The organism is Actinomadura sp. NPDC023710, assembly GCF_040639875.1.
Classification (GTDB): domain Bacteria; phylum Actinomycetota; class Actinomycetes; order Streptosporangiales; family Streptosporangiaceae; genus Spirillospora; species Spirillospora citrea.
On record NZ_JBFAGB010000011.1, the window covers coordinates 167,393 to 223,667 of the forward strand.

Consider the following 56,275-nt stretch of genomic DNA (forward strand, 5'->3'; position numbering starts at 1 on the left):
CACGGGCTCGGTGAACAGCTGGAGCCCGCCGATCGTCGAGATGATCACGGTGAAGATGATGGTGGGGCGTAGCATCGGCACCGTGATCTGCCAGAACTGCCGGATCCGGGACGCGCCGTCGATCGCGGCGGCCTCGTAGAGGTCCTTCGGGATCGCCTGCATGGCGGCCAGGTATATGAGCGCGTTGTAGCCGGTCCAGCGCCAGTCCACCATCATCGCGATGGCGACCCAGGACCAGCCGCGGCTGCTCGACCAGTGGATCGGGTCGATGCCGACCAGCCCGATCGCCCAGTTGACCATGCCCCAGTCCTTGTCGAACATCTGGGTGAACACGATCGCGACGGCGGCGGTCGAGGTGACCAGCGGGGCGACCATCCCGATCCGGAACAGCGTCGGCAGCCGCATCCGCCGGTTCAGGGTGTTGGCGATCAGCAGCGCGACCAGCAGTTGCGGGACGGTCGAGACGGCGAAGATCCCGAGGGTGTTGACCGTCGCGTGCCAGAAGTCGGCGTCGGTCAGCAGGTAGTCGTAGTTGTCGAGCCCCACGAACTCGCGCGTCCCCGACGCCAGCTCCCAGTCGTGCAGGGAGACCCAGAGCGTGTAGACGAGGGGGAACGCGCCGAAGACCAGGAAGACGAGGTAGAACGGCGAGATGAAGGCGTAGGGCGCGCCCTTCACGTCGAGCCGGGCCAGCCGGGCGCGCCAGGTGCGGCGCGGATCCGGCCGCGCCGCCGCGGGCGAGGCCGGCGGCGGGCCGTTCCGGCTGGGGCGCAGATCGGTGGTCACGTCGTGCGCCTCCTTTCCGAGGACGGGACGAAGCGGGGAGTGGGACGGCGGCGGCGCCGGCGGGGAGGTACGGCACGGCGCCGCCGCCGCGGTCGGGGGCCGCCGGCTACCTGGCGGCCTTCTTCGCCTCGTCGACGGACTTCGTCCAGGCCTGGTCGGGCTTCTGCTTGCCCTGGCCCACGGAGATCAGGACGTTCTCCACCGCGGCGCGCACGTCCTCGTTCTTCGGCCCGAGGTGCACCGGCTTCACCGCGGCGACCAGCTGCCCGAAGATCTGCCCGATCGGGGCGTCGTTGAAGTACGCGCTCTTGGCGCCCGCGACCGCCGGGTCCTGGGCGGCCTGCGGCGAGGACGGGAAGACGTTCGCGGCCTTGAACGCGCCGACCTGGCCCTCGGGGGAGGTCAGGTACTTGGCGAGCTCGGCGGCGGCCTTGGCGTGCTTGGTCTGCTTGGGCACCGCGAGCCACGAGCCGCCCCAGTAGCCGGAGCCGCCGGGCGTGGTCGCCACGTCCCACTTGCCCTTGCCGGCCTTGCCGGAGAACTCCTCGATGCCGCCGAGCATCCAGGACGGGCACGGCAGGGTCGCGAAGGTGTCCCGCTTGAGGGCGGTCTGCCACGGCGGCGTGAAGATCGACATATCGGCGGTGAGCTTGCTCTGCTCGAACTTCATCGTCGTGTCGAACGCCTGCCGGACCGGCGGGTTGCTGTCGAAGACGAGGTTGTCGCTCTTGTCGAAGAAGCTGTAGCCCGGGCCGCTGCCGGCATTCTGCAGGACGGTGGCGCGGAAGACGGCGGTGGGGCCGTCCAGCCACTTGCTGCCGGGCACCTTGTCCTGGAACTTCTGGCCCGTGGACAGGAACGCGTCCCACGTCGGCCAGAGCTTGCCGACCTCGGCGCGGTCGGTGGGCAGGCCCGCCTTCTTGAACAGGTCCGTGCGGTAGCACATGGCGAGGGGGCCGACGTCGGTGCCGAGGCCGATGAGCTGCTTGCCGTCCGCGGTGAGGCCCGCCTGCCACTTCCACGGCAGGAAGTTCTTCTCCAGGTCCTTGCCGCCGTAGTCGAACAGGTCGAGGAACTTGGCCTTCTGCTGCATGTAGAGCGGCAGGATGCCCTCCTCCAGCATGACGACGTCGCCCGCGCCGCTGCCGGTGGCCATCCACTGCTGGATGCGCGGCTTGTACTCGTCCAGGGTGGAGACCTTGCGCTGCTTGATCTTCACGTTGGGGTGGGACTGCTCGTACTGCTTGTAGAGCGCGTCGTAACCCGGCTCGCCGAAGACGTCGACGGTCAGCTCGACCGGCCCGCTGTCGGAGCCTCCCTTGTCGTCGCCGTCGTCGCCGCCGCACGCGACGGCGAGGCCGCCGACGAGTACCGCCGCCATCGCCGTACTCAGTCCGCGCCGCATGATGGCCCTCATGGCGGACCCCTCTCAGGTTGTGGTGGTGCATCGGTGTGGGAGCGCTCCCACGGATGAAAGACCGTGACCCGGCTCACTGTCAATGTGCCGAAACACAACCGTTACAAGAACCTGGCCGCCGCGCCGGCGGGTCAGGCCTGGTCCGACAGCCCGTCAGGGCCGGGTCAGCCCTCCCTTGACGTGGGTCAGCCGGGCCGCCGCCGGGGCCGGGGCCGTGGACCGCCGGACGACGAGTTCGGGCCGGTAGAGCAGCTCGGTGCGGGGCGCGCGGGTGCCGCGGATCTCGTCCAGGACGGTGCTCACCGCGGCCATCGACATCTCCCGCACCGACTGCCGGACCGTGGTCAGCGGGGGGTCGAGGTAGGCCGTGAGCAGCGAGTCGTCCATGCCGGTCACCGACACGTCATCGGGGACCTGGAGGCCGCGCGCCCGGGCGGCCCGAATCGCGCCGAGCGCCATGATGTCGTTGCCGCCGCAGATCGCCGTGCAGCCCGCGTCGAGCAGCTTCGCGGCCGCCGCCTGCCCGCCCTCGACCGTGTACATGGTGTTGACGACCAGCTCGTCCACCTCGTCCGGGGCGAGCCCGGTGTGCGCGGCCATCCCGCGCCGGAACCCCTCGGTCTTGCGCCGCGTCGGCACGTACACGTCCTGGCCGATCGCGAGGCCGATCCGGCGGTGGCCCATTGCGGCCAGGTGCGCGACCACCGCCTCCATCGACGCCACGTCGTCGTTGGAGACGTACGGCGCGTCGATGTCGGGACGGTGGCCGTTGACCAGGACGATCGGCAGGGCCTGTTCGAGCAGCCGTGCGTAGCGGGCGCGGTCGGAGTTGGCGTTGGCGTGCAGGCCGTTGACGAAGATGATCCCGGCGACGCCGCGCTCCAGCAGCATCTCGATGTAGTCGTCCTCCGCGACGCCGCCCGGCGCCTGCGAGCACAGCACCGCCATGTACCCGTGCCGGGCCAGCGCGCTCTCGATGACCTCGGCGAACGCCGGGAAGATCGGGTTGGTCAGCTCGGGGATGATCAGCCCGATCAGCCCGGCCCGCTGCTGGCGCAGCCGGGCCGGGCGCTCGTATCCGAGCACGTCCAGGGCGGTCAGCACCGCCTGGCGCGTGGTCGGGGACACGCCCGGCTTGCCGTTGAGCACGCGGCTCACCGTCGCCTCGCTCACCCCGGCGTGTGCCGCGATGTCCGCCAGGCGCGTCGTCATAGGTTTCAAGTTATCCCTCCTCGACGTCCCACCACAGTGCGGTGTCCGGGGGCAGGTCGACGTCTCCGCCGTTCACGGAGCCGTCGGCGCGGACCGGCCCGCTCGCCAGGAGCGGGGTCCCCCGCACGCGGACGCGCGCGGTGGCGTCGCCCATGTTGACCGCGCACGCGAGCCGCCCGTTCCCGCCCCTGGCCGCACGCACGAAGACCAGTGTGCCGGGTGGACCCGCGATCCAGGACAAATCTCCGTCGCCGAGCGCCGGATGCTCGCGGCGGACGCGCAGCGCCTCACGGTAGAGAGCCAGCATGGAGCCGGGGTCGCCGTCCTGCGCGGCGACGGTCAGGTCGCGCCACGCGGTGGGGATCGGGAGCCAGGACCCGGTGCCCGCGCCGAACCCGAACGGGGGCTCCTCGCCCTCCCACGGCATCGGGACGCGGCAGCCGTCGCGGCCCGCGCCCTCGCCGCGCAGCCGCTGCGGGTCCTGCTGGAACTCCTCCGGCAGGTCCAGGACCTCCGGCAGGCCGAGCTCCTCGCCCTGGTAGACGTAGGACGAGCCGGGCAGCGCTAGCGTCAGCAGCGCGGCCGCGCGGGCGCGCCGCAGGCCGGTCTCGCCGTCGCCGTACCGGGTGACGTGGCGTTTCACGTCGTGGTTGGACAGCACCCAGGTCGCGGGTGCGCCGACGCCCCCGGCGGTGCGCAGCGACTCCTCGATCACCCTCCGCATCCCGGCCGCCTCCCAGGGCGCGGTCAGGTAGTGGAAGTTGAACGCCTGGTGCAGCTCGTCGGGCCGGGTGTAGTCGGCGAGTCGCTGCGGCGTGGGGGCCCACGCCTCGGCGACGGCGATCCGCTCCCCGCCGTAGGAGTCGAGCAGGCGGCGCCACGCGCGGTGGATGTCGTGGACGGCGTCCTGGTCGAAGTAGGGCAGGACGGCCGTGCCGAGCATCTCCGTCTGGTTCGGGTGGCCCACGTCGGGCAGGCCCGGCGCCTTGGCCATGCCGTGGGCGACGTCCACGCGGAAACCGTCCACCCCGAGGTCCAGCCAGAACCTCAGAACGTCGGCGAACTCGGCGTGGACCTCGGGGTTCTCCCAGTCGAGGTCGGGCTGCTCGGACGCGAAGAGGTGCAGGTACCACTGGCCGTCCGGTGCCCGCGTCCAGGCGGGGCCGCCGAACACCGACTCCCAGTCGTTCGGGGGTTCGGCGCCGCCCGGTCCCCTCCCGTCCCGGAAGATGTAGCGGTCGCGCTCGGCGGATCCGGGGGCCGCGGCGAGCGCGGTCCGGAACCAGGCGTGCCGGTCGGAGGTGTGGTTCGGCACGACGTCCACGATGATCCGCAGCCCGTGCGCGTGTGCGTCAGCGATCAGGTCGCGGGCGTCGGCGAGGGTGCCGAACAGCGGGTCGACGTCGCGGTAGTCCGCCACGTCGTAGCCGAAGTCCGCCATCGGCGAGACGTAGAACGGCGTCAGCCACAGGGCGTCGACGCCGAGGCCGGCCAGGTAGGGCAGCCGCGACCGGATGCCCGGAAGGTCGCCGACACCGTCGCCGTCGGAGTCGGCGAAGCTGCGCACGTACACCTGGTAGATGACGGCGTCGCGCCACCAGCCTCCGCCCTCGGCGCGGTCGCCGGCGGTGTGGACGAGCAGGGTGTCCTGGGTCATGAACATCCTTCTTGTCGGGAGCTGTCGGGTGCTACTTGACGCCGCCGGCGGTGAGCCCGGCGACGATCCGGCGCTGGAAGACCAGCACCACGGCGATGAGCGGAACGGTCACGATCACCCCGGCCGCCATCTGGGTGCCGAACGGCTGGTCGAACCCGGAGACGCCGGTGAACTTGGAGATCGCGACGGTCGCGGTCTGCATCTCCTTCTTGTTGACCATGGACAGTGCGATGAGGAACTCGTTCCACGCGGCGATGAAGGTCAGGATCGCCGTGGTGAACACCCCGGGCGCCGCCAGCGGAATGATGATCTTGCGGAACGCCTGGCCGCGGGTGCAGCCGTCCACCATCGCCGCCTGCTCCAGCTCGAACGGCAGCTGCCGGAAGAACGCGGTGAGCAGCCACACCGACAGCGGCAGCGCGAACCCGAGGCTGGGCAGCACCATCGCCTGGTAGGTGTTGATCCACTTGATGTCGGTGAAGAGCTTCAGCAACGGGACCAGCTGCGAGATTCCCGGGAACATCGTCGTCGCGACGATCAGTCCGAGCACCGCGTTCTTGAACCGGAAGTCCAGCCGGGCCAGCGCGTACGCGGTGAACGTGCCGATCAGCAGGGTGAGCACGGTGGTGGCGCCCGCCACGATGACGCTGTTCAGCAGGGCGCGGCCGAAGCCGTTGTCGCCGGAGAACACCGCGGAGAAGTTCTCCCACGACCACCGCGAAGGGACGAGCGTGTTGTCGAACTGGTCCTGCGGGCGGCGGAACGCCGAGATCGCCATCCAGTAGAACGGCGCGAGGCAGTACACCGCGACGGCGGCGAACCCGAGGGTGGACAGTGCCCGCTTCACCGCTGAGCCGGTCATGCCGCCGCCCTCCTTCTGCCGCGCGCCGTCCGTACGGGGCGTGCGCGCCTGGTGCGCCCGCGGGCCTCGCCGATGATGTCGGCGCCGAGCAGCTTCACGAACAGGTACGCGATCAGCGCGACGTACAGGAACAGGACGGTCGCGTACGCCGCCGCCGACCCGTACCGCAGGTTGGACGCCTCGAACCAGGCGATCATCGTCAGCGTCTCCACGGACTTCTGGTTGACGCCGATCAGCACGGCGGGCAGGTCGAACATCCGCAGCACGTCCAGCATCCGGAACAGCACGGCCACCAGCAGCGCGGGCTTGACCAGCGGCAGCGTGATGCGAAAGAACTGCTGCACCGGGCCGGCTCCGTCCACCCGGGCGGCCTCGTAGACGTCCCGGGGGATCATCTGCAGCCCGGCGAGGACGAGCAGCCCGATGAACGGGGAGGTCTTCCACACCTCGGCGATGACGACGGCCGCCTTGGCGGGGAAGCCGTCGGCGGTCCACAGGATCTCCCGGCGCAGCACCGCGTTCGCGGCGCCGTCGGCCTGGAAGATCCACCGCCACAGCAGCCCGGAGATCGCGGTCGGGATCGCCCAGGGGACGAGGATGCTCGCGCGCACCAGCGCCCGCCCGCGGAACGCCTGCTGCATGATCAGCGCCATCGCGACGCCGATCACCGTCTCCAGGACGACCGTGGTGAGGGTGAAGAACGTGGTGTTGGAGAAGGCGTTCCAGAAGGCGTCGGCGCGGTCGCCCTGGAAGATCGCGGTGTAGTTGTCGAGGCCGACGAAGCGGTCGCCCTCCATGACGAACCCGTCGGCGTCCAGTCCCTCGCCGCGCGCGTACAGCGACTCGCGGAACCCGGCGAGGACCGGGTAGCCGATGACGAGCGCGAGCACGAGCAGGGTGGGCGACAGCAGGAGCGCCGCGAGCCGCCGCGTCCCCTGCACGTCGCCCTTCCCGCGTCCGCGGGGCGCGCCCGCCGCGGCGGTGCCGGCGGCGGGCGCGCTCTCGGTGGTGGTCATCCCGCTCACTGCGCGGTCAGCGGCTGGAGCTTGGACTGCAGGTCGGTCAGGGCCTGGTCGACGGGCTTCTTCCCGGTCACCGCGTCGTACATCTCGCCCTGGACGGCGGCGGTGACGTCGCCGTACTTGACCGCGACCGGGCGGGGCCTGGCGCCCGCGATGGCCTGCTTGAGGACGGGCAGGTACGGGAACTTCTTCACCATCTCGGGGTCGTCGTACAGCGCCGCGACCGTGGGCGCCTGCGAGGTCGCGAGGAGGTTGGCGCGCTGGGCCTGCTCGCCGGTGAGGTAGCGGATGAAGTCGAGCGAGGTCGCCTTGTTCTTGGCGAACGCGGAGATCGCGAGGTTGTGGCCGCCGAGGTTGGCGACGCCGGGGCCGTTCGGGCCGGGCAGCGGCGCGACCGCGAACTTGCCCGCCACCTTGGACGAGCCGTCGCCCGAGTCGGCCAGCCCGTACTGGTAGGGCCACTGCCGCTGGAAGATCAGCTTGCCGGACTGGAAGGAGCGGCGGCCGCCCTCGGTGTCGAGGGTGACGGCCTCCTTCGGCATGTGGTCCTTCTTGGCGGCGACGAGGAACTCGACGCCCTGCTTGGCCTGCGGGGTGTTCAGCGTGGGCCTGCCGTCGGGGCCGATGATGGAGCCGCCGGCGCTCTCGATCGCCTCGACCGCGCTGATCGTCATGCTCTCGGTCTTGTTGACCTCGGTGAAGAAGCAGTCGGCGTCCTTCGCCTCGGGCAGTTTCTTGACCTTCGCGCAGTCGTTCCACATCTCGGTGTAGGTCTTCGGCGGGTCGGTGATGCCGGCCTTCTCCAGCAGGTCCCTGCGGAAGTAGAGCATCCCGGCGTCGGACGTGGACGGCACGGCGTACAGCTTGTCGCGGTACTGCCCGGTGGTGATGGTCGCGGGCAGCATCTTCGAGAGGTCGATCTGGTCCTTGGGCAGCTGCGCCAGCCACCGGTTGGCGGCGAACTCGGCCGTCCACACCACGTCGAGGTTCAGCACCGCGTAGGCGTCGGACTTGGTCGTGGCGTTCTGGATCATCTGCTGCCGCTGGTCGTTCGGCTCGTCCGGCAGCTCGATGACGCGGACCTGCTCCTTCGGGTGCTCGGCGTTCCAGCCGTCGAGCTGCTTCTGCAGGTAGCCCGAGCGGTCCTTGCCGGTCACGAAGGTGATCGGACCGCGGCCCTGCAGGCTTGCCGCGCCCGCGCCGCCCTTCGAGCCGCCGTCGTCATCGCCGCCGCAGGCGGAGAGCGAGAGCGCGAGGGCGGCGCAGACGACGGTGCCGCCGATCAGGGGGGTGCGCCGCATGGTGTCCTCCTTCGCGGGACGTCCCTCGCCGGGGAGCCGTCCCGCAGGTCAAGAGATGGGGGTGGCTGGACGTTAGCAACGCGTTTCAGTCTCGTAAACCGCTTGCAGAAACTTTCAGCAAGTCCGTGGCCGATCTGTAACCGTTTTTCACAAGTGGGACAATCCGGTCGACATGTCCGTCGACCCTGCGCCAGGCTTCCCGCGTGACGAAACCCGACTCCTCCGGCGCGCTCGACCTCGTCCGCGACCACACGATCCTGTCGGTCGTGGTCGGGTCGCGCGCCTACGGGCTGGCGACAGGCGAGAGCGACGTCGACCGGCGCGGCGTCTACGCGGCCCCCGCGCCCCTGTTCTGGCGTTTCGTGAAGCCGCCCACGCATCTGGACGGCCCGATGCCCGAGCAGTTCTCCTGGGAGCTGGAGCGCTTCTGCGAACTGGCGCTGAGCGCGAATCCGACCGTGCTCGAGTGCCTGTGGTCGCCGCTGGTCGAGCGGGTCACACCGGTGGGAGAGGAGTTGCTGGCCGTGCGGCCTGCGTTCCTGTCCCGGCACGCGCACCGCACGTTCCTCCGTTACGCCGAAGCCCAGTTCCGCAAGCTGGACGGTGACTTGCGCAACGGCGGCGTGCCGCGCTGGAAGCACGTCATGCACATGCTGCGGCTCCTGGAGAGCGGCCTGCACCTCGTCCGGCACGGCGTGTTGCGGGTGGAGGTCGGCGACCTGCGCGACCGGCTCCTCGCCGTCCGCCGCGGCGAGGTCGGCTGGGACGAGATCGGCGCGTGGCGCGCCTCCCTCGCGGCCGCGATGGAGCAGGCCCTGGACCGCAGCCCGCTGCCGCCCGAACCCGACCGCGCGGTGGTCGAGGAACTGCTGATCTCCGTCCGGCGCAGGAGCGTGACCTGGTGAACCTCCCCGAGGGCATGGCCGACCGCCTCGCCGCCGACCACCCGTATCCCCGCGCGTTCCTCACCGTGAGCGGCGCGCACCTGTACGGGTTCCCCTCGCAGGACTCCGACGTCGACCTGCGGGGCGTCCACCTGCTGCCGCTGGAGGAGATCGTCGGTCTGGAGACGGGGGAGGAGACCGTCACGCTGATGTGGGACCACGCCGGAGTGGAGGCCGACGCGGTCACCCACGACCTGGCCAAGTTCTGCGCGCTGCTCCTGCGGCACAACGGCTACGTCCTGGAGCAGGTCATGTCGCCGCTGGTCGTGGCCACCTCGCCCGTGCACGCCGAGCTGAAGTCACTCGTCCCCGGGTTGGTCACCTTCAACCACGCGCACCACTACCTGGGGTTCGCGCGGTCCCAGTGGAAGCTCTTCGCGCGGTCACGAGAGCTCAAACCTCTCCTCTACACCTTCCGGGTGCTGCTGACGGGCGTCCACCTGATGCGGACCGGCGAGGTCGAGGCCGACCTGGGGCGGCTCGCCGGGGACGGGCCGTCCTACCTGCCCGACCTCATCGAGGCGAAGCGGGCCGCCGAGCACGGCGCGCTGCCCGAGGACGCGCCGGACACGTCCCGGCTCCAGGACGACATCGCCGCGCTCACCGTCCTACTCGAGGGCGAACGCGAGCGCAGCGCCCTCCCCGAAGCGCCCGCGAACCGCCGCGCCCTTCACGACTTGGTGGTCCGCGTCCGGCTGGGCTGAACCCTGAGGCGCCTCCCCTGCGTGCCATCGGTTGTACAGACCGTTTTGGGACACAACCACCTAGGGCGTTCGCGACGTATCAGGGGTGGTTGTGCAGCCAGGGAAGGGGAGCGATGGACGAGGGCATCGACCAGAAGGACATCGCGGAGGCGGACCTCAGGACCCGGCGCGGCGTGTTCCGCGCCGTCGCGTTCCGGGACCCGGTCGACGGGCACGAGCACTTGGCGCTGGTGCGGGGCGAGGTGCGCGGACGTGACGACGTCCTCGTCCGGATGCACTCCGAGTGCATGACGGGCGACATCTTCGGCGCGACGCGCTGCGAGTGCGGGGACCAGCTCGGCGCCGCCCTGGACGCCATCGCCCGTGAGGGCGCCGGCGTGCTGGTCTACCTGCGCGGCCACGAGGGCCGCGGGATCGGCCTGGTGGCGAAGGTCCGGACCCACATCCTGCAGGACGACCAGGGTCTGGACACCGTCGACTCCGCCACGGCCATCGGGCTGCCGGTGGACGTGCGCGACTACGGCCCGGCCGCCCGGATCCTGCGGCATCTCGGCGTCCGGTCGGTGCGGTTGATGTCCAACAACCCGGTCAAGGTCAGCGCGCTGGAGTCCTACGGCGTCGCCGTCGCGGCACGCGTCCCGCTGCTGGTCCCGGTCAGCGCCGACAACGTCCGCTACCTCACCGCCAAGCGCGACCGGCTCGGCCACGACCTCCCGCAGCTCGACCCGCCCGCCGGGGCGCTCGGCGAGGCGCCGTTCCGGGAGGCCCGCCGATGACAAGGCCGATGACGCTCCCGCGGCCGGCGCCGGTACGGCTCCCGGCGCCGCGCCGCCCCCGCCTGACGAGGGGCCCGGAGCTGGCCGCGGCCGTCGCGGTCCAGCTCGCACTGCTGGCGCTGCTCCGTCCCGGCCACGCGGGCCTGGCCGTGGGCGTGGGGTACGCGCTGGCCTCGTGGGCGCTGCTGACCGCCGCGTTCCGGCGGCGGCGGGCGCTGGGGCCGGCCGATCACGTGACGCTGGCGCGGGTGGTGCTCACCGGGGGTGCCGCGGCGCTGGTCGCAGGGCATCTCACCGGTGACGGCCGCGTCTGGCCGCTCGTCGCGGCCGCGTCGGCGGCCCTCCTCCTGGACGGCGTGGACGGGAAGGTCGCCCGGCGCACCGGGACGGTGTCCAGGCTCGGGGCGCGGTTCGACATGGAGACCGACGCGGTGCTGGTGATGGTGCTGAGCGTCGAGGTCGCGCGGTCGGCGGGCCTGTGGGTGCTGGCGATCGGGGCGATGCGGTACGCGTTCGGCGCGGCGGCCTGGGCGGCGCCGTGGCTGAGCGCCGACCTGCGGCCGAGCCTCGCGCGCAAGGCCGTCGCCGTGGTGCAGGGAGTGGCGCTGGTCGTCGCGGCGTCGGGCCTCGTCCCGCATCCGGGTGCGCTCGTGGCGGCGGCGCTCGCGCTTCTGGTGTGGTCGTTCGGACGGGACGTGGTGTGGCTGGCGAGGCGGCGGCACACGGACCGCCGTGGGGCCCATGGGACCGGTGAGGCCGAAGGTGCTCAGGGGATTCGGGGGAGGGGCACGGATGGAGCGCGAAGCGCGCGCCTTCTGGATCCGGTCGCCAGGTGAGGGCGAGATCCGCGATGTCGTCCTTCCCGAGCCGGGGCCGGGGGAGGTGCTCGTCCGGACGCTGTTCTCGGGCGTGAGCCGCGGCACCGAGGCGATCGTGTTCCGCGGCGGCGTCCCGCCGAACCAGCACGCCATCATGCGGGCGCCGTTCCAGGACGGGGCGTTCCCCGGGCCCGTCAAGTACGGGTACCTGAACGTCGGCGTGGTCGAGCACGGCCCCGCCGAGCTGGCCGGGCGCACGGTGTTCTGCCTCTACCCTCACCAGACCCGCTACGTCGTCCCGGCGAGCGCGGTCAGCGCCGTCCCGCAGGACGTGCCGCCGGAGCGGGCGATCCTCGCCGGGACGGTGGAGACGGCCGTGAACGCGCTGTGGGACGCGGCGCCGCTCGTCGGCGACCGCATCGCGGTGGTCGGAGGCGGGATGGTCGGCTGCTCGGTCGCGGGCGTCCTCGCGGGGTTCCCGGGGTGCCGCGTCCAGCTGGTCGACACCGACCCGTCCCGCGCGGACGTCGCGCGGGCGCTCGGCGTCGGGTTCGCCCATCCCGACCAGGCCGAGGGCGGCTGCGACCTCGTCGTCCACGCGAGCGCGTCCGAGGCCGGGCTCGCCCGGTCGCTGGAGCTGCTCGCACCGGAGGGGGAGGTGATCGAGCTGAGCTGGTACGGCGACCGGCAGGTCCGCGTCCCGCTGGGGGAGTTCTTCCACTCGCGGCGCCTGACCATCCGGGGCAGCCAGGTCGGCGCCGTTCCGCCGTCCCGCCGGTCGCGCCGCGGCTTCGCCGACCGGATCGCGCTCGCGCTGCGGCTGCTCGCCGACCCCGCGTTCGGCGAGCTGATCACCGGGGAGAGCCCGTTCGCCGAGCTGCCGCGGCTGATGCCGCGCCTCGCGGGCGGCGCGTTGCCCGCCCTGTGCCATCGGATCGCCTACTGAGGCGTAACGCCCACTGAGATCCCTACTGAGGAGGACGTTCGTTGTTCGCCATCACCGTCCGCGACCACGTCATGATCGCGCACAGCTTCCGCGGCGAGGTCTTCGGGCCCGCGCAGCACCTGCACGGCGCGACGTTCGTGGTGGACGCGACGTTCCGCCGGGCGGACCTCGACCCGGACGGCATCGTCGTCGACATCGGGCTCGCCACCCGCGAGCTCGGCGAGGTCCTGGGCGCGCTGAACTACCGCAACCTGGACGAGGAGCCGGACTTCGCCGGGGTCAACACCTCGACGGAGTTCCTCGCCAAGGTCATCGCCGACCGGCTCGCGGACCGGGTGCGCGCCGGGGCGCTCGGCGCGAACGCCGCCGGCCTGGCCGGCATCACGGTGACGCTGCACGAGTCGCACGTCGCCTGGGCCAGTTACGAGCGTGAGCTGTGACCTCCCGCGAGGTGTGGGCGATCGTCCCGGACGGTGTCGACGACGCCGCCGCCCCGAGCGGAGGCAACCGGTACGACCGGCGGCTGTGCGAGGAGCTCGCGGCGGCCGGGCGTCCCGTCCGGGAGCTGGCGGTGGCCGGCGCGTGGCCGCGGCCGGGCGAGGCGGCCCGCGCCGAGCTGGGACGCGCGCTGGCCGCGCTGCCCGGCGGGTCCGTCGTCCTGATGGACGGCCTGGTGGCGTGCGGCGTCCCGGAGATCGTCGTCCCGGAGGCGGGGCGGCTGCGGCTCGCCGTCCTCGTCCATCTCCCGCTGGCGGACGAACCCGGACAGGCCGACCTGAACACGGGCGAACGCAAGGTACTGGAGGCGGCCGGGGCCGTCGTCGCGACGAGCCCGTGGGCCCGGGACCACCTGATCGCCCACCACGGCCTGGAGCCGTCCCGCGTCCACGCCGTCGCCCCCGGCACCGACCCGGCGCCGCTCGCGCCCGGCACCGACGGGGCGGCGCGCCTGCTGTGCGTGGCGTCGGTGACCCCGCGCAAGGGGCACGACGTCCTCGTCGAGGCGCTCGCCACCGTCGCGCACCTGTCCTGGGACTGCGAGTGCGCCGGGCCGCCGGGCCGCGACGCGGAGCACGTCGCGCGGGTGCGCCGGCTGATCGGCGCCCACCGCCTCGACGGGCGCGTCGAGCTGGCGGGGCCGCTCACCGGCAAGCGTCTGGACGACGCCTACGCCGGAGCCGACCTCCTCGTCCTGGCGTCCCGCGCGGAGACGTTCGGGATGGTCGTGACCGAGGCGCTGGCGCGCGGCATCCCGGTGCTCGCGACCTCGGTGGACGGGATCCCCGACACGCTCGGCTGGGACCCGTCGGGGGGCGTCCCCGGCATGCTCGTCCCGCCGGACGACCCAGCCGCGCTGGGCGCCGCGCTGCGCCGCTGGCTCGTCGAACCGGAGCTGCGCGACCGGCTGCGCGCCTCCGCCCGGTCGCGGCGCGGCATGCTGCCGGGCTGGGACGACACGGCCCGTCGCATGGCGGTCGTCCTGTCGAAACTACGGAGGGAGTCGCTGTGACGGGGGTCGAGGCGCGGGGAGGCGCTGTGCCGGGGTTCGATCCATCCTGGCTGGAGCTGCGCGAGGGCGCGGACGCGACGGCGCGCGCCGCGGAGCTGCTCGACCCGCTCAGCGCCGCGCTCCCGCCCGACGGGCCGCTCGTCATCTGGGACCTCGGGTGCGGCACCGGCTCCCAGGGGCGCTGGCTGTCCGGGCGGCTGCGCGGCCCGCAGCACTGGATCCTGCACGACGGCGATCCGCGCCTGCTCGACCGCGCCCGCGCGAGCGAGTACGTCACCGCCGACGGGACGCCCGCGACGGTCGAGACGCGCGCGGGCGACATCGGCGCGCTCCGCGCGTCCGACCTGGCGGGCGCCTCGCTGGTCACGGCGTCCGCGCTGCTGGACGTGCTCACCGCCGCCGAGGTCGAGGCGATCGCCGCCGCGGCCGCCTGCCCGGCGCTGCTCACCCTGTCGGTCGTCGGGCGCGTCCGGCTCTCCCCGTCCGAGCCGCTCGACGCCGAGTTCGCCGCCGCCTTCGACGCCCACCAGCGGCGCGACGGGCTCCTCGGGCCGGGCGCCGTCGCCGCCGCGACCCGGGCGTTCGGGCGCCGCGGCGCGTCGGTCCAGGCGCGTCCGAGCCCGTGGCGGCTCGGCCCCGGCCAGGCCGCGCTGACCGCCGAGTGGCTGCGCGGCTGGGTCGCCGCCGCCGTCGAGCAGCAGCCGGACCTGGCCCCCTTCGCCGAGGACTACCTCGGCCGCCGCCTCACCGAGTGCGCCGCCGGGCGCCTCACCGCCGAGGTCCACCACGTCGACCTGCTCGTCCTCCCCGGGAGCGCATCGTGACGAAGTTCCTGCCCTGGCTGCGCCTGCTCGGCGGGCTGGGCATCCTCCTGACGCTGCTGTGGTGGCACAGCACGGACGCGTTCGTGGACGCGCTCCGCGCCGTCGACGCCGACGCCGTGGCCGTTGCGCTCGCCCTGGGCCTGCTGACCACCGTGCTCAGTGCGGCCCGCTGGTGGCTGGTCGCGCGGCGGCTCGGCCTCCACCTGCCGCTGGGCGGTGCCGTCACGGACTACTACCGGTCCCAGTTCCTCAACTCCGTGCTGCCCGCGGGCGTGCTCGGAGACGTCCACCGCGCGGTGAGCCACGGGCATCGGTCGGGCGATGTCGCGCGCGGGGTGCGGGCCGTCTTCCTCGAACGCGTCGCGGGGCAGGGCGTCGCGATCGTCGCGGGCGTCGCCGCGCTGCTCGCCCACCCCGCGCTGCTGTCGGCGATGGCGCCCGCCCTGGCCCCGGCCGGGGGCGTCCTGGTGCTGGTGCTGGTCCTCGCCCGGTGGCGGCGCCGCGCGCTGGCGCCCGCGTTCGCGGACGTGCGCGCCGCCCTGAGCGCCTGGCCCGCGATCGTGGGCCTGTCGGCCGCGGCCCTGGCCGGGCACCTGGCCCTGTTCGTCGTCGCCGCCCGCCTCGTCGGTGCGACGGCCCCGCTGCTCACCCTCCTGCCGCTGCTCCTGCTGGCGCTCCTGGTGATGGTGCTGCCGGTGAACGTCGGCGGCTGGGGGCCGCGCGAGGCCGTGCTCGCCCTGGCGTTCGGCGCGGCCGGGCTCGGCTCAGCGCAGGGCCTGACCGTCTCCGTCGTGTACGGGGTGCTCACCTTCATCGCGTCCCTGCCCGGTGCGGCCGCCCTGCTGCTGAAGCACCGCGAGGACGTCCCCGAACGACGCGACGAGGCTCCGCAGCGTCTCCCGGCCCTTGTCGGCGCCGGCCAGTGACGGCCGCCCGACGACGCCGGACGTCGTGTAGGCCGCCATCCCCGTCGTCAGGAGGTGCCGCCGGTCGTCGGCCAGATGGTCGGCGGTCCGGTACCCGTCCCGCACCAGCTCCGGATGGGCGTGCAGCAGGATGGAGGTCTCCAGTTCCCCGGCGTGCATGTCGCTGACGGCGGACGTCTCGGCACCGGACGCCTTCTCCGCCGCCTGCCAGTGCTCCGGTGCGGGGAACAGGGCCATGTCGCCGTGCGCCTCCTGGACGACGTTGCCGAGCACGTAGTTGCCCCCGTGCCCGTTGACCAGCACGAGCTTGGGGACACCGGCCCGGCGCAGCGACTCGGCGACGTCCCTGACCACCGCGTACAGGGTCGCCGCCGAGATGCTCACCGTCCCGGGCCAGTCCGCGTGCTCATGCGAGCACGAGATCGTCACTGGCGGGAGCGTCCGCACCGGGTACGCCTTCGCGATCTCCGCCGCGATCGTGCACGCGATCACCGTGTCCGTCGCGAGGGGCAGGAACGGGCCGTGCTGCTCGTGGCTCCCGATCGGCAGGACCGCCACGGGGACGTCCGGAACCTCGCGACTCGTGTGCGTCGGCAGCATGCCCCACAGCTTGCCTCATCCGCCCGGCCAGGGAAACCATGGCCATGGCGCCGGCCAGCAGGAGCGCGGCGACGATCCCGTCCGTCCAGTAGTGGTTGGCCGTCACGACCACCACGAGGACCGTGAGCGGCGCGTGCAGCGCGACGACCCACCGCCACCGGCTCCGCGACACCCGCAGCACCGCCACGGCCACCAGGATCGCCCACCCGATGTGCAGGGACGGCATGGCCGCGTACTGGTTGGCGATCCCGTCGGCCGCCGCCGGATAGGCCGACGGGCCCACGGTCAGCATCGTGTCGACGGCCCCGATCCCCGCCAAGCGGGGCGGCGCCAGCGGGAACATCGTGTGCACCACGAGACCGGCCGCCGTCAGCGCCACCAATTCGTTCCGCACCCGCGCGTAGGCCGTCCTGTGCCGCACATAGAGCCAGATCAGCAGCAACGCCGTTCCGGGGAAATGGACGCTCACGTAATAGACATTGGCGAGGAGCGCCGCGTGGTCCCATCCGAGCGCCCAATGCTGGAATCCGACCTCGCTCGGCAGCCATTCCCGCTCGAACCGCCACAGCACGTGCGCGTTGGCCATCGCCTGCCCGGGCCCGCTCTCGATCAGCGTCCGGCCCCATTTGTAGAAGGCGAACAGGACCGCCAGCAGCCCCACCTCGACGAGCAGCGGCCGCATCCTGCCCCGCACCATCCCGCCCACTGCCGTTCCGCTCACCATCGTGCCCTCCCAGCCCGGTCGTCCCCGTCCAATGACAACCTTCGCGTCTGACATTTCCGGAGACACTGGGTTCAGCTACCCGATCATGGGAGGTAAAACCCACCCCTGGTGGTGGGGCTGACTCCACCCCCTGACGTAGATTTCCGGCCTCTGATCATCGGCGAATGGCTCGACCCGCCCCCGTCCGCGACACCGAGGGCCCCGCCCTTCTCGTCACCGCGGCCGGGGGCGGCGACTTCTGGCGCACGACGTCCTACGACCGCGGTGTCGTGGCCGCCGCGGGCATCATTTGCAGTCGAACTCCTTGGTGGGCCCGGTGCTCAGAGCGCAGTCCTGCGGCCATGCCTGTCCGGCGACCCCATGGAAGGTGAGATGCCACTGACCGCCCGTGTCGCGCAGGAGCGCGTAGCCGTGAACACCCCGTGAGATCGAGTGCTGGACGATCTCGCCGTCGACGGTCTTGCCCTCCACCTTGGTGTCGTCCGGCGGGGTGTCGAGCGTCGTTCCGGACGAGCCCACGGTCAGCTGCGGAGGCCGCGTGCTCTTCAGGAAGTCGAGCATCTGGTACATGTGCAGGTGCCCGGACAGCACCAGGTCGATGTTGTCGGCCAGCACCCCCTTCGCCGTCCGCCTGACCGCGCTCGCCAGCGTCGGGTTGATCCACGTCACGCCGGCGGACGAGGCCTGCTTGACCATCCACAGCGGCTTGTGGGTGATGAGGAAGTAGTCGTGCTTCGGATGGTTGGCGGCCAGGTCGTTCACTTCGTTGAACCATTTCGCGAAGCGGGCGGCCTGCGCCTGGTTCGGCTGGTTGCTCTCGCTCGCCGAGCTGGAGTCGAACAGGACGAAATGCAGCGTTCCCGCATTGATCTGGACGGGCTCCGTCTGAACCTGCGGCAGCGAGTAGCATTCGTTGTTCTTTCGGGGAACCGTGGCGAAATAGCGGAACCATTCGGCGCCCCGCCCCACCTTCGAAGGCGTGCAGTCCTCATGGTTGCCCCGCGCGAAGACGATGGGCGCCTCGGCGAGAAAGGCCTGCGCCGGCCGCAGGAAGTCCTTGATGAGGCACGCCCAGTCGGCCGCCTGCCCCTGGGAGTCGCACCCCGGTGTGGCGTCGTTCGCTCCTTCCGGCGCCTCCCGGTACACGTAGTCGCCGACGTGGACGACGAGGTCCGGGTGGGACATCGCGGCCGCGTGCGCGGAGAGCGGCTCCAGCGGCCAGTCGTTCTGGCAGTCCTGGTTCTGCGTGGAGCCGACCGTGGACGAGGGGACCTCGCACCCCGCGTCACCGATCACCGCGATGCTCCGGGGGCGCCCGTTCACGGGCCATTCGGGCAGCGGAGGCTGGAGATTTCCCGGATACACGGTGGCCGCGACGGTCGTGGTCGGCTCGATCAGCGCGTCCCTCGCTCCGTCGGGCACCGGCGCCACGCAGAAGGTCGTCGGAAACTGCTGGAGCCCGCCACCGGTGACGAAGGGATCGCTGGCCTTCCTCAGCACCGCGGTCTGCATCTTGCCCCCCACGGTGTACTTCAGGGTGGGGCAGTGCCCGGCGGGCTTCTCGGTGGTGGCGAACCGGACCTCGGTCGTGTGGCTCTTGCCGTTCACCAGCTGCGTCCAGGCCCACGCCTCGCCGTTCTTCAGCGCGCCGGGCGGCGAGGGCTTGGCGGACGGGCTCGGGGCGGACGGGCTCGGGGCGGACTGCGCGAGCCCGGACATCACGGCGACCAGCAATCCCACGACGGCCACCACCGCCGCAGCTATTCGCGACATAGAACCAGGTTTCCCATCAGATCAAGAGAAATGGACTAATCGGACTCCTGAGTCGGTGCCCGACGCCGGTCGATCTGCCCTGGTTGTCCGCCGCCATGTCAGCCGCTGCGTGCGGTGTTGTTCAAGTTATCTCCGCCCGAAACCAAATCCGCCGCCCGCGCTTCCAGGCATACCGTCGATCGGCTTACGGGCGGGGAATGGCGACCGCGTTGTACGAGATGCCGGGGGTCGGCCCCGTGGCGAAGAACTGGATGTTGGGGAGGTACAGCCGCGAGCCGAAGGCGGCCACGGTCGTCGGCAGGGCGAACCGGGCGTCCTTCACCCGCCGGACGACGCGGCCGTCGGTTCCCGCCGCGTCCAGCCGCAGGACGGCCACGGTGTCGAGCCGGTTCTGCACCGCGTACAACGTCCGGCCCCGCAGCAGCAGGCCGTCGCCTTCCGGCAGCGACTCGCCGTGCAGGTTCACACGGCGGGTCCTGCCCGTCGGGTCGATGCGGAACAGCCCGCCGGTGTTCGACTGCACGACGATCAGGCCCCGGCCGTCCGGTGTCGGCGTGATGCCGTTGGCGTTGAACCCGGCGCTGCCGGGGCTGTCAGGACCGCCCTGGTAGACGAGGTCGCCGGTCAGCGGTATCCGGACCGCGACGGAGGGCAGGCGCCCGCCGTCGAGCGGCAGCTTGTAAAGCACCGGATTGGTGGAGTCGGTGAACCACGCGGCGCCCTGCGTGAGGATGACGTCGTTGACGAACGACGGGCCGGTGGCCAGCCGGTAGGACGCCAGTACCCGGCCGGTACGGGCATCGAGGACGCGAGCGTCGCCACCCGCACCGCCGGCCACGAACACCCGTCCGCGCGCGTCGGTCTTCAGTCCGAGGGCCTGCGTGCCCGGCCCCCGGCTGAGGACCGCCCCGGCTCCGGTGCGCAGGTCGGCGCGGTAGACCGAGCCGTCGGCCATGGACCCGACATAGGCGACCGGCCCGGGTCCGATCGCGATGCCCTCGGGCTGGAACCCGTTCGGCAGCCGGATCGTGGTCGGGTACACCGCCGCACCGGCCCGCCGGCCCACCGCCGCCTGCGCCGGCGCGCTCATCGCGGCGGCCAGTCCGAACACCAGAACGGCAGAAATCGTCCGACGTCGCATGGCACTACCTTTCAGCGTTGAAATGTTTAACGCTGAGGACGCTAGGCCGAGTGCTACCTTGATGTCAAACAGTTCAACGTTGAGAGGTACTCCGTGGAGCGTGACGCCGTCGACCTCATCGTGGAGCAGTGGGCTCGCGCCCGCCCCGACCTCGACGCATCCCCCATGAGGGTCCTCGGCCGCCTCTCCCGGCTGACCCGGATCGCCGAGCGCGAACTCAAGGCGCTCTTCGCCGAGTTCGGGCTGGAACGGGGCGAGTTCGACGTCCTGGCCACCCTCCGCCGCGCCGGCTCGCCCGACGGCCTGACCGCGGGCATGCTGGCCCGCTCCTCCATGGTGACCTCGGGCGCCGTCACCAACCGCCTGGACCGCCTCGTCGCCAAGGGCTACGTCACGCGCGACCTCGACCCCGCCAACCGCCGCACCGTCATCGTCGCCCTCACCCCCACCGGCCGCGACCTCATCGACCGCGCCGTCACCGCCCACCTCGAAAACGAACGCCGCCTCCTGGCCGCACTCGACCAGCACCAGCAGGACGCCCTGGCCGCAACCCTGCGCACCCTCCTGCTCAGCCTCGGCGACCAGGCAGGCAGCCCCCACCCCCCGGGCGACCACCCTCACACGTCCCCGCCCACCACGAAGGACGGAACACGGCCCTAGACCCCGCGGAAGTGTTCGACGAGCCGCGAGTAGCTGTCGTCTCCATGGCCCCGTTCGATCGCCGCTGCCACGAGCGCGCGGGAGTACTCGGGGAACCCGTCGTCGAGGCCCCGCGCCCGGCTCTCCCGCGCGAGATCCTCGATCGACGGCAGATGGTGACGCAGCGCCCCGAACGGCGTCGCGAACCGGCTCTGGTCCACCTCCTCCGCGATCGACGGCAGGAACATCGACAGCGCCGCGAGCGGGCCCTCGGCCTCCTTCAGGAACCGGCCGACCTCGACACCCGCGTCCGACAGCGCCGCGGCCGCGTGCAGGAACCCGTTGAGGAGCCCCCACATCGTCCCGTGGACGGCCATGCCGTAGAGGACCGCGACACCGGGGTCGTCGGACACCAGCGGCGCGTGCCCGCTGAGAAGCCGCAGCACCGCCCGATGACGCTCGTGAGCGTCCGCGGAGCCGCCGTAGAAGACCGTCGCGTCCGGGTGCCCGACACCCGGCGCGATGGTCATGATCTGCCCGTGCAGGTACTCCCCGCCACGCTCGGCGACCACCGCGGCCACCTCCCCGACCTCGTCCGACGTCCCGTCCGTCAGGTTGACGACGACACGTCCGCGCAGCTCGTCTCCTGCCGTCTCCAGCAGTTCACGAGCGACGGAGTTGCCCTTCACGTTGACCACCACGACCCGCCCGGCGGCAACGGCCTCACGCACACCGGCGACCCGGCCCGCCCCCTTCGCGACCAGCGCGTCGCCCTTCCCCGCAGTGCGGTTCCACACGGTGGTCGGATGCCCGCCGTCCAGAATCGCGCCCGCCAGCGCGGCCCCCATCTCACCAAGCCCGAGCACCGCCACGTCCACCCGCGCAGACCCGTCACCAGAACCCATCACAACGTCCCCCTCAGAACACCAGGAGCCCGCCACGCTAAAACCCCAACCACACTTGAGGTCAACCATGACGCCCACGGCCATCACGCCACCGGGCGCACGCAGGCGTTCAGGGGCCTCGGCGCGCCCCGCCCCGGCGACCGTTCAGCTGGGGGAGCGGCGGCCGCGGCCAGGCGGATGACGGCTCCCATGGCCAGAATGCCCGCCGCCGAGCCGGGGAGAAGCCAGGGCCGATGTGACCGCGGGCGCCTGGCCCGCGCACTCAGGGGGCGCTCGACTACACGGACCCGCCTGATCCGCAAGCCTTGGCGCCGGTTGTTGCCGACCTTTGTGCGGCCGGCTTTCCGGTCTTCCTCCAACAGCTCAGGGGTGCGTCGCTGGTCGCCGGAACTGACCGCCTGCCAGCTGGGTTCATTGCTCTGGCGAGCGAATTGCCGGTGGTGGACCGAGTGGTCACGCGCTTTCCCGGAATCGGGCAACGGAATCAAGCATCGCGGATGTCTGGTTTGGCGGCTGAGAGCAGCCGTCCGGAGATGATCACGAGGCGCTCGTCGGAGCCGATGCTCACTCCTGGAGGCAGGCGGTCGCGGTAGGCGCCGGTGGCGTCGCGGCCGATCACGGCGATGTCGCCGTTGTCCAACTCCCAGATTTCGGGGCAGTCCTGGGTTGTGCGGCTGTCGCCGACCTCGGCCGCCGTCTTCCCCAGCCTCCGCCGGAACCCTGCGCCGTGATCGGCTTCCCACGGTCTGGTCATGATGCCACCCACTTCCAGTAGCCGACGATAGGGCGAATTCTGTCACTTTCGCCCATGCAAGCCAAGAGCGTCCAAAGAGTCCATTTAATGATGAGTGTTACGCACCGGACCGTTGAGCACCCCCAGGTCATCCAGACGCGAGCGAGCTCATCCGACTCCGCTAACTCTGGCCGAACCGCGTCCCCTCCTGGAGGCCGGCGGTCGGGTTGCCGCCTGACGTGCGGAGGCTTGGCGACTGCTCAGCAGGTTGGGAGGTGGGTGAATCCTTTGCACAGGTTCGTTCCTCTCATGGGGGTGCCGACCACAGCGTCGGACACGGGACTCGACACCGGGAGGTTTTCATGATCGTTGGTGCCGTCGTGATCGGCGTGGCCGTGCTCGTGTGCGCGTGCAGTGTCACCGTGCTGCGCAGGCGGGGTCGCTCGCGTGGCTGAGGGGAGCTGGCCCGGTGAGCGGCTGATCGACGCCGCGCAGGGCGGTGATCTCGAGTCGATCGCCGCGCTGGTGTCCGGCTCGCACCCGCACGTGCGCAGATTCGCCCGGACGCTGTGCGCGTCGCCCGAGGACGCCGAGGACGCCGCGCAGGAGGCGTTGATCATCTTGTATCGCAAGATCGGGACGCTGCGGGCCTCCGGTGCGCTGGCATCGTGGATGTTCCGCATCGTCCGCAACGAGTGCCTGCGGCGGGCGCGACTGAGGCCGCGGCACTACGAGGTCCCGGACGTCAGCGTGGTCTCAGCCGAGGACGAGGTCCTGCAACGCCTGGAGGCGGGCCGGGTCGCGGCGGCGATCGCCGCTCTGCCCGCCGACCAGCGACACGTCCTCATCATGCGGGACATCCAGGGGTACAGCGGGCGCATGGTCGCCGACGCGCTCGGCCTCAGCCTCCCCGCGATGAAGTCGCGGCTGCATCGCGCCCGCGCGTCGGTCCAACGAACGCTGCAGGGCGCACCCGAATCGGTTCCAGGAGACGGCGATGACTGACAAGCAGGGCTTTGCGAGCACGTCACTTCCCCGGCACCTGCTCCGCGGTGCGACGGGCTTCGGGGCATTGATCGGTTCGTTCGCGCTGCTACCGGTGCTCGGACTCGGCAGCCTCCTGCTCGCACCGATCGGCCTGATCGCGCTGCGCGGCTGTCCGGCCTGCTGGGCGATCGGGCTGGTGCAGACCATCTCCATGGGCCGGTTGGAACGCTCTTGCAAGGACGGGATATGCGAACTGACCGTCGCCCGCCCTGCTCGCTCGCATGAGCACCACGAAAGCCAGCCCAGTGATTCGCTCACTCCCGGCTAGAGCACGTTGTTGTCAGGTGTGCCAGTGGCCTACTAGGTCTGCGTAGGTTCGGCTGCGGGTCTGGAGGGTCTCGTGGGTGCCGAGGAGGGGGACGGGGCCGTCCAGTAGGAGGACCTGGTGGGCTCGTTCGGCCGAGGTGATGCGGTGGGCTATGACGATCAGGGTGCCGCCGCGGGTCGCCAGGGCTTGTTCGGCGTGGGCCTCGGTGGCGGGGTCCAGGTGGCTGGTGGCCTCGTCCAGGACGATGACCGCGGCCGGGGACAGGTAGGCGCGGGCCAGGGTGATGAGCTGGCGTTCGCCCTGGGAGAGGTCGCCGCCGCCGGGGGGGATGTCCGTCTCGTAGCCGCCCAGGCGTTGGACGAGTTCCAGGAGTCCGACGGCGGCCGCGGCTTCGTCCAGGTCGGGTTCGGTGGCCTCGGGGTTCAGGTAGGCGAGGTTGTCGCGGAGGGTGCCGGCGAAGACGTAGCTCTCCTGCGGGATCAGCGTGATCGTTGAGCGCAGGTGTGCCGGGTCCAGGTGGGGGAGGGGGGCCTTGCCCAGCGTGATCTTGCCCTTCTGAGGTTCCAGGAGGCCGGTGAGCAGGTTCGCGAGGGTGGACTTGCCGGTGCCGCTGGGGCCGACGACGGCCAGGTGCGTTCCCTCGGGGACGTGGAGCGACAGGTCCTCGATGACGGGGGCGGCGTGCGGGGAGTAGGCGAAGGTGATGTGGTCGGCCTCGATGCCGGACGATTCGGCCGTCGCCGTGCCGGGCGGGGGTGCCTCGGGGGTGGTGCAGACCTCGGCGAGGCGGCCCAGGACCACCGCGAGGCTGAGCAGGAGGGTGCCGCCCGCGTCGACGAGGACGGTGATGCCCGGCTGGAGTCCGGTCACCAGGTAGCCGGCGCCGCCCGCGACCTGGCCGGCGGTGAGGCCGTGGTGCGCGGTCAGGTAGGGCGCCAGGAGGAGCAGGGCGAGCAGCGGGAGGTGCACCCCGAGGGCCAGGACGGGGAGGCGGACCCAGCGGGTGCGTGCGTAGGCGCGCAGGGCCTCCGCCTGGGTGTCCACGACCTCGCCCACCGTGGCGGCGGCGCGGTCCTCGGCGGCGCAGGCGGCGACGTCCCGGACGCCGTGCACGACGGTGGCGGCGGCCTCCCCGATGCGCTCGGCCTGGCGGATGACGGCACGGTAGCGGCGGATCTGCAGGCGCACGAAGGCCGCGTACACCCCCAGGGCCAGGGCCACCGACAGGGCGATGACGAGGGCCAGCGGCGGGGACAGCAGGGCCAGGCCCACGAGCGCGGCGGCGCCGGCGGAGACCAGTTGGCGGACGTTGCGCAGCGAGGTGCCCACCAGGGCCCGGACGGCCTCGGCCTGCTCGGTGACCTGGGAGACGCCCGCGCCGGCGGCGTCCGGGGTCCGGTCGGCCATCCGGCGGAGGGCGGCGGCGACGACCTCGGTGACCAGCGAGTCGCGCAGCGGTTCGACGGTCGCGGCGAGCCATGGGTAGACCCGTCCGGTCGCGACCGCGCCGATGGCGTACAGGGCCGCGAGGACGGCCAGCCAGCCGAGGCCGGTCAGGGTGCGGCCGGCGAGGAACCCGTGGTCGACGGCGCGGGCCAGGAGCAGCCCGGACGCGAACATCGGCAGGGACTCCACGACCGACCAGGCGAAGAGGCGGCGCATCGCGGGCCACTGTCCGCGCAGGTGGCGGTGCAGCAGGCGCGCGGCGGGCGGGGCCGTCATGAGGCCGCCCGGGTGGAGAAGACGGCGCGGTAGGCCGGGTCGGCCCACAACTCCGCGTGGGGGGCGAGCGCCCGCACGCGTCCGGCGTCCAGCCAGGCGACGAGGTCGGCGCGGGCGGCCGTCGCCGGACGGCGCGCCACCACCAGGCTGGTCCGCCCGGCCAGGATCTGCCGGAGCGCCTGGGTCACCTTCATCTCCGTGGCGGTGTCGAGGCTGCTGGTGGCGTCGTCGAGGAGGACGATCCGGGCGTCGGCGAGCGCGGCGCGGGCCAGTCCGAGCCGCTGCAACTCGCCACCGGACAGCGGGGCGCGGTCGAGAGGGGTGTCGTAACCGCCGGGCAGGGCCCGGATGAAGGCGTCGGCGACGGCGTCGCGGGCGGCGCGGTGCACCTCGGCGCGCGTCGCGCCGGGGCGGGCGTAGGCGATCGTCTCGCGCACGGTCGCGCCGAGCAGCGCGGGACGTTCGAAGGCGTAGGCGACGGCGCGCCGCAGCTCCGCGAGAGGGACGGCGGTGACGGGGACGCCGTCGAGTTCGACCACTCCCTCGTCCGGGTCGAGGAGCCGCCCGATGGTCGACATGAGCACGCTCTTGCCCGTCCCGGAGGTGCCGACGACCGCGACGGTCGTCCCGGGCGGAACGTCGAGGTCGAGGCCGTCGAGGACGGCGCGGCCGCCGAGCCGGACGGTGATGCCGCGCAGCCGCAGCTCGCCGGGCCCGTCCGGCAGCCGCACCGGACGCGCGGGGGGCCTCACCGCCGGGACGGCCGTCAGGATCTCGTTGATCCGCCCGGCGCCGACCTGGCAGTTGAGCAGCGCGACGACGGTGTCGAACACCGATGCCGACGCGACGGCCATGGCGGCGTAGGACAGGGCGCCCACGAGCTGGCCGGTGGTGATCTCTCCGGCGGCCAGGCGGGCGCCCGCGACGCCGACGACCAGGACCTGGGTGAGGGGGGCCAGCAGCGCGAGCCGCCGGCTGACCTTGCCCTGCACGGCCCATGTCTTCCGGCCGGCCCGGCCGAGGCCGGGAAGCGGCCCGAGGATGCGCCGCACCTCGGCGGCGGCGGTGCCGCTCGCGCGGATCGTCCGGATCCCCTGCCGGGCGTCGAGCAGCCGTGTCGCGATCGCCGCCTGGCACGCCTGGTACCGGGCGAACGGCTCGGTGGCCCGGACGACGAACACGCGCAGCGCGACGAGCAGCGGCGGCAGCCCGGCCGCGAACGCGGCGGCGAGCCACCAGTCGATCAGGGCCAGTCCGGCCAGCGCGCCCACGGTGGTGGCCAGCGTGGCGGCGGCCGACAGCAGCAGGACGGGGAACGCCGCCGGGCCCGACGCGGACTCGGTGAGCCGGGACAGCACGTCCCCCGCGGGGAAGCGGCGGCGCCCCTCGGGCCCGAGGGCCAGCACGTGCCCGAGCAGGCGGTGCCGGAGCCAGGCGGTGATGTCGCTGCCGCAGTAGGAGCCGAGCACGTCCTCGCCCGTGGTGGCGACGGCCGCCGCGGCCAGGACGAGCGCGAGCCACGCGGCGGAGGCGCCGGCGTCCTGCTGGGCACGGGCCGCGTCGACCGCCCGGGCCAGCATGATCGGCGTCGCCAGCGTCGCGGCGACGCGGACGGCCGTGAGCAGGACGAGCACCGCCATGGCCGGCCGGAACCGGGCCATGGCGCCGCGCAGCAGCCGCCTGCCGCCGGCGCGCAGCGCCGCGGAGTCGCCCGATGTGCCGGTGAGCGCCACGCGCCACGACTCCGTTCACGGTCGGGGGAAGTCTTCTACACTCGCAAGTGGGTCCGGTCACGGACCGGCTCGTGGCCGGTCCGTGACCGGGGTTCTGCGGGCCGGGGTTCTATTCAGGGGTCCCGGGTACCGCATGGGCTGCGCGGCATCAGGCGCAGGAGATGCCGATGCACACGGTGTTCAGCAGCGTGAGCAGACCGACACAGTTGCAGGTACCGCCGAGCTGGATGCCGTCGATCTCCACGGGGTCGGTCTCGGGCAGCTCCTGCAGAGCGGCCACGAGGTCACCGTCGAAAGTGTTCATGTGATTCACCTCCTTTCGTTGTCGAGGGCCAAGGTCCGCTCCGCCGTGAGGCAGAAGCGGACCACCGCTTGGCGGAGGACCGGGGACCATGCCTGGACGACCCCGTTGTGGTCGTCGGCGGTCTCCAGGTAGTCGAAGTCGACTCCTTCGGTCCTGCCGAGTTCGAGGAGGCGCCGGCGCAGCGCCCTGGACTGCTCCACCGGGATGACCTCGTCCCGGACGCCGTGCGCCACCAGCAGCGGCGCCGTCAGCGCCTCGCACGCCCGCAGGACGTCGCGCCGGGCGTCCTGCTCGTCGCGGACGGCGGAGAGGCCGAGCCGCGACACGCGGTCCCGCACGATTGCCGCGGCGGTGCGGTGGAGACCCGACGCCGAGGTGAAGGGCGCGAGCGCGACGCACCCCGACCACAGGGCCGGGACGCGGCAGGCCGCGAGCAGCGCGAGGAACCCGCCGTAGCTGGCGCCGAGCACGACGGGGCGCGGCAGCGCGGTGTCGCGGCCGTGTGCGATCGCCTGCCCGAGGTGGAGGACGTCGTCCAGGTCGGGGCCGCCCCAGTCGCCGAGGACGGGCCGCAGGTGCTCGTCGCCATAGCCGGTGCTGCCCCGGTAGTTGGGGGCCACGACGGAGACGCCCGCGGCGGCCAGGTACTGGAAGAGCGGCTCGAACTCGTAGTGCCACGCCGACAGCGGGCCGCCGTGCAGGGCCAGCACCAGCCGGGGCCGGCCGCGCCAGCCGGGGCCGCCGTAGACGATCGCCTCGATGGGGCCCGCCGGACCGGAGAGCTCGACGAGCTCGGCGTGCCGCCACGCCGCCGCGCCGTCGGAGGGATGCGCGGCCATGTCCCAGCCTGTGCGCGCGGGGTGCCGTGCCGTGGCGAGCGTCGGCGGCTGGTGCGGAGCCGAGAACCGGACGTGGATCCGACCGTCGCCGGCCCAGTGGGCGGGCGCCCAGAGCATGCCCGCCGGGCCGGGGACCGGGGTGATCCGGTCACTCTCGGTGGCGTACACGGCCAGGCGTGCGGTGGCGCCGGCGATCTCCCGGACGAGCAGGTGCTCGCCCGCGGCGTCGAAGGTCAGCGGGGTCCGGTAGGCGGCCGAGCGGTTGAGGATCTCGGGGAACCGGACGGGCCCGCCGCCGGGGAGGCGCAGCCCGATCTGCGGCGCGCCCCGCTGCTGGGCGCCCGGCGTGGTGGTGGTCACCGCGAGGACGCCCGAGCGCGGGCTGTAGGCCGCGATCCGGTCGCTGGAGGTGTCGGAGACCGACCAGAACGGCCGCCAGGCCCGCTCGCGCAGATCGACGAGGATGCCCTCGGTCCGGTGCCCGGCGCCGTCGTGGTCGAGGGCGAGGGTGCGGCCCTCGTCGGCCCAGACGCCTCCCGACAGCACGCCGGGGATTCGCAGCAACGGCTCCAGGACGGGGGAGGAGGGCGAGATCCGCCAGATACGCGAGTGCCGTTCGTCCTCGACGACCACGAGCACCGCGGTCTGCGCCTGTCCCGGAGCGGCCAGCAGGAACCCGGCGAGCATCCGCGGCACCGCCCATGACCGGGTGATCCTCAGCCCGGCGGGGGTCGCCTCGGCGGCGACGAGGGTTCCGTGGCCCGCGGGCTCCCCGCGGTCGTCGACCGCGGGCCGCACGACCAGGACGCGGCCGTCGTTCAGCGGCAGCGCTCCGCTGCGGCGGTCGACGATCCGGTCATCCGTCTCGTCCCCGCCCGGGAGGCGGGCGTCATCGAGCGTCCGCAGGCAGGGGCGCGGCCAGGTCAGGTCCCAGCGCTCCAGGACGACGCTGTCCTGCGCGGACCGCAGGCAGGTGGCCCAGCGGCCGTCGGCCGAGAAGGCGAAGCCGAACCGGCTCGGTATCGGCGGAAGATCCGGAAGGGTCTCGATCATGACGCCCGCCCGGCGATCGACGGTTCGGCGGCCGCGGCGGGCTCGGCGGCCTCGTCGGCCGTCCACAGCCGCGACGTACCGTGCTGGAGACGCACCAGGAAACCGAGGACGCCGCCCAGGCCGTCCCCCCAGGAGGTCGAGACGCCGCCCTGCTCGTCGGGGAACACCACCCGCCCGCCGCGGTGCGCCCGGTTGGCCACGATGATCTGGGCCAGCCGCCACGCGTCGTCACGGTGCCGCTCGGTGCCGGTGAGCGCGGCCATGTCGAGCAGGAAGTCGCCGTTGCCGGCCAGGCCGTGGCACTGCCCCAGGATCGCGCGCCAGCGGTTGTCCATGACGGCGCGGGCGGACATCTCGGCGGCCCGCTGGAAGCGCCCGTCGCCGGTGGCCTGGCCGAGGCGGCCGAGGAAGCCGCCGATGCCGGCCGAGCCGTGGCACCAGTACGGCGCGGTGGCGATGTCCCCCGAGCTCGCCGCCCACATCGCCGACCGCCCATTGTCGATCATGGTGTCGAGCAGCGTCTCCCCGACGCCGGCGGCGAGCGCCCGGTGGGCGTCGCCGCCGACCGACCCGGCGCAGGCGAGCAGGAAGCAGCCGACGCCCGAGACGCCGTGCGCGAACCCGTAGTAGCGCGCGCCGGCGAGCTTGGACTCGATCTCGGCGGGCGTGCTCCAGTCGAGCCCGCCGTCCCGTTCCTCGACGGTCTCGGCGAGGGCGTCGGCGGCCGCCAGGGCGCGCTCGGCGAACCGCGCCTCCCCGGTGCGGGACCACAGGTGCAGGGCCGCGAGCCCGAGGCCCGCCGTCCCGTGCGTCACGTCCGGGCTGGGGACCGACTCCGGAAGGCGGTCGGCGACGGCGAGCGCGCCCTCGACCAGGCCGGCGTCGCCCAGGGCCAGGCCGGCGTCCAGCACCGCCCAGGCGGCGCCGGCCGTGCCGAAGTACAGCCCGGGAGGACGGTCGCCGTCCTTCTCCAGCCGCCGCAGGATCCAGTGGCCCGCGTCGGTGATCGCCTCGGCGAGGCGCGGGTCGGCGCCGACCTCGAATGATCGGGTCAGGGCGCCCAGGGTCCCCGCGGCGCCGTGCTGGAGGCTGCAGGGGTCGGGAGCGCCGTGGACGCACGAGGCGGGCCAGAGCGTTTCGGCCGACTCCGGGTTCATGGTGGCGATCAGCTGGTCGACGATCCCGGTGATGGACAGCCGGCACTGCTGCCGCAGTGAGGGGGTGGGACCGGCCTGCGGTGCGGTCTCGCCGCGTTCCGCCGGAAAGTCCCGCGCCCCGCGGCTCCCGGCCGCGCGGTCGGGCCCCATTCGCCCCAGCGCCTCCCGCGCCCGGTGCGGCGTCCAGCGCCGGTCGGGCTCGTCGGCCATCAGGGCGAGCAGCAGCGGGGCCAGCGAGCCGGGCAGGTCGAGGTCCAGGGTGCGGGCGGCCAGCCATTCCGCCAGGCGCTCGCTCAGGGGCCTGGTCGCGGGACTCTCGTCCAGGAAGTACGGGGGCCCGCCGGTGAGGACGTGGCAGAGGGTCGCGCCGAGGGCGAAACAGTCCGCCGTCCGGTCCGGCACGGCGCCGGCCATCTGCTCCGGCGCGCTGTAGCCGGGGGTGCCGACCCGCATCCCCTCCGGCTCGGTGTCGTCGGCGGTGAGGGCCAGCTCCAGGTCGATCATCACCGGGGTGCCGTCCGGGCGCACCATGATGTTGCTCGGGTTGAAGTCGCGCACGATGAGGCCGGCGTCGTGCGCCTTCGCCAGCAGAGCGGCCAGGCGCCCGCCCATCTCCAGGACGGCGGGGACGTGCGGGCCCCATCCCGCGTCGCCGATCACATCCGCGATCCACTGCCGCAGCGAGGTGCCGGGGATCATCTCCTGCGCCAGGAAGAGGTGGCCGGCCTGGGCGAAGAGCGCCACCGGGCGCGGGGCGATGGCCAGGGCCTCGACCGCCTCCAGCACGCGGGCCTCCGTCCGCAGCCGGTCGCGGGTGTCCCGCCCCTTCGCGTCGACGTCCACGTGCGGGCGGCCCTCCTTGATGACGATCGCCTCGCCGGTCTCGGTGTCCGTCGCCCGGTACACGCCGCCCTTGTTGGTGTGGCGGATCGCCTCGTGTACGGTGAACCGCGATCCGATCTGGATTCCTTTTCGGTTCTCGGTGCCATTCTGGCCGGTGCCCTTTCGGGCGCCTCCGGCCCCGCCGGCCGCGTCCGCGCCGTTCTGACCTTCCGTCGGCGGGACGTCCTGCGGGAATGGGCAGGCGGCCCAGGAGGGCGGCGTGTACGTGGCGCCCCGGCGGTCTTCTACGGGTTTGCCATCAGGGTCGAGAATTACCCACGCGTAAAATCCGTCGTTGGTGATCCGGCGCACCTCGACGAAGGCGCCATAGCGGTAATGCACGAGACTGCCCGGCCCGTAGGGGCGGTCGGACAGAATGCGCGGCCCGGGGAGGCCGGCGGTCGCCACATGCAGTTCCGCCGCGAGGCGGACGGCCTCGTCGTCGTCGACCGGGTAGACGGTGATGAACTTCCCGGAATGACCGCGCGAGGTGTTGCGCGCGTTCATGGCCGCGACGTGGTCGCGGGTGGCGGCGAACTTGAACATGGAACGGCCCGCCAGCAGCACGGGCAGCGAGCGGGCCAGCACGTCCTGGGCCGAAGCCGGCGTCGCGGAGACGTGCAGCTTCCAGCCCTGCTGGGGACACTCGCCGTTCTCCGGGCGGACGTGGGTCCACATCCCGCTGCGCAGCGCCTTCCAGGAAAGCGGGCCGTCCGCCGCGGCGAGCGCCCGGTCGAGAACGTCGAGCAGGCGGGTGTCACCGCTCTCCGCGGCGACCGCCCCGGACAGGACACTGAAATGGAAGTCCGCCATCCCTGCTCGCCCTCTTCCTTTCCGCTCGACCACCCGGGTCGCCCGGTCCACGTTATTGATCGTTCTTGTCTTTTGGGGTTAAAAGTCAAAGAACGATCGGATGTTGCTTTCGTTGAGCAAGGACACGGTAACCACGAATCCTCCGGAAACGCCAGTCAGTCTTATTCGTCCGACCTCTGCGCGGGCGGTATAAAAGTCTCACCCGGCGGGGGGTGGGACTATCGGCGTGTATGCAGAGAGTGACAATGATCGCCGGTGGACGCTCCGCAATAGGGGGAAATGTCGAGTTTGTCGTCACCGGTTTCGATGATCGCTTTTCCCATTGAGTTGCGGCGCGGTTTCGTGCGCGTCATGACCGATGGCTGCCACGTCGCCCGGTGGCGACCCGCCGCCCGGGTGTGCTAAAGCCGCGTCGCGCACGAAAGCGCGGGCGTGCTTCCCGCGCGGCCTTCGCTTCTCAGGCGCGGGCCGCGGCGTCGACGGCGTCGGGGGACAGGATGCGGTCCAGGACCATGGCGGCGCAGCCGGTCAGGCCCGCGCTCTCGCCCAGCCGGCTCGGTTCGATGCGCAGGTCGCGGGTCGCCAGCGCCGTGGCGCGCTGGTAGACGATCTCGCGCACGCCCGCGATCAGGGGCTCGTTCGCGCCCGCCAGGTCGCCGCCCAGGACGACGACCGCGGGGTTGAGGAGGTTGACGGCGGTGGCGACGACCTCGCCGATGCGGCGGCCGGCGTCGCGGAGCAGGGCGACGGTCGCGGGGTCGCCGGAGCGGGCGAGCGCCGCCAGGGCGGGCAGGTCTTCGGCGGGGGAGCGGGCCAGCAGGGCGGTGCCGCCGGCCACGGCCTCGACGCAGTTCACGTTGCCGCAGCGGCACGGGGCCTCGCCGGGGACGGGCACGGGGATGTGGCCGATCTCCCCGGCCGCGCCGAGGGCGCCGCGCTGGATGCGGCCGCCCGCGATGATGCCGGCGCCGATCCCGGTCGAGACCTTGACGAACAGGAGGTCTCCGACGCCGGGGTGGGCCTGGTGCTCGCCGAGGGCGGCGGCGTTGACCTCGTTGTCGAGGTAGGCCGGGACGCCGAAGCGCTCGGAGATGGGGGCGCCGATCTCCATGGCGTCCCAGCTCCCGGCCACGTGCTCGACGGCGTCGGGGACGCCGAGGCCGACGCCGCGGACGCTCGACGGGTCGGTGCCGGACGCGGCGAGGAGGGACTCCCACTGCTCGAACAGGCGCGGGAGCGTCGTGTCCGGGCTGACTTCCGCGGGGGGCCCGTCGGCGCGGGCCAGGGTCGTGCCGGCGAGGTCGCAGACGGCGAGCTGGCCGCGGGACTGGCCGAGGTTGGCGAGCAGGACGGCGCCGCCCGCCGCGTTGAACTCCAGCCGGGCCGGGGGACGCCCGCCCGTGGAGGGCCCGTCGGCGCGCTCGACCACCAGGCCGCGCGAGATCAGGGCCGCGATGCGGGAGGCGACGGCGGGCCGGGACAGCCCGGTGATGCGGCCCAGCTCGGCACGGGTGGCCACGCCGCCCTCGCGGATGAGGCGCAGCATGTCGCCGCCGGTGGCCGGACGGGTGACGGGGCGGGGCATCCGGCCAGTCAAGCACTCGGGGCTTTGGTGCGTCCAGTTCGAAGAACATCCTTACTTTTGTCATCCAAAGTTCATAAGTACGGTTGAACAGATGACCGATGTCTCGCTAGTTTGGTGATCCTGCGAACCCCCTGGTCTTGGAGCATCTGATGGCTGTGCATCCCGTGCTGGCGGCAGTGACCCGGCGCGTCGTCGAGCGGAGCGCCGGATCCCGCGGCGCGTACCTGGACAGGATCCGTGAGGCCCGGTCACAGGGCCCGGTCCGCGGCGGGATGGGGTGCGCGAACCTCGCGCACGGCTTCGCGGCCTGCGGCGTCCAGGACAAGCTGTGGCTGCGCGGCGACGTCACGCCGAACATCGCGATCGTGTCGGCGTACAACGACATGCTGTCCGCGCACCAGCCGCTCCAGGACTACCCCGAGATCCTGAAGTCCGCGATCCGCGCGGGAGGCGGCACGGCGCAGTTCGCCGGGGGCGTCCCCGCCATGTGCGACGGCATCACCCAGGGCCGGGCCGGCATGGAGCTGTCCCTGTTCAGCCGGGACGTGGTGGCGATGGCGACGGCCGTGGCGCTGTCGCACGACATGTTCGACGGCGCGCTGATGCTCGGCGTGTGCGACAAGATCGTGCCGGGGCTGGTGATCGGGGCGCTGTCGTTCGGGCACCTGCCCGCGATCCTGGTCCCCGCCGGGCCGATGGCGTCGGGGCTGCCGAACGGCGAGAAGGCCAAGGTCCGCAAGCGGTTCGCGGCGGGCGAGATCGGGCGCGAGCAGCTGCTCGCCGCCGAGGCCGCGTCCTACCACTCGCCCGGCACCTGCACCTTCTACGGGACGGCCAACTCCAACCAGCTGCTCATGGAGGTCATGGGGCTGCACCTGCCGGGTGCGAGCTTCGTCCCGCCGGGCACCAAACTGCGCGACGGCCTCACCGAGGCGGCGGGCAGGCGCATCCTCAAGATCACGGACCTGGGCGACGGCTACACCCCGATCGGGGAGCTGCTCGACGAGCGCGCGTTCGTCAACGGCGTCGTCGCGCTGCTCGCGACGGGCGGCTCGACCAACCACACGCTGCACCTGGTGGCCATGGCCGCCGCGGCGGGCATCGAGCTGACCTGGGACGACTTCGACGAACTGTCCAAGGTCACCCCGCTGCTCACCCGCCTCTACCCGAACGGGACCGCCGATGTGAACCACTTCCACGCGGCGGGCGGCACCGCGTTCCTCATCGGCGAGCTGATCGACGCGGGGCTCCTGCACGAGGACGCGCGGACGGTCGGCGGCGACACCCTCGCGGCCTACCGGAAGGTCCCGGAGGTCGTCGGCGGCAAGGTCGAGTGGCGGGTGGCGCCCGGGCAGTCCGGCGACACCGAGGTCCTGCGCCCGGCCGCCGAGCCGTTCGACACGCACGGCGGTCTGCACACCGTGCGCGGCAACCTCGGACGGGCGGTCGTCAAGGTGTCGGCGGTCAGGCCGGAGCACCGGATCATCGAGGCCCCCGCCCGCGTGTTCGACTCGCAGGAGGCGCTCCAGGAGGCGTTCGCCGCCGGGGAGCTGGATCGGGACGTGGTGGCGGTCGTCCGCAACCAGGGGCCGCGCGCGAACGGCATGCCGGAGCTTCACCGGCTCACCCCGCCGCTGTCGGTGCTCCAGGACCGGGGGCACCGCGTCGCGCTGGTGACCGACGGCCGCATGTCGGGCGCCTCCGGTGCGGTGCCGGCCGCGATCCACGTGTCGCCGGAGGCCGCGGCGGGCGGGCCGCTCGCCCGCGTCCGCGACGGCGACGTCGTCCGGCTCGACGCGGACGCCGGGGTGCTGGAGGTCCTCGTCGCCGCCGAGGAGTTCGCCGCCCGCGAGCCCGCCGCGGGGCCGCCCGACCAGACCTACGGCACGGGGCGGGAGCTGTTCCAGGCGTTCCGGCATGCCGTGGGCCCGGCGGAACGGGGCGCGGGGGTCTTTTCGTGAGCGGAGCGCCCCCACAGCAGGCACCGAGCGGAACGTGGCTGGTCGCGGACGTGGGCGGGACCAACGCCCGGTTCGCGCTGGTCGAGGGCCCGGACGGTGTCCTCTCCGAGGTCAGGGCGCTGCCGACCCGCGACCATCCGGGCCTCGCGGAGGCCGCGGCCGCCTATCTCGACACGGTCGGCGTGCGCCCGGTGGCGGCGTGCCTGGCCGTGGCGGGCCCCGTCACGAATGGCACGTTCCATTTGACCAACGCGGGCTGGCCCAAGGGCGACCCGGAGGTCGTGCGCGCCCATCTCGGCCTGGCGCATCTGGACGTCATCAACGACTTCGAGGCGCTCGCCCTGGCCCTGCCCCGCCTCGGTGACGACGACCTCGTCTCCATCGGGCGAGGGCGCCCGGACCCCGGCGCGCCCCTCGCGGTGGTCGGGCCCGGCACGGGCCTCGGCGTCGCCGGGCTCGTCCGGACGCCGTCGGGCTACGTGCCGCTGCCCGGCGAGGGCGGCCAGGTCGACGTCCCGGCCGCCACCGACCGCGAGCTCGTGGTGGCGCGGCTCCTGCGCGCGGAGAAGGGCGCGGCCACCGCGGAGTACCTTCTTTCGGGGGCGGGCCTGGCCCGCATCCGCCGGTACCTCGCCGCGATCGACGGCCGGCCCGCGCTGAACCTGACCCCGCGGCAGATCAGCGAGGACCGCGACGACCCGCTGTGCCGCGAGGCCGTGGAGATGTTCTGCGCGCTGCTCGGGTCGCTCGCGGGCAACGTCGCCCTCACCCTCGGCGCGCGGGGCGGCGTCTATCTCGGCGGCGGGATCCTGCCGCGGATCGCGGACGTGCTGCAGGGCAGCGCGTTCCGTGCCCGTTTCGAAGGGAAGCCTCCCGTCGAGGACTACATGCGCGCCATCCCGACCGCCCTCATCGTCCATCCCGGCCCGGCCCTCGTCGGCGCCGCCGCCCGGCTCGCGCAGAGCCTGCCCGACCTGGAGCCCGCATGATCGCCGAAGACCTGTTCGACCTCGCGCCCGTCATCCCCGTGGTGGTGCTGGACGACGTCGAGGCCGCCGTCCCGCTGGCCCGCGCCCTGGTGGAGGGCGGCCTCCCGGTGATCGAGGTGACGCTGCGCACCCCGTCCGCGCCGGCGGCGATCGCCCGGATCGCCGCCGAGGTCCCGGACGCCGTGGTGGGCGCGGGGACCGTCGTGCGCCCCGAGGACGCCGAACGCTCGGCCGCCGCCGGGGCGAAGTTCCTGGTCAGCCCCGGTTGCACGGCCCGCCTCCAGGCGGCGATGGTCGCGACCGGGCTGCCGTTCCTGCCGGGCGTCGCGACCGCTTCGGAGGCCATCGCCCTGCTGGAGAGCGGGATCACGGCGATGAAGTTCTTCCCGGCCGAGGCGGCGGGCGGCGCCGCCTACCTCAAGGCGCTGGGCGGGCCGCTGCCGCAGATCCGGTTCTGCCCGACGGGCGGGGTCGGCCTGCGCAACGCCGCCGAGTACCTCGCGCTCGGCAACGTCGGCTGCGTCGGCGGCTCCTGGCTCACCCCCGCGGACGCCCTTCGCGACGGCGACTGGGACCGCGTCGCAAAGCTCGCCTCCGAGGCGGCGGCACTGCGCACCACGTGACGCCGGGGCGCGGTCATGTCACATCCGGGCGCGGGCGTCACGTCTCCCGGGCATGGACACCACATCGACGCTTGAGAAGCTGAGGAAGCAGCGCACCGTCCTGCTGACGAGCTACCGCAGGGACGGGACGCCGGTCGGGACGCCGGTGAACGTCGTCGTCCGCGGCGACCGCGCCTACTTCCGCACCTACGACAAGGCGTTCAAGGCCAGGCGGCTGGAGCGCAACCCGGAGGTGGAGATCGCGCCGAGCACCTTCCGGGGCGAGGTACGGGGGCCCGGGGCGCACGGCCGCGCCCGCCTCCTCACCGAGGAGGAGGCGCGGCCGATCCGCAGGCTGCTCGCCCGCAAGCACCCGTTCCTGCAGGGGTTCGCGGTGCCGCTGGCCCACAAGCTGAAGGGCTACCGGACGCTGCACTACGAGCTCACGCTCCGCGGGGACTGACCGCGCGGTGCGGGCACGGGCCGGCGGCGAGGCCCCGCCCTCCGCCGGCGGGGACGAGGTCCATCCGCAGCCGCCCGCAGGCGCAGCGCGTCCAGGTGACGACGCCGTCGCTGGTGAGGTGCCGGGACACGAGAGTGGTCGGTTCGCTCATGACAGCAGTCTGCGACCGGCGGAACGTTCTCGTCCATTTCAGATTTCCGCAGGGGATCGTGCAAAATGTATGCATGATCGACCTGCGCCGGCTCCACATGCTGAGGCTCGTCCACCAGTACGGGACCGTCACGTCCGCGGCGGAGGCGATGCACCTGACGCCGTCGGCGGTCTCCCACCATCTGCGCGAGCTGGCGCGGGAGCTGAAGGTGCCGCTGCTGGAGCCGCAGGGCCGCAAGGTGCGGCTGACCCCGGCGGCGCACCTGCTGATCGGGCACGCGGACGGCCTCCTCGCCCGATGGGAGGAGGCCCTGGCCGACCTGGAGTCGCACCGCGCCGGGGCGGCGGGGCCGCTGCGCATGTGCGGGTTCACCACGGCGGTCTCGGGGCTCGTCGCGCCCGCCGCCGGCGCCCTGCTGCGGCAGGATCCGGACCTCGCGATCGAGGTCCGGGAGTGCGACACCGACGAGGCCGTCGGGCTGCTCGCGGCGGGCGAGACCGACATCGCGGTGATCGAGCCGACGCCCGCCGCGCCGCCGCCGGGCGACCCGCGCTTCGACCGCGAGCCGCTGCTGGAGGAGGCGCTCGATCTCATCGTCCCGGCCGGGCATCCGCTGGCGCTGCGCGACCGCGTCCGGCTGGACGACGCCGCGGGGGAGCCGTGGATCAGCGTTCAGCCCGAGGTCTGCGCCCACCACCAGCAGGTCATGGCCTACTGCGCCGCCGCCGGGTTCACGCCGCGGATCGCGCACAACGCCACCACCTGGTCGGTGATCTGGGCCCTCGTCGCCAACGGCCTCGGGGTGTCCCTCGTGCCGCGGCTGGCCGGCGGGCCGGCCGACCAGACGGTCGTGCGGGTGCCGCTCGGCGGGGACGGCGTCCCGAAGCGGCGCGTGCTGACCTGCGTACGGCGCGGCGGCCGAGGCCACCCCGTGATCGCGCGCGGCCTGCAGGCCCTCCGCGACGCCGTCCCCGACCGCTGCGTCCTGGCGGCCGCCTGAGACGTCCCCGGTCAGGAGCCGGGGACGTGGCGACGGGCCCGGCGGATCCCGAACGCCAGCAGGACCGCGCGCACGACCCAGACGGCCAGCGCGATCTGCAGGACGACGAGGAGCCCCGTGCCGGGCCCTGCCGTGAAGGCGAGCACCAGGAACGCCGCGAACAGCAGGGGGAAGACCGGGAAGATCGGCCCGTGCCGGTGGCGGTGGGCCATGTGCCGGTGGCGGTGGGCCATGTGCCGGTGGCGGCGGTCCCAGGCGGGGTGCCCCGGCCCGCCGAACATGACCGCCATCCCCGGCTCCCACGCCGACCCGGGCGGGGACCGCCACGGGGCTTCCTCCGCGGGTTCGGGCAGTCCGGTCGGGGACGGCAGGTCCCGGACGAGGGGGCGCAGGTCACCACGCGTCTTGGCGGCGAGCACGGCCTCCAGCCGCTCGTCGAGCTCGGGGCGGTCCAGCCGGCCCTCGGCGAAGTGGTCGTGCAGGGCGACCATGACGGCGTCGCGCTCGGCGTCGCCGATGCGGATCTCGTCCCGCGGTGCCATGGTCACTCCTCGGTGTCGTCGGCCGTCGGCGCGGGGTCGTCCAGGTCGTCGGCCAGGATGCGGTACAGGCTGCGGCGGGCCTCCGACAGGACGTCCTTCGCCTGGCCGACCTGCTCGGGCGAGCCGGAATGGACGATCTGCATCACCGCGGCCCCCGTCTGCGCGGCTTGCTTGAACAGCTCCGGGACGCCCTCGCCGAACTCGGGCGTCATCTCCGCCCAAGGCTCGGCCAGCCGCTCGGCGTTCTCCTCCACGTGGGCGCGGCCCTCGTCGGTGAGATGGAAGGTGCGGCGGCCGCCGGACTCGTCGCCCGCGATCAGCCCCTCGTCCGCGAGCTGCTGCAGTGCCGGGTAGACCGCGCCGGGGCTCGGCTTCCAGGCCCCGTCGCTGCGCTCGTTGATCTCCTGGATGATCTGGTAGCCGTTGCGCGGCTCCTCGGCCAGCAGGACGAGGATCGCCGCCCGGACATTGCCCTTGCGGGCCTTGGGGCCCCGGCCCCACGGACCGCCGCGCCCCCTCGCCCACGGCGGGCGCGGACCGGGCCCGTGGCCGAACCCGCCGGGCGGGCCGAAGGGGCCCGGTCCGCCGCCGAACAGGGCGCCGAAGTTCGGGAAGTCGCCGCGGCCCCACGGGCCGCGGCCGTGCATGTGCCCCATGTTCTACACCACCTTCTGAGAGCTCTCTCTGACCTCTCGCGATACGACAACGATATATCGAAGATGTACGGATCGGCCAGATGGTTCCCCTGATTCCGGATCCATGGGACGGCCGGTTGTGGCGACAAACCGGGCATCGCCTCCGAATGCGGCCAACGCCGTCTGATTACGTGCGTCTGTGGGTACCACCGTGGGCGAGGGGGACGATGGGCACACAGGAAGCGGTCGCCGCGCAGGACGCGGTCTTCACCCCGGGCGTCACGGGCACGAGGCTCCGCGCCAGGAACGAGCTCGTGCTCGGCCTGGCGCTGTTCGCGCTCTACTCGCTGGTGGCGATGCTGCCCGAGCAGGCGAGGGCGGCGGCGGCCCGCGGGCACGGGGAGTCGCTGTACGCGCTGGAGCGGGCCCTGCACATCGACGTGGAACCCGCCCTCAACGGCTGGCTGGCCGACCAGCCGGTCCTGCGGGTCCTGGCCAACTACGAGTACGCCGTCACCTACGTCGCCAGCGCTCTCGCCCTCCTGGTCTGGCTGTTCCTGCGCCACCCCGAGCGGTACCGCACGGCCCGCAACGCGTTCGTCATGCTCAACCTCGCCGGCCTGGCGTGCTTCGCGCTGTACCCCGTCATGCCGCCCAGGCTGATGCCGCCCGGCCACGGCTTCGTCGACACCGTCACCAACGGCCGCACCTGGGGGTCGTGGGGGTCGCCGCTGGTGAAGCACGCCGACGAGTTCGCCGCCGTCCCGTCCCTGCACATGGCCTGGACGCTGTGGGTCGGCGTGGAGCTCGCGCGCGTGAAGGCCAAGCGCTGGGTGCAGGGCCTGAACACCGTGCACATCCTGGTCACGCTCTACGTCATCCTGGCGACCGCGAACCACTACCTGCTGGACGCCCTGGCCGCCGTCCCGTTCGTCGTGGTGCCGGTCTACCTCGCCGAGCGCCTCGCGCGGCCGCCCGCGCGGCGCGTCCAGGGGCCGGACGCGTTCTTCCTCGCGGTGGAGACGCCCGAGGCGCCGCAGCAGGCCGGCGGCGTCATCATGCTCGACACCTCGCAGACGGACGTCGGACGCGCCGACCTCGTCCGGGTGATCGAGGAGCGCCTCGACGGGCTGCCCCGCTTCCGGCAGCGGCTCGTCCGCAGGGGCCGCTGGCGCCGCCCCGTCTGGCGCGACCAGGACCGGGTCGACTGGGAGTGGCACGTCGCCGAGAAGCGGGTCGGCGGCATGGCCGGGCTGCGCGCCGAGGTGGCCCGGCTCCAGTCCGAGACCCTGCCGCTGGACCGCCCGCCCTGGCGGATGGTCGTGCTGAAGGGCGCCGAGCCCGGCCGTACGGCGGTCGTCTACCTGATGCACCACGTGGTCGCCGACGGCGTCGGCATCGTGGCGCAGGCCGTCTACCTGATGGAGCCGCCGCCCGAGCCGGTCGCCGGGCCTCCCCGGGCGCCGCTGCGCAAGGCGCTCGCGACCGTGGTCGGGCTCGGCCAGCTCGCCACCGCCGTCGGCAGGCCGGAGCCGTTGCCCGCCGCCGGGACGCGCGAGCGCCGGTTCGGCACCATGATCCTTCCGCTCGGCACCGTGCGGGACGTGGCCCGCCGCCACGGCACCCGCGTCACCGACGTCGTGCTGTGCGCGGTCGCGGGCGCCCTGAACCGGAGCGTCAGCGAGGAGGACGGCCGGCCCGGCACGTGCCGCGTCGCGGTCCCGCTGATGATGCGGCCGCCGGGCAGCGCGATGGTGGGCAACCACACCACCGCCGTGATGGTGGACCTGCCGATCGGGAAGATGGCCGAGACCGACCGGCTCGCGCTGATCGCCAGGCGCAGCCGGGTGCTGCGGTCCGGGACGCGGGCGCAGGCGGCGTGGTTCGTGATGTGGCAGGCGGGACGGCTGATGCCGCCCCCGCTGCACGCCCGTTTCGCGCGCATGTCCTACAGCGGACGGTTCCTGCAGGGCACCGTGTCCAGCCTTCCGGGGCCCGACAGGCTTCTGCGGCTGTGCGGCGCCCCGCTCACCGCCGTCTACCCGATCGTCCCGCTCGCCCCCGGCACGCCCCTGGCGATCGCCGGGCTCGGCGTCCACCGCGACCTGTGCTTCGGCCTCTCCGCCGATCCCGGTCTGGCGGACGACGCCGACGCGCTGATGGACGCCGTCCACGACGTCTTCGAGGAACTGCGGAAAGAGCCGGAGTGATCAGACGCTCCGTGGCCGGATGCTCCGTGGTCAGATGCTCCGCATGGCGCGCAGCGACTCCTTGAGCGAGCCCATGGTCGCGAACACGGCGGTGGGCTCGTAGCCGCAGTGCGCCATGCAGTTCGCGCAGCGCTCGTCGCGTCCCCGCCCGTAGGCGCCCCAGTCGGTGGTGTCGAGGAGCTCCTGGTAGGTCGCGGTGTAGCCGTCGTCCATCAGGTAGCAGGGCCGCTGCCAGCCCTTCAGCGAGTACGACGGGATGGCCCACGCCGTGCACGGGAAGTCGACCTTCCCCTCCAGGAAGTCCAGGAACAGCGGCGAGTGGTTGAACCGCCACCGCTCGCGGCGCCCGTCCGCGAACGTCTTGCGGAACAGGCCGCGGGTCTCCTGCACGCCGAGGAAGTGGTCCTGGTCGGGCGCCTTCTCGTAGGCGTACGCGGGCGAGATCATCATCTGGTCGACGCGGAGCTCGTCGTTGAGGTAGTCGAGGACGTCGATGACGGTCTGCGGGGTGTCGGTGTTGAACACGGTCGTGTTCGTCGTGACCCGGAACCCCCGCTCCTGGCACATCCTGATCGCGGCCACCGCCTCGTCGAACACGCCCTCCTTGCAGACGGACGCGTCGTGCCGCTCGCGCAGCCCGTCGACGTGCACCGCCCAGGCGAAGTAGCGGGACGGCCGGAACAGGTCGATCTTCTTCGGGATCAGTGCGGCGTTCGTGCACAGGAACACGTACCGCTTCATGCGCACCAGCTCGGCGACCAGCTCGCCGATCCGCGGGTGCATCAGCGGCTCGCCGCCCGCGATCGACACCATCGGGGCGCCGCACTCGCGGACCGCCGCGACCGCCTGCTCGACCGGCATCCGCTGCTTGAGCACGTCCGCCGGATGCTGGATCTTCCCGCAGCCCGCGCACGCCAGGTTGCACGCGAACAGCGGCTCCAGCTCCATGATCAGGGGGTATTTCGTCCGCCCCGCCAGTTTGTTGCGCAGGACGTAGCCCCCGACGCGCAGGCTCTGGCGCAGTGGCATCGCCATTTAAGAGATCTCCTTCAGGTACCGGCCGAGCGCCGAGAGCGGGAACACGAGCCGGTAGAGGTGGTAGTTGATGTAGAAGTCGCCGGGGAAGCCGGTCCCCGTGAAGTGGTCCTCGTCCCACGTGCCGTCCGGGCGCTGGTGCTCGACGAGCCAGCGGATTCCGCGCTCGACGGCCGGTCCGCGCTCGCCGGCGGCCAGCAGGGCGAGCAGCGCCCACGCGGTCTGCGACGGCGTGGAGGCGCCGTGCCCGATCCACGTCCGGTCCCGGTAGGAGCGCAGGTCCTCGCCCCAGCCTCCGTCGTCGCGCTGGTGGCGCTCCAGCCAGCCGACCGCGTCGCGGATCGCGGGCTTGCCCGGCCGGACGCCCGCCGCGATGAGGGCGGGCACGACGCTGCCCGTCCCGTACACGTGGTTGGCGCCCCAGCGGCCGAACCAGGACCCGTCCGGCTCCTGCGCCTTCAGCAGCCACACGACGGCCCGCTTGACCACCAGCGAGTCGGCCATGCCGCGGTGGGACATCGCCTCCACCACGTGCGCGGTGACGTCGGCGGACGGCGGGTCGATGACCTCGCCGAAGTCGCAGAACGGCAGCCTGCGGCACAGAGCGCGGGTGTTGTCGGCGTCGAACGCGCCGAACCCGCCGTCCCGGGAGGCCATCCCCGCCATCCAGCGCACCCCCCGCTCGATCGCCGGCTCGGCCTGCGGGAGCCGGGCGCGGCCGAGCGCGAGGACCACCTCGGCGGTGTCGTCGGTGTCGGGGTAGCAGTCGTTGTCGAACTCGAACGCCCAGCCGCCGGGGGGCAGGTCGGGGCGCCGCACCGACCAGTCGCCGGGGCCCCGCACCTCCTCGCCGATCAGCCACTCGGCGGCCCGCTCCAGGGCGGGGTGGCCGGCGGGCAGGCCCGCGTCGGCCAGGGCGTTCACCGCGAGCGCGGTGTCCCAGACGGGGGACTGGCACGCCTCCAGGCGCCGCCCCCGGTCGTCGCGGATCGTGAACCGCTCCAGCCCGTCCAGGCCCCGCCGGACGATCGGGTGGTCGAGGCCGTGGCCGAGCAGGTGCAGCGCGAGGAGCGAGTACACCCAGGGCGGCTGGATCCCGCCCCAGGACCCGTCCCGCTCCTGCCGCGCGATGATCCACTCGGCGGCGCGGCGCAGCGCGGCCCTTCGCACCCCCTTCGCCGGGTGCCGCTCGTACACGTGCAGGGCCTTGTCGAGCGCCCCGAACGCCGCGTCCCACCCGGACAGGCCCCGGCGGCGGGCCGGGGGGACGTCGTAGCCGGGGTACAGCTCGTCCAGCGAGAACGGGAGCGGCCGGACGGGCCGCAGCGCGGCCACCACCGTCAGCGGGACGATCGTCTGCCGCGCCCAGCACGCCCAGTCGTAGACGTTCAGCGGGAACCAGCGCGGCAGGAACATCATCTCCGGCGGCAGCACCGGCAGGTCGTCCCACGACCAGCGGCCGAACATCGCCAGCCAGAACCGCGTGAAGACGCGCGTCGCCGGGATGCCGCCGCCGCCGCGGACGAAGGCGGCGGCGCGGATCATGTGGGCCGCGTCGGGCGGGTCGCCCGCGAGCCGCAGCGCGACGTAGGCCTCGACGGTCGTGGACAGGTCCGGCGGGCCGTCGTGGAAGTTCGCCCAGGTGCCGTCCGCGGCCTGCTGGGACCTGATCCAGCGCGCGGTCTCGGTGGTGTCCGCGTCGTCGCGGATGCCGAGGAACTCGCGCAGCAGCAGGTCTTCCGAGTCCATCGTCACGTTGGTCTGCAGCTCGCCCTTCCACCAGCCCTCCGGCGACTGGAGCAGGAGCAGGTGGTCGCGGGCGGCCTTCAGCGCCTGGGCCGCCGTCCTGATCCGGCCCGCCCCGCCGGGGCCCGGCGGTTCCGCGACGACCGGAGATCCCGGGGCGGGCGTCGGTCCCGCGGCGGGCGGCGGTGCTGTGGCGGGCGTCGTCCCGGTGGTGGGCTCTGTCGTCGTCATCAGTGGTCCCGGCGGGTGACGAAGTCGGCGATGTGCAGGAACTCGGCGCGGACGGGGTCCGGCAGCCGCGCGGTGAGCAGGTGCTCGGCGGCGCGCTGGATGCGGCCCTCGGCCTCCATCTCGGCCCAGGCGCGCCCGCCCGCGGCCTCCACCAGCTCGGCGGCCTCGGCCAGTTCCTCCCCGGCCGCCTCCTCCTCGGCCGGCAGGGGCCGCGCGTACAGCTCGGCCAAACGCGCGGCCTCCGGTGTCCCGGAGTTCAGCGCCGCGACGACCGGCAGCGACATCTTGCGGGACCGCAGGTCCGACAGCGCGGGCTTGCCGGTGGTCGCCGGGTCGCCCCAGATGCCGAGCAGGTCGTCCACGAGCTGGAAGGCGATGCCGAGGTCCTCGCCGAACGCCTCCAGCGCCTCGCACAGCCGCTCCGGCGCACCGTCCAGGACGGCCCCGATCGCGCACGAGCACGCGAGCAGCGCGGCGGTCTTGCCGGACGCCATCGTGAGGCACTCGTCCACGCCGATCTGCCTGCGCGTCTCGAAGTCCATGTCGAGGGACTGCCCGGCGACCAGGCGGCGGACGGCGGCCGCCAGCGCGCGGGCCGCCCGCGCCGAGCCCTGGCCCGGCGCCTCCAGCAGGACCTCTCCCGCGAGGGCGAGGAGGGCGTCGCCCGCCAGGATCGCGGACGCGTCGCCGAACACCGTCCACGCCGCCGGGCGGTGCCTGCGCGTCCGGTCGCGGTCCATGATGTCGTCGTGCAGGAGCGAGAACGCGTGGGCCAGCTCGACGGCGACGGCGCCCGGCAGCCCGCTCTCCGCGGGGGCCAGGGCGGCCCGTGCGGACAGCAGCGCCAGCGCCGGGCGCAGCGCCTTGCCCGCGGGGGCCCTGCGCGGGCGGCCCTCCTCGTCGGTCCAGCCGAGGTGGTAGGCCGCGACGCGGTAGGTGCGCGGGTCGAGCCGCCCGACCGCGGCGCGCAGCGCGCCGTCGACCAGCTCACGGACATCGGTCAGCGAAACGGGCACGGCCGTCATCGGTCCTTCACCTTCTCCAGGTGGCGGCGGACCAGGCGGGCGGCGGTGAGACCACTGCGCACTGCTCCCTCCATGGTGTCGGGCCAGCCCGTGTCGGTCCACGCGCCGGCCAGGAACAGGCCCGGCGCGCGCGTCGCCGCGCCGGGGCGGGCGGCCGCACTGCCGGGGCGCTGCCGGAACGTCGCGCGCCGCTCCCGCGTCACGAACACCTCCCGGACCTGCGCACCCCACGCGGCGGGCAGCAGCCGCCGCAGCTCGGGGACGAACCGCGAGCGCAGCTCGGCGGTCGGCATGTCGATCCACGGGTCGGCGGCCGACAGGGACACCGCGAGGTACTGGCCGCCGTCCAGCCCGCTGACCGCCGTCCGGTCGAACACCCACTGGACGGGCGAGCCGACCGCGGCGGCGAACGGCGCGTCCATGACCCTGCGGTCGTAGACGACGTGCACGTTCACGATCGGGCTGGCGTCCAGCTCGGTCCAGCGCAGCGGCTCCGGCAGCGCCTCGGCGGGCAGCAGCCGCGCCGCCGCCTCGTGCGGCACCGCGATGACGACCGCGTCGGCGGCGATCGGCATCCCGTCCACGACCACCTTCGGGTCGGCGGTGACGGCCTCCACCCTGGCCTTCAGCCGGACGGTCCCGCCCATCTCCGCGATGCGCCGCAGCGCCGGGCCGCCGTGCAGCTCCTCCAGCGGGACGAGCGGCAGCCCGATGTCGGCCGCGTCGGGACGTCCGAACAGCGCCCGCCGGCACACCATCGCCGACAGGCCGAGCGCGGCGTCGTCCACCTCGGCGTTCAGCGCGGACGTGAGGAACAGGCCCCACAGCGCCTCCCGCGCCCACGGCCGCTGCCCGCGCTGCGCCAGCCACGCCCCGGCGGAGACCTGGTCGAGCACGGGGTCGGCGGGGTCGAGGCGCGCCAGCCCCAGCGCGGCGCGCACGGCCCTCAGCCGGTCGGCGGCCGACAGCGGCGCGTACCCGGCCAGCGCGGGCAGCAGGTGCAGCGGGCTCGGCAGGCCCGACCTGCGCAGCCGCGCCGGCGGCGCGCCCGCCCGCAGGACGGGGACGTCGAACCGGTCCTGCACCTCGACGAGGTGGTCGGCGCGCAGCCGGTGCAGCAGCCCCTGGTAGGCCGTGCAGCACCGCAGGAAGACGTGCTGGCCGTTGTCGACGCTCAGCTCGCCCCGCCCGAACGAGTGCGTGGCGCCGCCCAGCCACGGCCGGGACTCCAGCAGCGTGACCGGAACGCCCGACTCCTGGAGCGCGATCGCCGCGCTGATGCCCGCGAGCCCCCCGCCGACGACGACGACGCTCACCGCTCCACCCCCGACAGTGCGCGCGCCGCCACCACGGCCTTCTGCCAGGTCGGCAGCGACACCCGCGCGTCCAGCGCGATCTGCGGGCGCGCGGCGATGTTCTCCAGCAGCCGCCGGTAGATGCCGGCCATCGCCGCCGTGCACGCCGCGCTGCGCCGGTCCAGCAGCGGCAGCAGCCGCAGCCCCTCGGCGTACCAGGCCCGCGCCCGCTCCGCCTGGAAGCCGATCAGCTCGTTCAGCCGCCACGGCGGGTCGATGAACGCGCCCGACTCGTCCAGCTTCAGCGTGCACCCGAACCGCGCCAGGTCCTCGGCCGGGATGTAGGTGCGCCCGGCCAGCCTGTCCTCGCGCAGGTCGCGCAGGATGTTGGTGAGCTGCAGCGCGACCCCGAGCGAGTCGGCGAGGCCCTCGGCCCGCTGCCGGCCGTCCGACCCGAACACCCCGAGCGACAGCCGCCCGACCGAGCCCGCGACCCGCTGGCAGTAGCGCAGCAGGTCGTCGAAGGTCTCGTAGTCGGCGCCGCGCACGTCGTCCTCGCAGCCGTCGATCAGCTCCTCGAACGCCTCCAGGGGGATCGGGAACCGCCCCGCCGCGTCCGCCAGCGCGGTCAGCACCGGATGCCCCTCCAGCGCCCGGACGTCCACCCGCCGCCGCAGCACCTCCTGCACGGTCATCAGCCGCTGCCGCGACCGGTCCAGCAGGTCGAGCCGGACGCACGCCGGCTCCGGGCCGTCGCCGATGTCGTCGATGCCCCGCGCGAACGCGTAGACCGAGCTCATCGCCCGCCGCTTCGGGGCCGGCATCAGCCGGATCCCGTAGGAGAAGTTGCGGGCCTCCTCACGCACCACCCGCTCGCAGTGCCGGTACGCCTCGACCACCCGCGCGGAACCCTCGCACGTCTCCGAAACCGTCATCGCCCCCTCCTTCCAAGGGCGCGCGCCCACCCGGCCGGCAGCGTGGCCCGCCGTGGACGCAGCGCATGAGCGAGCACGTCGTACCGCCCGCGCTCCAGAGCCGACAGCGCGGCGCGCCCGCCGGCCACGTAGCCCGCCACGGCGATGCGCGCCCATCCCGTCAGGTCGGCCAGCAGCGGCGCGGCGCCCCCGTCCAGCAGTTCGCGCGCACGGCCGGCCTGGAGCGCCAGGACGCCGCGCAACCGGGTCGGCGTGACCGGGCGCGCGAGGTCGTCCTCGGCGCAGCCGAACCGCCGCAGGTCCTCGCCCGGCAGGTAGATCCGGCCGACCCGGTAGTCCTGCCCGGCGTCCTGGCAGTGCTCGACGATCTGCAGGGCCGTGCAGACGTCGTCGGACGCGGCCGCGAGGCGCGGCGTGTGCGCGCGGAACAGGCACAGGACGATCCGTCCCACCGGCGCGGCGGACAGCGCGCAGTACTCCTTCAGGTCGGCGAACGTCTCGTAGCGGTGGACGGTCTGGTCCTGCCGGTTCGCCTGCACGAGGTCGCGGAACGGCTCCTCGGGGATGCGGTGCGCGTGCACCGTCTCCGCCAGCCTTCGCAACTGCGGCAGGGCGGGCGTCCGCCCGGCGAACACGCGGTCCAGGTCGTCGTCCACGAGTCCGAGCAGCTTGGGCCGCTGCTCCGGCGGAGCCTCGTCGCCGATGTCGTCGACGAGCCGCGCGAAGCCGTAGACGGCCCGCAGGGCGGCGCGGTGCCGGGCGGGCAGGACCCGCGCCGCCACCGGAAAGTTCTCCCGGGAGGCGAGCCGGTCCAGCGCGCGATCGTGCTCCTCGGCGCTCCAGGGCGGTTCAATGATCACCTAGAGGAGATCGACCGGTCCGGCACGAGAGAAACTCTGGCCAAGGTATGGACTTATTTAAACGGGTCGTGTCCGGGGCTGAACCGTTCCAGGGGTCACGGCGTCGCGCGGCCCGCTCGGTAGCCTCGGGGCATGCCGACCCATGAGCGCGAGATCACCGAGCCCGTCGACCTGTGCACGCCGGACGGGCGCCTCGATCCGCGGGCGGTCGGCTGGACGCGGCGCCCGCTGCACCGGGCGAACCTGCGCGGCTGGGGGCGGGCCAAGCGCTGGGAGTACTGGGGCATCGTCACGCCCCGGCACGTCATCGGGCTGGTCGCCTCGTCGCTCGACTACGCTGCGGTGCACGGCGTGTACGTGCTGGACCGCGACACCGGCGAGGAGACCTCCCGGGACGGCGTGGTCCCCTTCGCGCGCGGTGCGGTGTTCCCCGACCGCAGCGGATCCGGAGAGGCGTCGGTGCGCGGGGCGGGGGTCGCGGTCGGCGTCCGGCAGGGGCCGTCCGGCTCGCGGGTGCGGGCGCTGGTCCCCGGCCTGGTGGACCTGGACGTCCGGGTCCCGCTGCCGGACGGCCACGAGTCGCTCGGCGTGGTGGTCCCCTGGAGCGTCCGGCGCTTCCAGTACACGGTCAAGGACGTCGGGCGTCCCGTGCACGGGCGGCTGCGGCTCCTGTCAGGCGACCACGAGATCGGGGACGGCGCGTTCGCCGTCCTCGACCACGGGCGCGGCAAGTGGCCGTACCGGATGACGTGGAACTGGGCGGCGGCGAGCGGCCCCGGCCTGGGCCTGCAACTCGGCGGCAAGTGGACCGACGGCACCGGCATGACCGAGAACGCGCTGTTCGCCGGCGGCCGGCTGCACAAGATCGGCGAGGAGCTCGACTGGTCCTACGACCGCGGCGACTGGCTGCGCCCCTGGACGATCCGCGGGCCGCGCGTCGAGGCCGAGTTCCGGCCGTTCCACGAGAAGGTCGCGCGGACGGAGCTCGGCGTCGTCGGCACGGAGACCCACCAGTGCTTCGGTCATTTCAGCGGTCGCGCCCAGGCCGACGACGGCACGTGGCTCGACTTCGACGGCCTCACCGGCTGGGCGGAGGAGTCCCGCCAACGCTGGTGAGCCGTCGCCGCGGGCGTCGTGCTCGAATCTGCCGATCGTGTCGTAGACGAACACGTTGGCCGCTCGCGTCTTTTTTGAGATCAAGGACTGGTGTGATGCGAAGAGATCGACCGCTCGGGGAGTGCCAGGAGATGTCACGCTGATAGGGGACCCTGTGAGGCTCACCGCAATCTCACTGCTCGCATCCGCCCTCCTCTTAGGAGGGGCGGCTCCGGCCGCGGCCCAGCACCAGGCACCGGATTCGTCCGCCGTCGTCCGCACCGATCTGGGGGTGGTGCGAGGCCAGGTGCAAGAAGGCCGCCGTCTGTTCCAGGGCATTCCGTTCGCCGCACCGCCGACCGGAGACCTGCGCTTCAGGCCGCCACAACCGGCGCGGCCGTGGCAGGGCGTTCGTGACGCCACCGCCCCGCGCGGCCAGTGCGCGCAACTCCCCGCGCCCTACGGCGGGGAGACGAGCTACGAGGAAGACTGCCTCTATCTGAACGTCACCACACCGGACCGCCCGCAACGCCGGCATGGATCGCCCGTCATGGTGTGGGTGCACGGCGGCGGTAACACGACCGGCACCGCGAGCATCTACAACGCGGCGAAGCTGGCCGAGGACGGCGGCGTCGTGGTCGTCACGATCAACTACCGTCTCGGCGCGTTCGGCTGGCTCGCGCACCCGGCCCTGGAGTCCGGCGCCGACCGGCGCTACCAGACGGGCAACTACGGCCTGCTCGACCAGCAGGCGGCCCTGCGCTGGGTCCAGCGCAACGCCGGGGCCTTCGGCGGGGACCCCGGGAACGTCACGCTGTTCGGCGAGTCGGCGGGTTCGTGGAACTCCTGCGCCAACCTCGTCTCACCTACCGCCGCGGGGCTGTTCCACAAGGTCATCGCGCAGAGCTACTCGTGCACCGCACCCGCGCGCACGGAGGCCTCGGCGGAGGCCGAAGGGGTGACGATCGCCCAGGCACTCGGGTGCGACAAGGACTCGGCCTCGGCCAACGCGGCGTGCCTGCGCGCGACGCCCGTCAAGACGCTGCTGGAGACCTTCGAGGCCAAGGCCACGGACGCGGGCCCGGTGGCGGGCGGCGACCAGGTCCTGCCGCTGCAGCCCGAGCAGGCGATCACTCGGGGCCGCTTCAACCGGGTGCCGGTGATGCACGGCAACACGCTCGACGAGATGCGCCTGTTCGTCTCCCTCTCCTACCCGCACCCCATCACCGCCGCGGAGTACGAGGACATCGTCCGCTCCGCCTACGGCGCCGACGCCGGCAAGGTACTGGCCCAGTACCCGGCGGCGGACTACCCGGATCCCAGGATCGCGTTGGCGACGCTCCAGACGGACTCCAACGAAGTCCTGTCGGCCTGCGTGCACCAGAACGCGTTCCGCTCGCTCAAGCGTGCGGGCGTCCCGGTGTACGCGTACCAGTTCGCCGACCGGTCCGCTCCGCCCCTGCTCGACGTCCCCGGCTTCGAGGAGGGCGCCGAGCACGCCAGCGAGCTGACGTTCCTGTTCCCGGGGCTGATCGGCACCCTGACCCCGGCGCAGCAGCGGCTCTCCGACGCCATGGTGGGCTACTGGACGTCCTTCGCCCGCGACGGCAGGCCCCGGGCGCGGCAGGCGCCGGCCTGGCCGCGCTTCCGCTCGTCGGGCGACGTCCTGTCCCTGGCCCCTGGCTCCATCCACCGCACCGACACCGCCACGACCGCCGGCTGCTCGTTCTGGAACTCCCTCTGACCCGACGCGCCGACCGCCCCCCGGCCGCCCCGTGCGCGCCCGGGGAGCGCCATGTCGGCAGATGACCAAGGGGCGCGCCCGCTGACGGCAGGAACTCATGATCCGCGACGGGTGTGATCGGCCCTCTTGCACGGGCCGGATTCCGGGCGCATCGTGGACCCATCGCACGAAGATCGTTTCGGACGCCCCCCACAGGGAGGAAGACGCAGATGCGCCTTCGCAGGGCAGTCGTCGGCGTCGGGCTCGCCATCGCGGCGGTCTGCGGCATGAGCGTGCCCGCCCATGCCGCCGACTGGAAGGCCTACGCCCGCTACACCACCAAGTCCAAGTGCATCGACGCCGGCCAGCAGTACGTGCGTGAGGGCTTCAACGCCTACAAGTGCACGAGCGACCTCAGCTACCCGCCGTGGGTCCTCTGGCTCAGGTAGACAACGCACCACGAGGACGGGTGCGGCCGGAACCCTCCGGCCGCACCCGTCCTTTTCGTCGGGCCGGGGGCGAGGGACGGGGAGCAAGTAGCTTGATGTCGAGATAATATGAAGATAGCTTGACGTCGAGAGAAAAGCGGCGGAAGTTAGGCGGCCCTGATTCCCGGTCAGGAGTCCGACTAAGGCAGGATCAAGGGAGACGAAGCTCCCGTCCCGCCGCGCGCCGTCCCGCGTCGGCCTCGGGGACGGGCCTTATTGAAGATCAACCCAGCGCCGCGCGCTCATGTCCCGGACCGGACGCGCGGTGGCGACGGAGGAGGAGTCCGTGTCCGCGAACAGCTTCGGCAGTCTCGACAAGCTGCAGGTCGGCGACAGGTCGTACGACATCTACCGGCTGGACTCCGTCGAGGGCTCGGCCCGTCTCCCGTACAGCCTCAAGGTGCTGCTGGAGAACCTGCTGCGCACCGAGGACGGTGCGAACGTCACCGCCGACCACATCCGCGCGCTCGCGCAGTGGGACGCGAAGGCCAAGCCCAGCAAGGAGATCCAGTTCACCCCCGCACGGGTGATCATGCAGGACTTCACCGGCGTGCCGTGCGTGGTGGACCTGGCCACGATGCGCGAGGCGGTGCGCGACCTCGGCGGCGACCCGACCAGGATCAACCCGCTGGCGCCGGCCGAGATGGTGATCGACCACTCGGTGATCGTCGACTACTTCGGCTCGCCGGACGCCTTCGAGCGCAACGTGCAGCGCGAGTACGAGCGCAACAAGGAGCGCTACCAGTTCCTGCGCTGGGGGCAGACGGCGTTCGACGAGTTCAAGGTCGTCCCGCCCGGCACCGGCATCGTCCACCAGGTGAACATCGAGCACCTGGCCCGCGTCGTGTTCGACCGGGGCGGGGTCGCCTACCCCGACACCTGCGTCGGCACCGACTCGCACACGACGATGGAGAACGGCATCGGCGTGCTCGGCTGGGGCGTCGGCGGCATCGAGGCGGAGGCCGCGATGCTCGGCCAGCCGATCTCGATGCTCATCCCGCGCGTCGTCGGCTTCAAGCTGACCGGCGAGATGCCCGCCGGGACGACCGCGACCGACCTCGTGCTCACCATCACCGAGATGCTGCGCGAGCACGGCGTCGTCGGCAAGTTCGTGGAGTTCTACGGCGAGGGCGTGCACGCGCTGCCGCTGGCGAACCGCGCCACGATCGGCAACATGAGCCCCGAGTTCGGCTCCACCTGCGCGATCTTCCCGATCGACGACGAGACGCTGAAGTACCTGCGGCTCACCGGCCGGGACGAGGAGCAGATCGCGCTCGTCGAGGCCTACGCCAAGGCGCAGGGCCTGTGGCTCGACCCGTCGGTGGAGCCGGAGTTCTCCGAGTACATGGAGCTGGACCTCGCGACGGTCGTCCCGTCGCTGGCCGGCCCGAAGCGCCCGCAGGACCGCATCTCCCTGGCCGAGGCCAAGCAGACCTGGCGGCGGGACGTGCAGAACTACACCGAGAGCATCCAGGGCGCGGCCGACGAGGCGTCCAGCGAGTCGTTCCCGGCCTCGGACTCCCCGGCGATCGGCCACGACTCGAACGGCGACAAGCCGCGGCAGCACGGCTCCAACGGTTCCGGGCGCCCGCACAACCTCGTCCCGGTCACCCTGGAGGACGGGACGTCCTTCGAGCTCGACCACGGGCACGTCGCCGTCGCGGCCATCACCTCCTGCACCAACACCTCCAACCCGTACGTGATGATCGGGGCGGCGCTGCTGGCGAAGAACGCGGTGGAGAAGGGCCTGACCCGCAAGCCGTGGGTGAAGACGTCCCTCGCGCCCGGGTCCCAGGTCGTCACCGACTACCTGGAGCGCGCCGGCCTCACCCCGTACCTGGACAAGATCGGCTTCAACCTGGTCGGGTACGGCTGCACCACCTGCATCGGCAACACCGGCCCGCTGCAGCCGGAGATCTCCAAGGCGGTCAACGACAACGACCTCGCGGTCACCGCGGTGCTGTCGGGCAACCGCAACTTCGAGGGCCGCATCAGCCCCGACGTGAAGATGAACTACCTGGCCTCGCCGCCGCTGGTCATCGCCTACGCGCTCGCCGGGACGATGGACATCGACATCCTCAACGACCCGATCGCCGAGGGCGCTGACGGCCCGGTCCGCCTGGCCGACATCTGGCCCGCGCCGGAGGAGGTCGCCGCGATCGTCGAGTCGTCCATCGGGCAGGAGATGTTCACCCAGAGCTACGCCGACGTCTTCAAGGGCGACGACCGCTGGCGGGGCCTCGACATCCCGACCGGTCACCTGTTCGAGTGGGACGCCTCGTCCACCTACGTCCGCAAGGCGCCGTACTTCGACGGCATGGGCGCCGAGCCGGAGCCGGTCGCCGACATCCACGGCGCCCGCGTCCTGGCCAAGCTGGGCGACTCGGTCACCACCGACCACATCTCCCCGGCCGGGTCCATCAAGGCCGGCACGCCCGCCGCGCAGTACCTGGAGGACAACGGCGTCGCGGTCAAGGACTTCAACTCCTACGGCTCGCGCCGCGGCAACCACGAGGTCATGATCCGCGGGACGTTCGCCAACATCCGGCTGCGCAACCAGCTCCTGGACGGCGTGGAGGGCGGCTACACCCGCGACTTCACCCGGCAGGACGCGCCGCAGGCGTTCATCTACGACGCCGCGCAGAACTACGCGGCGCAGGGCACCCCGCTCGTGGTCATCGCGGGCAAGGAGTACGGCTCCGGCTCGTCGCGCGACTGGGCGGCCAAGGGCACCGCGCTGCTCGGCGTCCGCGCCGTCATCGCCCAGTCCTACGAGCGCATCCACCGCTCGAACCTGATCGGCCTCGGCGTCCTGCCGCTGCAGTTCAAGGACGGGGAGTCGGCGGAGTCCCTCGGCCTCACCGGCACCGAGACGTTCGACATCACCGGCGTCACCGCGCTCAACGAGGGCGGGATCCCGGAGGAGGTCACCGTCAGGGCCGACGGCAAGGAGTTCGCCGCCGTCGTCCGCATCGACACCCCCGGCGAGGCGGACTACTACCGCAACGGCGGCATCCTCCAGTACGTCCTGCGGAACCTGCTCCGCAAGTAGTCCGCACGCCGAAACGGGCCGCCTCCCCGACGCGGGAGGCGGCCCGTTCCCGTGCGGTCAGCGGCCGGTGGGCAGGGTCAGGCCGCCGTTGCACTCGACGACGTTGCCGGTGATGAACCCGTTCGTCGCGGTCATCAGGATCGCCTGCGCCACGTCCTCGGGGCGCCCGACGCGTCCGACCGGCAGGGCGGCGGCGTGCTCGGCGAACATGGCGGCGCGCTGCTCGGCGGGCATGCCGTCCCACCACGGGGTCTCGATGACGCCCGGGGACACGGCGTTCACGCGCAGCGGGGCCAGCTCGGCGGCCAGGGGCGGCACCATCGCCTCCAGTGCGCCGTTGATCGCCGCGAGCCCGGCGGTGCCGGGCAGCGCGGCCCGCGCCGACGAGGCGGTGACGAACGTGACCGAGCCGCCCGCCGCCAGCCGGGGGAGCGCGGCCTGGACGAGCCGCAGGTGCAACCAGAACTTGGCCTCGAAGCCGGCGCGCAGGTCGGCCAGGTCGAGGGTGGCGATGGGGCCCGCGCCCGCTCCGCCGCTCAGCGCGAGGACGAGGTGGTCGTAGACCGTGTCCTCGGCGAAGAACGCGGCGACCTCCTCCGCGGAGGCCGCGTCCA

50 protein-coding genes and 2 pseudogenes (2 of these 52 cut by a window edge) are annotated in these 56,275 nt (G+C 73.0%); 22 read left to right on the forward strand and 30 right to left on the reverse strand.

Translation table 11 applies throughout. The annotated features are described in order from the left end of the window. The 7 genes from AB0H37_RS15290 to AB0H37_RS15320 all read right to left on the reverse strand — a co-directional run. On the reverse strand, positions 1-693 hold the 5' portion of the coding sequence (locus AB0H37_RS15290; protein ID WP_229810162.1) for a sugar ABC transporter permease. The gene continues 204 nt to the left of window position 1, outside the view; the window shows 693 of its 897 coding nt (coding positions 1-693); its start codon is at positions 691-693; its stop codon lies off the left edge, out of view. Between the two features lie 199 nt (positions 694-892). Continuing rightward, complete coding sequence (locus AB0H37_RS15295) at positions 893-2,191, reverse strand: extracellular solute-binding protein (protein ID WP_329088023.1); 1,299 nt, start codon at positions 2,189-2,191, stop codon at positions 893-895. Positions 2,192-2,356: 165 nt separating this feature from the next. Beyond that, entirely contained in the window at positions 2,357-3,415 is a 1,059-nt protein-coding gene (locus AB0H37_RS15300) for a LacI family DNA-binding transcriptional regulator (RefSeq protein ID WP_360613154.1), read from the reverse strand. 10 nt (positions 3,416-3,425) lie between these two features. Beyond that, a complete protein-coding gene (locus AB0H37_RS15305) occupies positions 3,426-5,072 on the reverse strand; it encodes a glycoside hydrolase family 13 protein (RefSeq protein ID WP_360613156.1) in 1,647 nt (548 codons plus the stop codon). A 31-nt stretch (positions 5,073-5,103) separates the two neighbouring features. Further along, positions 5,104-5,934 carry a carbohydrate ABC transporter permease gene (locus AB0H37_RS15310; protein WP_360613158.1) on the reverse strand — a complete coding sequence of 277 codons (831 nt, stop codon included), beginning with the start codon at positions 5,932-5,934 and terminating at the stop codon, positions 5,104-5,106. Beyond that, a complete protein-coding gene (locus tag AB0H37_RS15315) occupies positions 5,931-6,950 on the reverse strand; it encodes a sugar ABC transporter permease (protein ID WP_329088031.1) in 1,020 nt (339 codons plus the stop codon). Before AB0H37_RS15315 ends, AB0H37_RS15310 begins: the two co-directional genes overlap by 4 nt. 5 nt (positions 6,951-6,955) lie before the next feature. Beyond that, positions 6,956-8,257, reverse strand: coding sequence for an ABC transporter substrate-binding protein (locus AB0H37_RS15320; protein ID WP_329088033.1), 1,302 nt, complete (start codon positions 8,255-8,257; stop codon positions 6,956-6,958). Between the two features lie 203 nt (positions 8,258-8,460). Here AB0H37_RS15320 and AB0H37_RS15325 point away from each other — a divergent pair, with 203 nt between their 5' ends. The 9 genes and pseudogenes from AB0H37_RS15325 to AB0H37_RS15365 all read left to right on the forward strand — a co-directional run. Beyond that, positions 8,461-9,162: a nucleotidyltransferase domain-containing protein gene (locus tag AB0H37_RS15325; protein ID WP_360613160.1), complete on the forward strand. Its 702-nt coding sequence runs from the start codon at positions 8,461-8,463 to the stop codon at positions 9,160-9,162. Beyond that, on the forward strand, positions 9,159-9,905 hold the full coding sequence (locus AB0H37_RS15330; protein ID WP_360613162.1) for a nucleotidyltransferase domain-containing protein: 747 nt from the start codon (positions 9,159-9,161) through the stop codon (positions 9,903-9,905). Before AB0H37_RS15325 ends, AB0H37_RS15330 begins: the two co-directional genes overlap by 4 nt. A 113-nt stretch (positions 9,906-10,018) precedes the next feature. After that, complete coding sequence (gene ribA / locus AB0H37_RS15335; RefSeq protein ID WP_329088038.1) at positions 10,019-10,681, forward strand: GTP cyclohydrolase II; 663 nt, start codon at positions 10,019-10,021, stop codon at positions 10,679-10,681. After that, the gene (locus AB0H37_RS15340; protein ID WP_360613165.1) at positions 10,678-11,517 is read left to right on the forward strand and encodes a CDP-alcohol phosphatidyltransferase family protein; all 840 of its coding nucleotides are present in this window, start codon (positions 10,678-10,680) and stop codon (positions 11,515-11,517) included. The genes ribA and AB0H37_RS15340 overlap by 4 nt, the downstream gene beginning before the upstream one ends. Continuing rightward, on the forward strand, positions 11,474-12,445 hold the full coding sequence (locus AB0H37_RS15345; protein ID WP_360613167.1) for a zinc-binding alcohol dehydrogenase: 972 nt from the start codon (positions 11,474-11,476) through the stop codon (positions 12,443-12,445). The genes AB0H37_RS15340 and AB0H37_RS15345 overlap by 44 nt, the downstream gene beginning before the upstream one ends. A gap of 41 nt (positions 12,446-12,486) precedes the next feature. Next, positions 12,487-12,885 carry a 6-carboxytetrahydropterin synthase gene (locus tag AB0H37_RS15350; RefSeq protein ID WP_179836299.1) on the forward strand — a complete coding sequence of 133 codons (399 nt, stop codon included), beginning with the start codon at positions 12,487-12,489 and terminating at the stop codon, positions 12,883-12,885. Beyond that, entirely contained in the window at positions 12,882-13,955 is a 1,074-nt protein-coding gene (locus AB0H37_RS15355) for a glycosyltransferase family 4 protein (RefSeq protein WP_360613169.1), read from the forward strand. Before AB0H37_RS15350 ends, AB0H37_RS15355 begins: the two co-directional genes overlap by 4 nt. Positions 13,956-13,981: 26 nt before the next feature. Then, positions 13,982-14,779 (forward strand): class I SAM-dependent methyltransferase, encoded by a 798-nt coding sequence (locus AB0H37_RS15360; RefSeq protein ID WP_179836297.1) that lies wholly within the window; start codon positions 13,982-13,984, stop codon positions 14,777-14,779. A gap of 83 nt (positions 14,780-14,862) precedes the next feature. Then, a pseudogene (locus tag AB0H37_RS15365) lies at positions 14,863-15,546 on the forward strand (lysylphosphatidylglycerol synthase domain-containing protein); the annotation flags it as partial. Here the strand turns inward: AB0H37_RS15365 and AB0H37_RS15370 are convergent. From AB0H37_RS15370 to AB0H37_RS15385, 4 genes and pseudogenes are all read right to left on the reverse strand, one after another. Next, a complete protein-coding gene (locus AB0H37_RS15370; RefSeq protein ID WP_360613171.1) occupies positions 15,544-16,305 on the reverse strand; it encodes a creatininase family protein in 762 nt (253 codons plus the stop codon). The pseudogene AB0H37_RS15365 and the gene AB0H37_RS15370 sit on opposite strands and share 3 nt — an antisense overlap. Positions 16,306-16,357: 52 nt before the next feature. Continuing rightward, positions 16,358-17,083 (reverse strand): annotated as a pseudogene (locus AB0H37_RS15375) (phosphatase PAP2 family protein); the annotation flags it as partial. 231 nt (positions 17,084-17,314) lie between these two features. Then, complete coding sequence (locus AB0H37_RS15380) at positions 17,315-18,802, reverse strand: metallophosphoesterase (protein WP_360613173.1); 1,488 nt, start codon at positions 18,800-18,802, stop codon at positions 17,315-17,317. 184 nt (positions 18,803-18,986) lie between these two features. Continuing rightward, positions 18,987-19,943: a superoxide dismutase gene (locus tag AB0H37_RS15385; RefSeq protein ID WP_360613175.1), complete on the reverse strand. Its 957-nt coding sequence runs from the start codon at positions 19,941-19,943 to the stop codon at positions 18,987-18,989. A 93-nt stretch (positions 19,944-20,036) separates the two neighbouring features. On the opposite strand from AB0H37_RS15385, the gene AB0H37_RS15390 reads away from it, so the two are divergent. Next, entirely contained in the window at positions 20,037-20,603 is a 567-nt protein-coding gene (locus AB0H37_RS15390; protein ID WP_360613177.1) for a MarR family transcriptional regulator, read from the forward strand. On the opposite strand, the gene AB0H37_RS15395 is transcribed toward AB0H37_RS15390, so the two are convergent. The 3 genes from AB0H37_RS15395 to AB0H37_RS15405 form a co-directional block, all read right to left on the reverse strand. Further along, entirely contained in the window at positions 20,600-21,487 is an 888-nt protein-coding gene (locus tag AB0H37_RS15395; protein ID WP_360613179.1) for an NAD(P)-binding domain-containing protein, read from the reverse strand. The two genes, AB0H37_RS15390 and AB0H37_RS15395, sit on opposite strands and share 4 nt — an antisense overlap. Positions 21,488-21,570: 83 nt before the next feature. Continuing rightward, positions 21,571-21,975 carry a DUF6879 family protein gene (locus AB0H37_RS15400; protein ID WP_360613181.1) on the reverse strand — a complete coding sequence of 135 codons (405 nt, stop codon included), beginning with the start codon at positions 21,973-21,975 and terminating at the stop codon, positions 21,571-21,573. Next, positions 21,972-22,241, reverse strand: a complete 270-nt coding sequence (locus AB0H37_RS15405; RefSeq protein ID WP_360613237.1) for a hypothetical protein — start codon at positions 22,239-22,241, stop codon at positions 21,972-21,974. The genes AB0H37_RS15400 and AB0H37_RS15405 overlap by 4 nt, the downstream gene beginning before the upstream one ends. Before the next feature lie 426 nt (positions 22,242-22,667). Between AB0H37_RS15405 and AB0H37_RS15410 the strand changes: the two genes are divergently transcribed. Both AB0H37_RS15410 and AB0H37_RS15415 read left to right on the forward strand, forming a co-directional pair. Next, complete coding sequence (locus AB0H37_RS15410; RefSeq protein WP_360613183.1) at positions 22,668-23,225, forward strand: RNA polymerase sigma factor; 558 nt, start codon at positions 22,668-22,670, stop codon at positions 23,223-23,225. Beyond that, the gene (locus tag AB0H37_RS15415) at positions 23,218-23,535 is read left to right on the forward strand and encodes a hypothetical protein (RefSeq protein WP_360613185.1); all 318 of its coding nucleotides are present in this window, start codon (positions 23,218-23,220) and stop codon (positions 23,533-23,535) included. Before AB0H37_RS15410 ends, AB0H37_RS15415 begins: the two co-directional genes overlap by 8 nt. 12 nt (positions 23,536-23,547) lie before the next feature. Here the strand turns inward: AB0H37_RS15415 and AB0H37_RS15420 are convergent, their stop codons facing one another. The 6 genes from AB0H37_RS15420 to AB0H37_RS15445 form a co-directional block, all read right to left on the reverse strand. After that, positions 23,548-25,257: an ABC transporter ATP-binding protein gene (locus AB0H37_RS15420; protein WP_360613186.1), complete on the reverse strand. Its 1,710-nt coding sequence runs from the start codon at positions 25,255-25,257 to the stop codon at positions 23,548-23,550. Continuing rightward, complete coding sequence (locus AB0H37_RS15425; protein WP_360613188.1) at positions 25,254-26,990, reverse strand: ABC transporter ATP-binding protein; 1,737 nt, start codon at positions 26,988-26,990, stop codon at positions 25,254-25,256. Before AB0H37_RS15425 ends, AB0H37_RS15420 begins: the two co-directional genes overlap by 4 nt. A gap of 148 nt (positions 26,991-27,138) precedes the next feature. After that, complete coding sequence (locus AB0H37_RS15430) at positions 27,139-27,294, reverse strand: VenA family class IV lanthipeptide (protein WP_179278939.1); 156 nt, start codon at positions 27,292-27,294, stop codon at positions 27,139-27,141. A gap of 5 nt (positions 27,295-27,299) precedes the next feature. Continuing rightward, entirely contained in the window at positions 27,300-29,186 is a 1,887-nt protein-coding gene (locus AB0H37_RS15435) for an alpha/beta fold hydrolase (protein ID WP_360613190.1), read from the reverse strand. Next, positions 29,183-32,038 carry a class IV lanthionine synthetase LanL gene (gene lanL / locus AB0H37_RS15440; RefSeq protein ID WP_360613192.1) on the reverse strand — a complete coding sequence of 952 codons (2,856 nt, stop codon included), beginning with the start codon at positions 32,036-32,038 and terminating at the stop codon, positions 29,183-29,185. Before lanL ends, AB0H37_RS15435 begins: the two co-directional genes overlap by 4 nt. A gap of 457 nt (positions 32,039-32,495) precedes the next feature. Beyond that, positions 32,496-33,623, reverse strand: coding sequence for an ROK family transcriptional regulator (locus AB0H37_RS15445; RefSeq protein WP_329088067.1), 1,128 nt, complete (start codon positions 33,621-33,623; stop codon positions 32,496-32,498). Positions 33,624-33,772: 149 nt separating this feature from the next. Here AB0H37_RS15445 and edd point away from each other — a divergent pair, with 149 nt between their 5' ends. Genes edd through AB0H37_RS15465 form a run of 4 tightly spaced genes read left to right on the forward strand, consistent with a single transcriptional unit; the run spans position 33,773 to position 37,638 of the window. After that, positions 33,773-35,584 carry a phosphogluconate dehydratase gene (edd, locus tag AB0H37_RS15450; protein ID WP_329088069.1) on the forward strand — a complete coding sequence of 604 codons (1,812 nt, stop codon included), beginning with the start codon at positions 33,773-33,775 and terminating at the stop codon, positions 35,582-35,584. After that, positions 35,581-36,573, forward strand: a complete 993-nt coding sequence (gene glk, locus AB0H37_RS15455; protein WP_329088071.1) for a glucokinase — start codon at positions 35,581-35,583, stop codon at positions 36,571-36,573. Before edd ends, glk begins: the two co-directional genes overlap by 4 nt. Beyond that, positions 36,570-37,196 (forward strand): bifunctional 4-hydroxy-2-oxoglutarate aldolase/2-dehydro-3-deoxy-phosphogluconate aldolase, encoded by a 627-nt coding sequence (gene eda, locus AB0H37_RS15460; RefSeq protein ID WP_329088073.1) that lies wholly within the window; start codon positions 36,570-36,572, stop codon positions 37,194-37,196. The genes glk and eda overlap by 4 nt, the downstream gene beginning before the upstream one ends. A gap of 52 nt (positions 37,197-37,248) precedes the next feature. Continuing rightward, positions 37,249-37,638, forward strand: a complete 390-nt coding sequence (locus AB0H37_RS15465; protein ID WP_329088075.1) for a PPOX class F420-dependent oxidoreductase — start codon at positions 37,249-37,251, stop codon at positions 37,636-37,638. On the opposite strand, the gene AB0H37_RS15470 is transcribed toward AB0H37_RS15465, so the two are convergent. Then, positions 37,619-37,789: a hypothetical protein gene (locus tag AB0H37_RS15470; protein WP_179836280.1), complete on the reverse strand. Its 171-nt coding sequence runs from the start codon at positions 37,787-37,789 to the stop codon at positions 37,619-37,621. The two genes, AB0H37_RS15465 and AB0H37_RS15470, sit on opposite strands and share 20 nt — an antisense overlap. A 73-nt stretch (positions 37,790-37,862) precedes the next feature. Here AB0H37_RS15470 and AB0H37_RS15475 point away from each other — a divergent pair, with 73 nt between their 5' ends. After that, positions 37,863-38,789: a LysR family transcriptional regulator gene (locus AB0H37_RS15475; RefSeq protein WP_329088078.1), complete on the forward strand. Its 927-nt coding sequence runs from the start codon at positions 37,863-37,865 to the stop codon at positions 38,787-38,789. Positions 38,790-38,800: 11 nt separating this feature from the next. Here the strand turns inward: AB0H37_RS15475 and AB0H37_RS15480 are convergent, their stop codons facing one another. Both AB0H37_RS15480 and AB0H37_RS15485 read right to left on the reverse strand, forming a co-directional pair. After that, positions 38,801-39,331, reverse strand: coding sequence for a DUF1707 domain-containing protein (locus tag AB0H37_RS15480; RefSeq protein ID WP_360613195.1), 531 nt, complete (start codon positions 39,329-39,331; stop codon positions 38,801-38,803). A gap of 2 nt (positions 39,332-39,333) precedes the next feature. Continuing rightward, the gene (locus tag AB0H37_RS15485) at positions 39,334-39,987 is read right to left on the reverse strand and encodes a PadR family transcriptional regulator (RefSeq protein ID WP_329088082.1); all 654 of its coding nucleotides are present in this window, start codon (positions 39,985-39,987) and stop codon (positions 39,334-39,336) included. Positions 39,988-40,193: 206 nt separating this feature from the next. Between AB0H37_RS15485 and AB0H37_RS15490 the strand changes: the two genes are divergently transcribed. Beyond that, positions 40,194-42,176: a phosphatase PAP2 family protein gene (locus tag AB0H37_RS15490; RefSeq protein WP_360613197.1), complete on the forward strand. Its 1,983-nt coding sequence runs from the start codon at positions 40,194-40,196 to the stop codon at positions 42,174-42,176. Positions 42,177-42,206: 30 nt separating this feature from the next. Here AB0H37_RS15490 and hpnH read toward each other — a convergent pair whose 3' ends face one another. Genes hpnH through hpnC form a run of 6 tightly spaced genes read right to left on the reverse strand, consistent with a single transcriptional unit; the run spans position 42,207 to position 49,303 of the window. Next, the gene (gene hpnH / locus AB0H37_RS15495; RefSeq protein WP_179836276.1) at positions 42,207-43,211 is read right to left on the reverse strand and encodes an adenosyl-hopene transferase HpnH; all 1,005 of its coding nucleotides are present in this window, start codon (positions 43,209-43,211) and stop codon (positions 42,207-42,209) included. Further along, a complete protein-coding gene (gene shc, locus AB0H37_RS15500) occupies positions 43,212-45,188 on the reverse strand; it encodes a squalene--hopene cyclase (protein WP_329088086.1) in 1,977 nt (658 codons plus the stop codon). After that, positions 45,188-46,213: a polyprenyl synthetase family protein gene (locus tag AB0H37_RS15505; protein ID WP_329088088.1), complete on the reverse strand. Its 1,026-nt coding sequence runs from the start codon at positions 46,211-46,213 to the stop codon at positions 45,188-45,190. The genes shc and AB0H37_RS15505 overlap by 1 nt, the downstream gene beginning before the upstream one ends. Continuing rightward, a complete protein-coding gene (gene hpnE, locus AB0H37_RS15510; RefSeq protein WP_360613200.1) occupies positions 46,210-47,529 on the reverse strand; it encodes a hydroxysqualene dehydroxylase HpnE in 1,320 nt (439 codons plus the stop codon). The genes AB0H37_RS15505 and hpnE overlap by 4 nt, the downstream gene beginning before the upstream one ends. Then, the gene (locus AB0H37_RS15515) at positions 47,526-48,443 is read right to left on the reverse strand and encodes a squalene/phytoene synthase family protein (RefSeq protein ID WP_360613202.1); all 918 of its coding nucleotides are present in this window, start codon (positions 48,441-48,443) and stop codon (positions 47,526-47,528) included. Before AB0H37_RS15515 ends, hpnE begins: the two co-directional genes overlap by 4 nt. Continuing rightward, positions 48,440-49,303, reverse strand: coding sequence for a squalene synthase HpnC (hpnC, locus tag AB0H37_RS15520; protein WP_179836271.1), 864 nt, complete (start codon positions 49,301-49,303; stop codon positions 48,440-48,442). Before hpnC ends, AB0H37_RS15515 begins: the two co-directional genes overlap by 4 nt. 132 nt (positions 49,304-49,435) lie before the next feature. Between hpnC and AB0H37_RS15525 the strand changes: the two genes are divergently transcribed. The 4 genes from AB0H37_RS15525 to AB0H37_RS15540 all read left to right on the forward strand — a co-directional run bounded on the left by AB0H37_RS15525 (position 49,436) and on the right by AB0H37_RS15540 (position 55,661). Next, positions 49,436-50,419 carry a DUF2804 domain-containing protein gene (locus AB0H37_RS15525; RefSeq protein ID WP_360613204.1) on the forward strand — a complete coding sequence of 328 codons (984 nt, stop codon included), beginning with the start codon at positions 49,436-49,438 and terminating at the stop codon, positions 50,417-50,419. A 154-nt stretch (positions 50,420-50,573) separates the two neighbouring features. Then, positions 50,574-52,142 (forward strand): carboxylesterase family protein, encoded by a 1,569-nt coding sequence (locus tag AB0H37_RS15530; RefSeq protein WP_360613206.1) that lies wholly within the window; start codon positions 50,574-50,576, stop codon positions 52,140-52,142. A 209-nt stretch (positions 52,143-52,351) separates the two neighbouring features. Then, on the forward strand, positions 52,352-52,570 hold the full coding sequence (locus tag AB0H37_RS15535) for a hypothetical protein (protein ID WP_179836268.1): 219 nt from the start codon (positions 52,352-52,354) through the stop codon (positions 52,568-52,570). 325 nt (positions 52,571-52,895) lie between these two features. Then, a complete protein-coding gene (locus AB0H37_RS15540) occupies positions 52,896-55,661 on the forward strand; it encodes an aconitate hydratase (protein WP_360613208.1) in 2,766 nt (921 codons plus the stop codon). A 57-nt stretch (positions 55,662-55,718) separates the two neighbouring features. Here AB0H37_RS15540 and AB0H37_RS15545 read toward each other — a convergent pair whose 3' ends face one another. Then, positions 55,719-56,275 carry the 3' portion of an SDR family oxidoreductase gene (locus AB0H37_RS15545; RefSeq protein WP_360613210.1) on the reverse strand. 163 nt of this gene lie beyond the right edge of the window, so 557 of the gene's 720 nt are visible here — the last part of the coding sequence; its start codon lies off the right edge, out of view — the gene reads right to left on this strand; its stop codon occupies positions 55,719-55,721.

What these genes read in the sequence shown, in the direction of transcription:
- AB0H37_RS15295 (WP_329088023.1), bottom strand. Translation starts at nt 2,191, where the DNA reads ATGCGGCGCGGACTGAGTACGGCGATGGCGGCGGTACTCGTCGGCGGC.
- AB0H37_RS15300 (WP_360613154.1), bottom strand. Translation starts at nt 3,415, where the DNA reads ATGACGACGCGCCTGGCGGACATCGCGGCACACGCCGGGGTGAGCGAG.
- AB0H37_RS15305 (WP_360613156.1), bottom strand. Translation starts at nt 5,072, where the DNA reads ATGACCCAGGACACCCTGCTCGTCCACACCGCCGGCGACCGCGCCGAG.
- AB0H37_RS15310 (WP_360613158.1), bottom strand. Translation starts at nt 5,934, where the DNA reads ATGACCGGCTCAGCGGTGAAGCGGGCACTGTCCACCCTCGGGTTCGCC.
- AB0H37_RS15315 (WP_329088031.1), bottom strand. Translation starts at nt 6,950, where the DNA reads ATGACCACCACCGAGAGCGCGCCCGCCGCCGGCACCGCCGCGGCGGGC.
- AB0H37_RS15320 (WP_329088033.1), bottom strand. Translation starts at nt 8,257, where the DNA reads ATGCGGCGCACCCCCCTGATCGGCGGCACCGTCGTCTGCGCCGCCCTC.
- ribA (WP_329088038.1), top strand. Translation starts at nt 10,019, where the DNA reads ATGGACGAGGGCATCGACCAGAAGGACATCGCGGAGGCGGACCTCAGG.
- AB0H37_RS15340 (WP_360613165.1), top strand. Translation starts at nt 10,678, where the DNA reads ATGACAAGGCCGATGACGCTCCCGCGGCCGGCGCCGGTACGGCTCCCG.
- AB0H37_RS15345 (WP_360613167.1), top strand. Translation starts at nt 11,474, where the DNA reads ATGGAGCGCGAAGCGCGCGCCTTCTGGATCCGGTCGCCAGGTGAGGGC.
- AB0H37_RS15370 (WP_360613171.1), bottom strand. Translation starts at nt 16,305, where the DNA reads ATGCTGCCGACGCACACGAGTCGCGAGGTTCCGGACGTCCCCGTGGCG.
- AB0H37_RS15380 (WP_360613173.1), bottom strand. Translation starts at nt 18,802, where the DNA reads ATGTCGCGAATAGCTGCGGCGGTGGTGGCCGTCGTGGGATTGCTGGTC.
- AB0H37_RS15385 (WP_360613175.1), bottom strand. Translation starts at nt 19,943, where the DNA reads ATGCGACGTCGGACGATTTCTGCCGTTCTGGTGTTCGGACTGGCCGCC.
- AB0H37_RS15395 (WP_360613179.1), bottom strand. Translation starts at nt 21,487, where the DNA reads ATGGGTTCTGGTGACGGGTCTGCGCGGGTGGACGTGGCGGTGCTCGGG.
- AB0H37_RS15405 (WP_360613237.1), bottom strand. Translation starts at nt 22,241, where the DNA reads ATGACCAGACCGTGGGAAGCCGATCACGGCGCAGGGTTCCGGCGGAGG.
- AB0H37_RS15415 (WP_360613185.1), top strand. Translation starts at nt 23,218, where the DNA reads ATGACTGACAAGCAGGGCTTTGCGAGCACGTCACTTCCCCGGCACCTG.
- AB0H37_RS15420 (WP_360613186.1), bottom strand. Translation starts at nt 25,257, where the DNA reads ATGACGGCCCCGCCCGCCGCGCGCCTGCTGCACCGCCACCTGCGCGGA.
- AB0H37_RS15430 (WP_179278939.1), bottom strand. Translation starts at nt 27,294, where the DNA reads ATGAACACTTTCGACGGTGACCTCGTGGCCGCTCTGCAGGAGCTGCCC.
- AB0H37_RS15435 (WP_360613190.1), bottom strand. Translation starts at nt 29,186, where the DNA reads ATGATCGAGACCCTTCCGGATCTTCCGCCGATACCGAGCCGGTTCGGC.
- lanL (WP_360613192.1), bottom strand. Translation starts at nt 32,038, where the DNA reads ATGGCGGACTTCCATTTCAGTGTCCTGTCCGGGGCGGTCGCCGCGGAG.
- AB0H37_RS15445 (WP_329088067.1), bottom strand. Translation starts at nt 33,623, where the DNA reads ATGCCCCGCCCCGTCACCCGTCCGGCCACCGGCGGCGACATGCTGCGC.
- edd (WP_329088069.1), top strand. Translation starts at nt 33,773, where the DNA reads ATGGCTGTGCATCCCGTGCTGGCGGCAGTGACCCGGCGCGTCGTCGAG.
- eda (WP_329088073.1), top strand. Translation starts at nt 36,570, where the DNA reads ATGATCGCCGAAGACCTGTTCGACCTCGCGCCCGTCATCCCCGTGGTG.
- AB0H37_RS15465 (WP_329088075.1), top strand. Translation starts at nt 37,249, where the DNA reads ATGGACACCACATCGACGCTTGAGAAGCTGAGGAAGCAGCGCACCGTC.
- AB0H37_RS15470 (WP_179836280.1), bottom strand. Translation starts at nt 37,789, where the DNA reads ATGAGCGAACCGACCACTCTCGTGTCCCGGCACCTCACCAGCGACGGC.
- AB0H37_RS15475 (WP_329088078.1), top strand. Translation starts at nt 37,863, where the DNA reads ATGATCGACCTGCGCCGGCTCCACATGCTGAGGCTCGTCCACCAGTAC.
- AB0H37_RS15480 (WP_360613195.1), bottom strand. Translation starts at nt 39,331, where the DNA reads ATGGCACCGCGGGACGAGATCCGCATCGGCGACGCCGAGCGCGACGCC.
- AB0H37_RS15485 (WP_329088082.1), bottom strand. Translation starts at nt 39,987, where the DNA reads ATGGGGCACATGCACGGCCGCGGCCCGTGGGGCCGCGGCGACTTCCCG.
- AB0H37_RS15490 (WP_360613197.1), top strand. Translation starts at nt 40,194, where the DNA reads ATGGGCACACAGGAAGCGGTCGCCGCGCAGGACGCGGTCTTCACCCCG.
- hpnH (WP_179836276.1), bottom strand. Translation starts at nt 43,211, where the DNA reads ATGGCGATGCCACTGCGCCAGAGCCTGCGCGTCGGGGGCTACGTCCTG.
- shc (WP_329088086.1), bottom strand. Translation starts at nt 45,188, where the DNA reads ATGACGACGACAGAGCCCACCACCGGGACGACGCCCGCCACAGCACCG.
- AB0H37_RS15505 (WP_329088088.1), bottom strand. Translation starts at nt 46,213, where the DNA reads ATGACGGCCGTGCCCGTTTCGCTGACCGATGTCCGTGAGCTGGTCGAC.
- AB0H37_RS15515 (WP_360613202.1), bottom strand. Translation starts at nt 48,443, where the DNA reads ATGACGGTTTCGGAGACGTGCGAGGGTTCCGCGCGGGTGGTCGAGGCG.
- AB0H37_RS15525 (WP_360613204.1), top strand. Translation starts at nt 49,436, where the DNA reads ATGCCGACCCATGAGCGCGAGATCACCGAGCCCGTCGACCTGTGCACG.
- AB0H37_RS15535 (WP_179836268.1), top strand. Translation starts at nt 52,352, where the DNA reads ATGCGCCTTCGCAGGGCAGTCGTCGGCGTCGGGCTCGCCATCGCGGCG.